Source organism: Sporomusa malonica (assembly GCF_900176355.1).
Taxonomy (GTDB): Bacteria; Bacillota; Negativicutes; order Sporomusales; family Sporomusaceae; genus Sporomusa; species Sporomusa malonica.
This window is the reverse complement of sequence record NZ_FWXI01000006.1, coordinates 170,116-227,786: the sequence shown is the minus strand read 5'-3', so window position 1 is coordinate 227,786 and position 57,671 is coordinate 170,116. Positions and strand designations below refer to the sequence as shown.

Below are 57,671 nucleotides of genomic sequence, written 5' to 3'. Positions count from 1 at the left end.
CAAAAGAATAACGACAGCAAAATTGCTTACGAAGTTATTAGTGAGCGCGGTCCTGACCATGATAAATCTTTTGAAGTAGCTGTGCTAGTTAACGGTGAACGCATGGGATCCGGTTGGGGAAAAAGTAAAAAAGAAGCCGAACAGCAGGCTGCTAAACAGGCGCTGGTAAAGCTTGGAACAATAACTGAGTAATCTAAACTAGGGCGGCCGGGTGGCCGTCCTTTCTATATAGGAGCAATATGAAACATTACATCATTCCGATATTTATTCCGCATCTGGGTTGTCAGCATCAATGCATATTTTGTAACCAACAAAAAATAACTGGCAAACTAACTCCTGTTACAGCGATGCAGGTAGGTGCAATTATTAATGAGAGATTGGCTGCAATTAATCAAAAACGGCACATAGAGGTAGCTTTTTATGGTGGTAGTTTTACTTCATTGCCTGAAGGTATTCAAAACGATTTGCTGGCCCCAGCGACTGAATGTTTACGGAGTGGGCGTATTCACGCTATTCGCCTTTCTACTAGGCCTGACTGTATCAACGCCCAAACTGTCAACAATTTGAGTAAGCAGGGGGTAACCATTGTTGAGTTAGGTGTGCAGTCGCTTGATGATAATGTACTTGTTAGAGCAGCGCGTGGCCATAATAGTCAGGTTGTGGCTGAGGCTGTTACAATATTGAAAAAAACTGGTTTACGCTGTGGTTTGCAGCTTATGCCTGGACTCCCCGGGGAAGATTGGATAAGTTTGATTAGGACGGTGCAACAGTCGGTTAAGCTGAGACCAGATTTTGTTCGCATCTATCCAACTGTGGTTATTGCCGGCACTGCTCTTGCTGAAAGCTATAGGCAGGGTGCTTACCATCCGCTATCTTTAACGCAGGCTGTAGTGCGTTCGGCTTATATGAAAATAGTTTTTCAACGCCAGGGTATCGATGTTATTCGCACCGGCTTACAGGCTTCAGAAGAGCTTGACAGTAAAGAAACAGTGATTGCGGGACCATACCATCCAGCCTTTGGTGAACTTGTAGATTCTCATATCTTCTACTTAATGTTGGCAGGATTTATTGAAAAAAATCCTATACGATTTCCAACAAACCTCATTATTCGCCATCATCCACAGGATTGTTCTAAAATACGAGGGCAATACAATAGCAATATTAATAGTCTTAAACGATGTTATCGCTTATTAAGGGTTAGCCTATACGCTGATGCTACTATAAAAAAGGGTAATCTGGTGGTTGGATACGGTGGGCAAGCCTATCTAATGAACAAAAATATGATAAGTTCAATTTAAAAATGATGTAAAAGAAGGAATTTTTAGGAAATACGCAGAATACCTTTATAGCATAGGCCCTGAATTCAAAGGAGGAGAGCGAAAAATGGAAGTGCTCAAAGTATCTGCACAATCAAATCCCAAGTCCGTAGCAGGCGCTCTGGCTGCAGTTCTGCGTGAAAGAGGTACCGCAGAGGTACAGGCAGTAGGTGCAGGGGCGGTTAATCAGGCTATTAAGGCTATTGCGATTTCACGTGGTTTTGTCGCTCCCAATGGCATTGATTTGATTTGCATACCAGCTTTTGCGGAGATTACTATTGACGGGGAAGAGCGTACCGCCATTAGATTTATCGTCGAACCCCGTTAATGAATGAAAGTTTGATGTGAAGAAGCCTGTTTGCATGATATGCTGCAGGCTTTTTTATATTACTTGTATTACCAAACTCCTCGTGGTAAAATTTTGATTGACCTAAATACGCAGGTAAGGGTGATTGTTATGTTACTTCGCAGATTAGAGGCATATGGGTTTAAATCATTTGCTGAAAAAACCGAATTGGAGTTTGGGCAAGGGATAACGGCGATTGTTGGTCCGAACGGCAGCGGTAAAAGCAATATTTCTGATGCTATTCGTTGGGCGCTCGGTGAACAAAGTATTCGTACTTTAAGAGGTGCTAAGATGGAGGATGTCATATTTTCCGGAAGCGCTATCCGCCGGCAATTAGGTGTAGCTGAGGTGTCATTAGTTTTTGATAACAGTGATGGGAAATTGCCGTTAGATTTTAACGAAGTTACAATTACCAGACGTGTATTTAGATCAGGGGACAGTGAATATTATATTAATAAGACAGCCTGCCGGCTAAGGGATATCCATGATATGTTAGCCGACACTGGGCTTGGCCGTGAGTCAATGACCGTAATTGGGCAGAATAAGGTTGACGAGATATTAAGCAGCAAGCCTGAGGAACGCCGGTTGTTGTTTGAAGAAGCAGCTGGCATAAGTAAATATAAACAGCGTAAGCGTGATGCGTTGCGTAAACTAGATGATACAGAACAAAATCTTACTAGGGTTCAAGATATTACTGTCGAGCTTGAAACCCAGCTTGAGCCGTTAAAAGAAAGCGCTGCTCGGACTGATCTATTTAACAAGTTAAGTGCCGAATTGGCAGCCTGTCAAGCCACCGTGCTGCTAGAACGCCTAGAAAAGGCTGAAAAATTGGTTGAGAGCGCTAGCTTGGAGCAAGCTCATCTAACCGACCGGAGTATTGCAGTTAATACTCGACTGGCTTCAGTTGATAATGATAAAGATGCTCTGACACTGAGGATTGCTGAAGCTGATGAAAAGATTATTTGTACTGATAAAGAAATTAATGAACTTTCAACTGAGATTGAACGCATAGATAGCCGTAAGGGCATACTGAGCGAACGGATTGAGCAGGGGTCTAAGGCTGAAGCACGACTTCATGATGCTGTTGTCCGGCTTGTAGTTGAACAGGAGGCCGCAGAGGCGAAAATTGCTGAACTGCAAAGTAGTTTGGAAGCTAAACAACGCCAAGTACTTAATACCCATCAAATGGTAAATGAGAAATCTAGCCGCAATGATCATCTGCTTGCCAGCATCAGACAGATTGAGCACCAAATAGAGACTGGCCAGGAACAGACATTTGACCATTTACAGCAATCGGTCAATGAGCGTAACAGTTTGCGTATGCTTGAACGTGACTTAGCCACTCTGGCGGCCAAAATGAATAATTTTGACAAAGAACATACTAATTATTTAAATCAACAGAATGAACTTAGCATTAAGGAACTTCAGTTGCAACATGATATTGATTGTCTTGTTAGCAAGCAAAAAGAGTTAGAAAAACAGACTGTGTCTTTGCGACAGGATAAGGCTCAGTTAGAGCATAGTTTAAAAAAAATGACTGAGAATGAGCAGCAACTTGCCAGCAATGTAAATGAGACTTCGTCCAGGTTAAATGTTTTGGTAAGTATGCAGCATGAATTAGAAGGTTTTGGCCGAGGCATAAAAGGCATATTAAAGAGTCGGAATTCTTGGCGTAATGGCATTTACGGTGCCGTTGCTCAACTATTAACAGTGCCAGACAAATACGTCAATGCCATTGAGGTAGCTCTTGGTGGTGCTCAGCAGCATATTGTTACTGACACGGACCAGACAGCTAAGCAGGCTATTGGATTTTTAAAAACACAAAATTTGGGTAGGGCAACTTTTTTGCCCTTAAATACAATACGGATAGCTAAACCGCGAGAGAATGAGCTGCTGGCGGCTAGCCAGTTAGGCGCACTTGGGTTTGCTGCCGAGGTGGTTAGTTCTGATGACCGGTATCGGCCAGTAGTCGAGTATCTGTTAGGACGCGTAATTCTTGCTAAAACAATTGACGATGCGTTAAAGATTGCACGGAGCGGCGGATTTTCGGCTAGAATTGTTACCCTTGATGGTGAACTGGTGAATCCGGGAGGGTCACTGACAGGCGGCAGTGTAGGGCGCAAAGAAGCGAGCTTTATTGCTAGAAATAATGAAATTGAAACACTTACACTGACTCTTGAAAGCTTAAGAGAAAAGCAGACATATTTTGAGCAAGAAAGCGCAGCTATTCATGTGGCAATTGCTGAGGTGAACTCTAAGCTTACTTCTCTTGAATCCAGCTATAAAGAGGCAGAGCTTCGTCAGGCAGAATTTACAATACATCTTGATAAGGTTAGGACCGACGCTGTAAGATGCGATCTGGGACTCAAAACAATAAGCACCGAAACGGAAGAATGTCAGCAGGCGATTCTTGAGTGTCAGCAAAAAATTGAGGACAGTAAAGCTACCATTATTATTTTTGAAAATAGGGAGACTCGTCATAAATCTAAGGTGGCAGATTGGCAAAACGAGCTTAAAAATATCAAGTATGAGCAGCAAGCCTTGAGCGAAGAGATCACTGAGGTTAAAGTTAAGTTGAGTGCCTCTAGCCAGGATGTCGCAGCTACTCGTTTAGCCTGTGAGCAACATGAACAGAGTAAATCATCGCTGAGCCTGCAGTTTTCCCGGCTTGAGACTGAGAAAAATCAGATCCAGGCTGAGATTGGACAGGCTCAAACCGAACTTGTCTCAGTTATAAGCTGTAAGGAAAGTCTGATTTTTGATAAATGTCAGTTAGAAGAAGCGCGGCAGGTATATTATACCGAAAAGCTGAATTTGTTAGCTGATATGCAAAAATTAGATAAAGAGATAAAAGAATTACGTCGTCAAGGCACTGATGTGCAAGCTCGCCTTCATGAAATAGAACTTCTCGTAGCCAAGTATGGTTACGAAGCAGCCAACTGCCACGAGCAGCTCACTGGGCAGCTAGCCCTGACTATAGAGGAGGCACGTGCGCTAAAACGGCAAGAGAGTATTGAACAATTACTGCGAGCAATATCTCACACTGAAGGCCAGATTGCTGCACTCGGACCGATTAATCCGGCGGCTATAGATGAATACAATAGGGTTCAGGAACGATATGATTTTTTGCAAGAGCAGACTGGTGACTTATTGCGGGCTAAGGATTATTTGACATCGGTAATTAAAGATATTGATAATACTATGTCGCGCCAGTTTAACACAGCGTTTAGGGCCATAAGCCAATACTTTGGCGAGGTATTCGTCCGCTTGTTTGGCGGTGGACGGGCAGAACTTGTGCTCATCGAGCCTGGTAATATTCTTGAAACAGGCATAGACATTATTGTGCAGCCGCCAGGAAAGAAAATGCAAAATCTGGCACTTTTATCAGGCGGCGAACGAGCGCTTACCGTAATCGCGCTTTTATTTGCCATCTTAACCTACCGCCCAGCGCCGTTTTGTGTGGTTGATGAGATTGATGCAGCGCTTGATGAAGCCAACGTGCAGCGGTTCAGTGAATTTTTACGGGATTATGCGCTAAATACGCAGTTTATTGTAGTTACTCACCGCAAAGGCACTATGGAAGCTGCCGGTGTATTACATGGCGTAACAATGGAAGAGTCAGGAATATCCCGGCTGGTTTCGGTAAAGTTTATGGACAAAGCCGGATGACAAACAAGTCTTTAATATCAGTTTGGAGGAATAGTAATGGGATTTTTTGATAAGTTGAAAGCTGGTTTGGAAAAAACCAGAAAAAGTTTTACTGAAAAGATTGAGCAGTTGGTTATCGGTTATGCAACCATTGATGACGAGTTTTTGGATGATTTAGAGGCTGTACTGCTATCGGCAGATGTCGGTGTGTCAACTACTGCTAAACTAATGACTGAAATTCGTAGTGGTATTAAAAGCAAAGAGATTAATTATCCTGAGGATTTAAAGCCCTTTTTACAAGCTAAAATCAGTGTTATGCTGCTTCGAGAACCCCAAGTTGAACAAGATATCCATGAACCGCCGGTAGTAATGTTGATCGTTGGCGTGAACGGGGTTGGGAAAACAACTACTATTGGTAAGCTAGCCAGCTATTATCATGAAGCTGGGAAAAAAGTACTTATTGCTGCTGGTGACACCTTTCGGGCAGCCGCTATTGATCAGCTCGAAATCTGGGGACAACGGACAAATACTGAAGTTATTAAGCATGCTGAAGGCTCTGATCCGGCAGCAGTGGCTTTTGATGCTGTACAGGCTGCCAAGGCCCGTAGAGCGGATATAGTTATTATTGATACAGCCGGACGCCTGCATACTAAATCTAACTTAATGGAAGAGCTAAAGAAGATTAACAGAGTAATAGCCAAGGAAATACCGGATGCACCGCACGAGACTTTATTAGTGCTTGACGCTACTACCGGTCAGAATGCCATTAATCAAGCCAAATTGTTCGGTGATGCTGTTAAACTTTCTGGTGTAGTGTTGACTAAACTAGACGGTACGGCTAAAGGCGGGGTGGTAATTGCTATTAAAAATGAACTTAATCTGCCTGTTAAATGGGTAGGTGTGGGAGAAGGGGTCAATGACCTTCGACCTTTTGATCCTGCTGAATTTGCAGCTGCTTTGTTTGCCGACAAGTAAATTTACTTGACACGGCATTCTGTTTCAGATATAATCTGTGGTGTAAAGGAATTTTCCTTGCCACTTAAGCAGGTGAATGTATGGATCGCATGTTGAATAAAGTGTTGAGAGTGGGGCAGCTTTACGACTTTTATAATGCACTTTTAACCGATAAGCAGCGTGACTGTCTCAATATGCACTATCTACAGGATTTATCGCTGGCAGAGATCGCCGACGAATTCGGCGTAACACGCCAAGCGGTACATGACATTTTGCGTAGGGCCGAACAGACACTTGAAGAATATGAAGAAAAGCTGGGATTAGCCGCACGCTATAGCGATGAGCGCAAACTGCTTGCTGAAATTATCGAGAGTTTGGAACAATTGCCGCCAAGTGTACGGCAATTGCCTAAGTTAGATCAAGCATTAATTAAGTTAAGTTCTTTGTTAGAAGACACCCGGGAGGTGTGACATATATATGGTTTTTGAAAGTTTAGCCGATAAGCTTCAGCAGACTTTTAAGAAGTTACGGGGAAGAGGCAAGCTGTCGGAAAGTGATGTTACTGAGGCCCTTAAAGAGGTGAGGATGGCTCTCTTAGAGGCCGATGTTAACTTTAAAGTAGTAAAGGATTTAGTAGCCAAAATTAAAGAGCGGGCAATAGGTCAGGAAGTGCTAGAAAGCCTAACACCCGCACAGCATGTTATAAAGATTGTAAATGAGGAACTTACCAACTTAATGGGCGGTACACAAAGCCGTATCGCCATTGCCTCCCGCCCACCAACAGTCATTATGCTGGTTGGTCTCCAGGGTGCAGGTAAGACCACAACAGCTGGTAAACTGGCACATCTGTTAAAACGTCAAGGTAAACGCCCACTCATGGTAGCTGCTGATATTTATCGCCCTGCGGCTATAAAACAGTTGGAGGTTTTGGGTGAAAAACTTGAGATTCCAGTGTTCACTATGGGGCAGGAAAACCCGGTTAACATAGCCAAGAAAGCCGTTGACCAGGCGCTAATGATGGCTCGTGATATAGTGATTATTGACACCGCTGGCCGCCTGCATATTAATGAAGAGCTCATGAATGAGCTCAAATCCATAAAGCAGACAGTCAAGCCGCATGAAATATTGCTGGTAGTTGATGCGATGACTGGTCAGGACGCAGTCAATGTTGCCGAGACCTTTAACAAAGACCTTGGCCTTGATGGTGTTATCCTAACTAAGCTTGATGGTGATGCCCGTGGTGGTGCAGCGCTCTCGATCAAAGCTGTTACTGGCCAACCAATAAAGTTTGCCGGCATGGGCGAGAAACTAGATGCTTTGGAGCCTTTCCATCCTGATCGTATGGCATCGCGCATTTTGGGTATGGGTGATGTACTAAGTCTTATTGAAAAGGCTGAGTCTGCCATCAACCTCGAAAAAGCCCAGGAAATGCAGAAAAAACTTCGTAAAGAAGATTTTACGTTAGATGATTTCCTAGAACAGATTGAACAAGTCCGTAAATTAGGGCCACTAGATCAAATTTTGGGCATGCTGCCTGGTATGGGCAAGCTTAAACAGCTTCAGGGGATGGATATCGATGATAAAGAAGTCAAACATATCATTGCTATTATCCGCTCAATGACAGCAAAAGAGCGCCGTGACCCATCAATTATTAATGGCAGTCGGCGAAAACGGATTGCTCTTGGCAGTGGCACACGGGTTCAAGATGTCAATAGGTTACTAAAACAGTTTGGTGAAGCCAAAAAGATGATGAAGCGCATCCAGGAAATGCAAAAAAGCGGTAAAAAACCTAGCTTTAAGCTTCCCTTTATGTCCTAATTATCTCAAATAAATTAAATTGGTTAGATACTTTGTGAAGGAGGTGACTTAATAATGGCAGTAAAAATTCGCTTAAAACGTATGGGCGCAAAAAAACGTCCTTTTTACCGTGTAGTAGTATCTGATTCTCGTTCGCCGCGTGACGGACGCTTTATTGAAAATCTGGGTCATTACGACTCTACTACTGAACCAGCAGTTATCAAGATTGACGAGGAAAAAGCCATTGAGTGGCTGCAAAAAGGCGCTCAACCTACTGATACTGTTAAAAATCTGCTCAGCAAAACCGGCATCCTGAAAAAATGGGATGAAGTAAAGCGCTCGAAGAAAGAAGCGTAAGAAACGAGGCGAGATAACTACATGAAAGAACTAGTCGAAGTTATCGCCAAAGCGTTAGTGAAAAATCCGGAACAAGTCAATGTTAATGAGACAACCGATAATTCGGGTACAGTCTATGAACTGCATGTGGCCTCTGAAGATATGGGGAAGATAATTGGCAAACAAGGCCGTATTGCCAAAGCGATCCGCACTGTGGTTAAAGCTGCCGCCACCCGGGAAAACAAACGAGTAATGGTGGAAATACTATAATTAAGCTGTTAATCTGACAACCGAAGGGGTGGAACTTATGGCTAGCATTGAGAACTTGACAATTAAGTGTCCGGTGACCATTAAGGCTAAAGTAACAGAAGATCTTAAAGCCCAATTGGCGGCTGAAATTCAGGAAGCCATCAAGAAAGCTGATTTAGAACTTCAGCAAATCGAATTTCATGCCAAGCGCATGATGTCTGAACAGGCAAAACAAGACGCCCAAGGACTTGTAGGCTTACGTCAACAGATTGACGCCGAACGTCAAAAGCGTTTTGAGTTTAAAAATCATATGCTGGAAAAACTAAAAGAAACAGCACAACTGGAAATCGGTGCGGAAATCGTTCAGGGTACTATGGATCGAGTCGTTGCAGTAAGTGTTGGTGATGACCTCCACAAGCTGATGGCAACAGAGATTTTGCTGGAAGATGGCAAAATCGTTGCTTTCCGTAGCTAATATGCCTGAAAAAGATTTGATAACCATCGGTAAAATTGTTGCCCCGCACGGTGTGCGGGGTGACGTTCGTATATTCCCGCTTACTGATTTCCCTGATCGATTCCATGACCTTAAAGCAGTTTTTGTTGATGATGTTGGGCAACTCCAACTAGAGTCAGCCAGACCGCACAAAAAGTTTATCTTACTCAAATTTGCCGGAATTGATACTATGGATGACGCCGCGCGCTTGAGTGGTAAACTGATTAAAATTGGGCGGAAAGATGCAGTTAAACTGCCTGAAGGACAATACTATGTTTTCGATATTATCGGCCTCAACGTATTTACTGAAGATGGTGAGCCGCTAGGCGTGATAACCGATGTGTTGCAGCCAGGCAGCAATGATGTGTATGTTGTTGAGCAGCCTGACAAACGAGAACTGCTGCTACCGGCTATTAAAGACGTTGTTAAGAAAATTGATATTGCCGGCAAGCAGATGGTGGTAAAACTTCAGGAAGAAATGGACTAACAGAGGGCATTTATGCGTATTGATATTATTTCGCTGTTTCCGGAGATGTTTACCGGTCCACTAGGACATAGTATTCTAAAACGGGCGCAGAGCCGAGGGCTTATATCTGTCCAAGTAACCAATCCCCGGGATTTTACATATGACAAGCATCATATCGTAGATGACTGTCCTTTTGGTGGCGGGTCAGGTATGGTCATGAAACCAGATCCTATATTCCGTGCTGTGGAAAGCGTAGTGAGTGCGAGCAGTGCCTCTCGTAAGCGGATCATTCTGATGTGCCCAAGTGGACAGGTTTTTGATCAAGCTAAAGCTCGGGAGCTTGCCGGGTATGAGCAGCTTATATTTGTCTGTGGTCATTATGAAGGTATCGATGCGAGGATACGCGAGCATGTAGTCCATGAGGCTATTTCAATTGGTGATTATGTGCTGACAGGTGGAGAACTGCCTGCGATGGTCATTACCGATGCAGTAGCGCGTATGATTCCGGGAGTGCTTGGTGCCGATGACGGAGCACAGCAGGACTCCTTCTATAACGGGTTGCTGGAATACCCGCAGTATACCAGGCCGCGAGAGTTTAACGGCTGGGAAGTGCCTGAAATACTACTTTCAGGTGATCATGCCAAAATTGAAAAATGGCGGCAGAAAGAATCACTTAAGGCAACACTGGAGCGTCGACCTGACTTGATGGATAAGGTTGAATTAAGCTCCCAAGATTATAAGCTGCTAGAGGAAATAAAGTCTGAGCAGGCCGGAGGCTGAATATGGCATTGCCTGTATATTTAGGGTTAGTACATTACCCCATTTATAATAAAAATAATGAGATAGTTACGACCGCTATTACTAATTTTGATATCCATGATATTGCCCGTACGGCCCGAACATATGACTTGCTGAAATATTTTGTTATTCATCCACTTGATACCCAAAAGGCTTTGGCTGAGGAGATTATCAGTTACTGGCAGGATGGCTATGGCGGACAGTATAATCCTGACCGCAAGGAAGCGTTGAGTATAGTGGAGGTTATCCCAGATATTGCTACAGCAGTTGATTATATTACGGCCAGAGAAGGTGCAAAACCCCTGATTGTCACTACTGATGCACGTAAGTATGCAAATACGGTTTCTTATGTCAGGCTTCGGCAAGAAATAAGTGATACCGGCAGACCTTGCCTGCTCTTGTTTGGTACCGGCTGGGGCATGGAAAATTCAGTAATGAAGCAGTTTGATTATATACTAGAACCTATCTATGGACCAGGAAGCTACAATCATTTACCTGTTCGTGCAGCAGTAGCAATCATTCTTGATCGTCTGTTAGGCGAATATTGGTGGGAAAATGCTTAAATACAGCATTTTAATTTGAGTTACTGGGGAATATGTGGTATAATACTTTTTGTGTAATACGGACGGTCCTCTGCATCATGGTATGAACGTCTGATATAAGGAGGAAAATAAGTGAATATTATTCAAATTTTGGAGCAAGAACAACTGCGGCAGGATATCCCGTCCTTCAAGCCAGGCGACACAGTGCGCGTGCATGTAAAGGTTGTTGAGGGTAGCCGCGAACGTATTCAGGTTTTTGAAGGTGTAGTAATTAACCGTCAAGGCGGCGGTGTTCGCGAAACTTTCACAGTAAGACGCGTTTCCTACAATGTAGGTGTAGAACGTACATTCCCAGTACATTCTCCACGTATTGAAAAAATTGAAGTAATGCGCCGTGGTATTGTTCGCAGAGCTAAGCTTTACTATCTGCGCAACCTTACTGGTAAGGCAGCACGTATCAAGGAAAAACGCTAAAACCCGATGTGTTCAGGGACTGATTTCAGTCCCTTTTCTTCATATCTCTCACAGGGGTGAACGATCCCTATTCCGGAAGGAGGAAGGCTGTGAGTAATACCAACTTAGGCGAAGAAATAAAAGACTGGATAATATCGATTCTCATAGCCATCGTTTTGGCGTTTTTTATCCGGTATTTTATTGTAGAACTATATATGGTCGAAGGGCCGTCTATGAGGCCAACGCTGGTAAACGGCGAACGGCTTATTGTTAATAAGTTTATTTATCGGTTTAAGACTCCCGAACGGGGTGAGGTGCTGGTATTTCGATATCCCCGCGATCCCAGCCGCGATTTTATTAAGCGGGTAATCGCAGTAGCCGGGGATACTGTCGAGATAAAAGATGGCAGAGTTTTTCTTAATGGACAGCTTTTAAATGAGTCATACATATTGGAGCGTACCCGAGGCTCATATCCGGCATCTACGGTTCCAGAGGGGCACATCTATGTAATGGGTGACAATCGTAATAATTCCGAAGACAGCCGTTTTAAAGATGTTGGTTTTGTGCCGCTGGAGTTAATCAAAGGAAAAGCGGTTACAATTTTTTGGCCGCTTGACCACATAAAAACGTTGCCGTAACTATACACTATAATATTCGGTTTCTTAGCCCTGTAAGAAAGAGGATAAGAAAATCTAAGGCTTTTACCTTCGTCCTAAGGACTTGGCAAAAGCCAAGTTTTCTTTATCCTGTAGGAAAGTATAACTTTCCTACAGGATAAGGGCAACATCGGCTTCCGCTTTCGCCAAAGGCTCGGCGCAAGCCGTGTTTACTTTATTAAGGAGTGTGACTCAATGCACATTCACTGGTTTCCTGGCCATATGGCCAAAGCCCAGCGTATGATTAGCGCGCAGCTAAAACTTATTGATGTAGTGATTGAACTATTAGATGCTCGTATTCCCATAAGTAGTGCGAATCCCATTATTTCCGAGCTTGTCGGTGCCAAGCCTAAGGTAGTGGCTCTTAACAAGTCAGATTTAGCCGAACCGGCGCGTACCGCTGAGTGGATTCAGCATTTCCGGGGGATGGGCTTTACTACAGTCACTTTGGACGCTGCCAGTGGCAAGGGTTCTAAAGAACTGGTGAATAAGGTTGAACAAGAGGCTAGCGAAAAAATTGCCAAACTTGCGGCTAAAGGAATAAAAGGACGACCTGTAAGGGCTATGATTTTAGGTATTCCCAATGTAGGTAAATCCTCACTCATTAACCGGTTATTAGGCACAGCAACAGCTAAAACCGGAGATAGGCCTGGAGTAACCCGTGGTCAGCAGTGGCTAAAAGTTGGTAAGAACCTTGAATTATTGGACACTCCTGGTGTACTGTGGCCCAAGATGGATGATCAAGAAGTTGCTTTCAAATTAGCTGTAACTGGTGCAATTAAAGATGATATATATGATATGGAGAAAGTCATCTTAAAACTTTTAGGGATACTTAGAGAAAACTATAGTGATCGCCTGCGCGAACGATATAAATTAACCCAGGACCAATTACCTGAAGATATAGTCGAACTATTGGAACTAATCGGTTCCAAGCGGGGTTGCTTAAGAAGCGGTGGTGCAGTAGACTATGAAAAGGCCAGAAGGATCATTCTCACTGATTTTCGCTCAAACAAACTTGGTCAGTTTACACTGGACACCCCTGATCAACTAGAAATTAAGGAATCTGACCTGACACCAACAACAGAAAGACATTTTTGATATATAGAACATAGAAAGAACGGCTACAATTTGATAGCCGTTCTATTCTTTTGCTTAAAATAGGCAGGATTTGTGGTGTTTATCAAGAATACCTAAAGCATCTGAATTTGGAGGTAGTAATTTCTTGGATACAACACAGATGACAGTCGCGCAGATTACGGCGTTATTATCGCAGCAGGATATTTCATTACATATAATAAATCGGCTTAAGATCGATGCCCGTCTCTCAGTAAAACGTCTTGTCGATAAGTGGGAAGCCCGACGCCAGAATGCTCAGCGAGAGTGGGCGCGTATTCAGGCGTTATATGAATACGAGCGTCAATTAAAAACAAAAGGCCATAATCTGGTGGCAGGCGTTGACGAAGCCGGGCGCGGCCCATTAGCAGGTCCAGTGTTGGTTGCTGCTGTTATTTTGCCACTTGAATGTTATTTGCCAGGTTTAAATGATTCGAAAAAACTTACAGCCATACAGCGTGAACGGCTATATCAAGAAATAAAAAATGCGGCAATTGCTGTAAAAAGTTGTGTTGTGAGTGTTGAGACAATTGATGATATTAATATCTACCAAGCTACTATTGGTGGTATGTACAGTGCTATCTCCAGCCTGTCTCCGGCGCCTCAAGCTGTACTTGTTGACGCGGTTCCATTACCTAAGCTTGTTGTACCACATCAAGCTATTATTGGTGGTGATCAGGTTAGTGCTTCAATTGCAGCCGCGTCTATTATTGCTAAAGTAGAACGGGATCAAATAATGAATGAGCTTGATTCCATGTACCCAATGTATGGGTTTATCCGCCATAAAGGATATGGGACACAAGAACATATGGAAGCGCTTGCGAGATATGGACCATGCCCATACCATCGCCGGAGCTTTGCTCCGGTTAAGGCTGCTGATATATCTGATAGATAAACAACTGTTTGGCCACTAAGGGGATGATAAATGTGTCTGATCCAGAGCGTGATAAAATATCTAAAGCAGTTGCGATCACGTATGACGAACATGAGAATAAAGCGCCTAAAGTAGTAGCAAAAGGAATCGGCTTTACCGCTAGCAAAATTCTAAATCTGGCCAAAGAGCATGGAATTCCCATTTATCAGAATAAAACGCTCACAGGTATGTTGATGGCCGTTGAATTAGATCGTGAAGTACCGCCTGAGCTATACCAAGCGGTGGCTGAGGTTTTGGCCTATATTTACCGTTTGGATCAGCAAGTTGGGAAAAGGTCTAAATAAGCGGGCTGTGGAGGATACAATGAATCATATTGAGGTCGGGGATAAAGGAGAACAATCTGCTGCAAGATATTTGAGTAAGCAGGGCTATAAGATCATCGCTACTAAATTTCGCGCTAAAACTGGGGAAATAGATATCATAGCGAAAGATAAAGAATACTTGGTTTTTGTCGAAGTTAAGACTAGGCGTTCGACTGTATACGGGCTTCCGGCTGAAGCAGTCAATTTTAGAAAGCAACAGAAGATAATAAATACGGCACTGTGCTTTTTAAATCAGCGTGGGCTTACTGATATAGCCTGCAGATTTGATATTCTTGAAATATACTTGCTGCGGGGTACTATTCATTGTAATCATATTATAAATGCGTTTGGCAGCTAAGCAGCTGCGGGGGTAGCCAGTGTTTGCACAAACTTTTGGATCAACTACGTTAGGGCTAAATGGTGTATTAATCACAGTTGAGGTGGATATTGCTAATGGTATTCCCAGCCTGGATATAGTGGGATTGCCTGACACTGCTGTGCGTGAATCGCGGGAACGTGTACGCGCAGCCATTAAGAACTGTGGATTTGAGTTTCCAGCCCGCCGCATTACCGTGAATTTGGCTCCTGCCGATATTAAAAAAGATAGTTCAGGCCTAGACTTGCCTATAGCTGTAGGCATACTAGCAGCAAGTGGCCAGGTTAATCCGACGAATTGCCGGAGCCAGGTATTTGCCGGAGAACTTTCATTAGAGGGCAGGCTGCGGGGAATATCAGGCATATTGTCAATGGCGGCTAACTGCCCTCAATACAATATAGCAGAAATGATTGTGGCTCCAGAAAACGCCCAGGAAGCTGTACTGGCCGGGCACCTAACAGTTTATGCACCGGAATCATTAGCTCAGGTAATTGCCCATCTTTCAAGTGAGAAGTTACTGTCCCCTGTAGTTCCACGTTTGCCGGAATCCCAATTTGTTGATTCAACGCTTGATTTCGCTGATGTGCAGGGGCAGATTGTAGCCAAACGGGCGCTTGAGATTGCCGCTGCCGGCTTTCACAATGTCATGATGGTTGGCCCCCCGGGTTCGGGAAAAACAATGCTTGCCAGGCGTATACCATCAATACTGCCCGATATGACACCGCAAGAATCACTCGAAGTAACAAAAATCTATAGTGTTGCTGGGATGCTTAAGAATAATATTGGCTTAGTTACCGATAGACCCTTTCGCAGTCCGCATCATACGGTGTCAGTGGCAGGTATGATTGGTGGAGGAAGTATACCAAGGCCGGGGGAAGTTACTTTAAGCCATAACGGTGTACTGTTCTTAGACGAGTTGCCTGAATTTCCTCGAACAGTGCTGGAGGTACTGCGTCAGCCGCTTGAGGATGGCGAGGTTACCATTTCTCGAGTTAACGCTACTTTATCTTACCCTTCAAAGCTAATGCTTATCGCAGCATTAAATCCGTGTCCGTGCGGATTTTCTTCGGACCCGTCTAGGGAATGCTCTTGCACACCAAGCGATATACGCCGTTACCAGAAAAAGATTTCAGGACCTTTACTTGACCGACTTGATATAACAATCCATGTCCCGCGCCTTGAGTATAATGATTTAGTAAAAAATACACCGCAGGAACCGTCTGCTATTATCAGACGGAGGGTAGAGGTTGCAAGACTTATTCAACATGAACGTCTTAAAGGGTTCGGGCTCTATGCCAATGCGCAAATGCAACACAAACATATAAAAAGTCTGTGTCATCTAAAGCCTGATGCTGTACACCTGCTTAAGCAAGCTTTTACCCGGATGAATCTAAGCGCCCGTGGCTATGATAGGATAATAAAAGTGGCTCAGACGATTGCTGATTTGAGCGGGACGGCACAAATTGAAGCAACACATATTGCCGAAGCCATTCAATTTCGTAGTGATTTTCAAATTATTTCCAGGAAATAATTACCTAATGCTTAATGATATATTCAAATCTGTTAGATATTATAAATAAGAAGTTTTCTTTCTTCAAAATACAAAAGGAGGTTTTCTACGTGAACAAGTCAATATGGATTGTTATCGCCATAGTTGGGGCATTACTGGTAAGCGCTATGTTTAGTTACAACACATTGGTTAGTATGAATGAAAATGTTAATGGCAAATGGAGCCAGATTGAAAACCAGCTGCAACGGCGGGCTGATTTAATTCCCAACTTAGTTAATACCGTAAAAGGATATGCCGCACATGAACAACAAGCTATTCAAGCAGTTGCGGATGCGCGTGCCAAGCTGGCAGGAGCACAGGGGCCAGTAGGTAAGGCACAGGCCAATAGCGATCTAAACTCAGCGCTCAGCAGACTTTTGGTTGTTGCTGAAAACTATCCGAACCTTAAGGCAGACAAGAATTTCCGAGCGCTTATGGATGAGCTTAGTGGCACTGAAAATCGGATTGCTGTAGCGCGTAAAGACTATAACGATGCAGTTCAAGGATACAATGTAAAAATACGTGCGCTGCCGACAAGTTTGTTTGCCGGCATGATGGGATTTGGGCCCAAAGAATACTTCAAAGCAGACGAAGGTGCGAAACAAGTTCCCCAGGTTAAATTCTGATTGCCAAGCGAGGGGATAACTTATGAATAAAAGGCTGGCTTGGCTAGTTTTAGTAATCTATCTATTACTAGCAGGTGCTGTATTGGCTCAGCCCCAAATTCCTCCGGCACCGACGCATGGCATATATGTCCAAGACCACGCCGGAGTATTGGATTCGGAGACTAAGAGTAAAATCAATAGTTTAGGCAGTAAGTTGGCTGCGAAGACTAAAGCGCAGATTGTAGTGCTGACAGTCAAGTCACTCGAAGGAGCAGCTTTGGATGAGTATGCCCTAGAAGTGCTTAGAAGATGGGGGATCGGAGATAAGCAACTAAATAATGGTGTGTTGGTGTTGGTTGCCGTGAATGACCGACAGTCACGAATAGAAGTAGGCTATGGTTTAGAAGGGGCGCTTAATGACGCCAGGACCGGCGCTATTCAAGATGACTATATGATACCGTATTTTGCCACCAATGATTATAATAAAGGTATCTGGAATGGCTATCAGGCATTAGTTAGTATAACCGCTAAAGAGTATAATCTAGATATAAGCACCGATGCCAAACCGTCTAAGACTCGTTCTTCAGCTAATCAATCGTGGTGGGATACTCTGCCATGGTGGGCGCAATTTGCATTAGCAGCTGGTGTATTGGCGCTGCTTATTTTTGACTGGCTGTTTCTTGGCGGCAGTATCACGTATCTTATTCTTTCACTTTTACGATTCCGCGGTGGTGGTGGAAGTGGGGGCGGCGGCTACGGTGGCGGTTCAGGCGGCGGCGGTGGTTCCAGCCGGAAATGGTAGCAATGGTTAAAGTTTATAGCAATTGTAGGAGCAAAGGAAGTGATTTTCGTGGCAGAAATTTCGGTGTTGGACTGTTTTGCCAAGGTTGCTAACTATATTCCACAGCTAGTAAACGGCAAAGTAGGTGTGGTGGTTAGTAACCGAGAAAAGTGGTTGGTGTCTCATTCTATACCTGAACTCGAAGGCCAAGTAGTTGTTGGTGAGCTACTCAAACCAGGATCTGCTGCTTATAAAGCAATGCAGCAGAAACAGCGAGTAGTTGTTGAAGTTAGCAGCGAAGTTTACGGTATTCCCTATATAGCTATCAGCCTACCTGTATTTAACGATCAGGGGGAAATTATTGGAGCGGTAGCTGTCCACGAGTCACTGGAACGGCAAGAGTTGCTAGCCACTGCTGCTAAACAGTTATCTAATTCGGCGACACACATGTCTTCTTCCATCCAGTCCATTTTGGCTCAGGCTGAAGAGTTGGCAGCAAGCAGTCGATTTCTCAAGGACTTATCAACTGCAGCGAATAAAGAGGTTGCAGACACTGATTCAGTTGTCGGATTTATTAAAAACGTTGCTAGTCAAACAAACCTATTAGGACTAAACGCTGCAATTGAAGCAGCTAGAGTTGGTGAGATGGGCAGGGGGTTTGGCGTAGTAGCCGAAGAAGTGCGTAAGCTAGCTACCAACAGCGCCGGTTCAGCAACTCAAATTACTACAATTCTCAATAATATTAAACTATCAATTGAAAAAATTAGTACTGAGATAACCCAAATTGATTCGGTTACCGAGCACCAGGCGAACACTATTCAAGACCTGACTGCACACAGTCAAATGCTGATGGCTATGTCTGAGCAACTTGCTAATTTAGCATCTAACTTAAATAACAAATAAAAAAAGTGAAACAACCTTGAACCGGTTGTTTCACTTTTTTTATAGTCCTTATTCTACCAATGTCAACCGCGAATTAGGCCGATAACTTCGACCAACTTTAGCACTTGGCTGACCGTCTACCATAACAATGTCTGCAGTGAAGTTAATATTGTCATTATATAAACTGCTGCCAACAGCATAAACATCAACAGGCAGGTTAGCCGTTTCAAATTGCTGTATTCGCTCTGCAGTAAACCCACCTGACACCATTATTTTTACATGACCAAACCCTTCGCGGTCAAGGGCTTGACGTACATTGCTAACCAACTGTGGACAGACACCAGTTGGTTTAAATGTACCCATATGTGGCAATACTGATAAATCAACAAGATTATCGGCAGTATCGAGGCGAACTGCCCACAGCTTATTCCCCATTTCTCTGGCTACTGCCAAAGATGTTCCTACACAGTCATTAGAAAAATCGACAAGTGCTACCCGGTTTACCTGCGGATCAATATGAGTGTCAAAGGCTTTTGATGCCCGGACTGTGTCGCCGCCGTAAGCCGCAATTAAAGCATGTGGGATGGTGCCAAGCGCATCCGCGCCCCAGAGGGAACCATTAGCGGGAGTGGATACACCATAGACACCCCCAATATGTGCAGCATAACCGTCAGATGCCTGGACGGCATAATGGTCAAATCGGGAAGGAAAGAATAGCACCGGCTTGCCATTTGCTGCTTTAACTACTTTATGTACATTGGTTGCAATCTTAGTTTGGCGGGATAACGCTCCTAAATAAACTGTCTCTAAATGCGAAAAGTTCGCCAAATCGCCCTCGATTGTCATCACAGTTTCCCATGGCTCAATACGATCACCGTCATGCAATGCATGAATAATTAAATTATCAGGGTTATGAGCGCATTTTTTTATAATGGCGATGGCTTCATCAACACCGCATACGATTGCATGCTGGCGCTGAAAGACTTGCATTAGAACTCTCGGGTGGTGGTTATCTTTCACCAAGATTTCCTGGGTACGTAAGAAATAACTGTCGCTGAAATAGCCGTTTTTTATTTGCTCAACTGGGATCGAGAAAAGGTCAGGTGATAGACGTTGTTTCATTACAGGCCTCCTAGATATTGCAAATCTAATGATAAATTTCTGAAATTTGCATAATAATCTTTATTCTACATAATTTTATGATACAATAAAATTATATTTTGTCGCAATAGGGGAGGACACTAATGCAATATAATATGCGAGTAATTGAGATAAAAAATCAGGATCAGGCTCGAAAAGAACTGGGAAAAGTAAATTGTGACATTGCTGGGGCGGCTATTATGGCCAATAAGGCCGTGTATAAGACAATAAAAGTGGAAAACGTATTAAGTAAAGCGTCGCTTATTCTCAAGCAGACTTTTCTTTCTAAGGGCGGTGAGGCGTCAGTATCGCGGGGAGCGGCAGACTTTAGTGACCAATATACCGATGTGCTGTTAAGCGGTAGCTTAAAGCATTTTAAACAATGCATCCCGCAACTTAAAGTCCAGCCATGGGGCCTGAAAAAACTGGCTGAAGAATTAGAAGCAGTCATAGCGGCTGACGAAAAGTTTCCACAGCGAACCTATGAGTTAGGAGCGCATACATTATCTATCACTCCGGAAAAAACGTTGGTTATGGGCATTTTAAACTTTACGCCAGACTCGTTTTCAGATGGCGGAAGGTTTAATAATCTTGATGCGGCGCTAAAGCATGCTGAGCAGATGATTAAAGATGGTGCCGATATTATTGATATTGGCGCTGAATCTACCAGACCGTACGGCTCGGAGAAGATTTCGGACGAAGAAGAGTTAGACAGGCTGATGCCTGTGCTGGAAAAAGTGCTGACTATTTCTAGTGTACCTATTTCAATCGATACTTATAAAGCCAGTGTCGCCCGAGCCGCGCTTAAGGCTGGCGCACATATGATTAATGATATTTGGGGACTGCAGTTTAACCCAGAAATGGCTGCAATAGTTGCCGAATATGATGTTCCGGTTATCATCATGCATAATCAAGAAGGTACAGCATATCAGCGTGACATTATGTCTCATATTCTTGACTTTTTGCGTCACAGCATTGATATAGGTAAGGCAGCTGGCATAAATGCTGATAAAATTATTGTTGATCCAGGCATTGGATTTGGCAAAAAGCCGTCAGATAATCTTGTTGTAATGGCTCGGCTTGACGAGCTTACGTCCCTTGGATGTCCGATACTGTTAGGTACGTCGCGCAAGAAGTTCATCGGCGAAATTCTGGATGTACCACCCACCGATCGGGTAGAAGGGACAGGCGCTACCGTAGCCTTAGGAATTACGAAAGGCGCTAACATTGTCCGAGTGCATGACGTAAAAGCCATAGCTCGCATTGCGCGCATGACTGATGCCATGATAAATGCTAAATATCAGTAAGGGGGAACTATAGTGAGTCATAGAGTATCTTTAAAAAACATGGTGTTTTACGGCTTTCACGGTGTATATGAATTTGAACGAGAACTAGGACAGCGTTTCTATGTTGATCTCGATATGAAAGGTGATTTAAGCCAGGCTGGCAAAAGTGACAGGCTTGAGGAAACTGTAGATTATGTATCTATTTATAATCAAACAAAAGATATAGTAGAAAATCAACGTTTTCAACTTTTGGAAGCTTTGTCCTACCATATTGCTGAGGAAGTTTTGCGCGTGCACCCTCTTGTAGAGGAAGTTGCCGTGCGGGTGCGTAAGCCTTCAGTACCAATTGCTGCCGCGCTTGATTATGTTGAAGTCGAAGCTGTACGGAGACGTGGACAATGATTGCTTTGGGGCTGGGGTCTAATATTATCAGCAATAATACAACTAGGGAAGACAACATCGCTAATGCAATTAGGCGGTTAAGCGAGCAGCCTAATATTTCAATTGACAAGGTATCTTCATTATATGAGACAGAGCCGGTAGGACTTAAAGATCAGCCTAGTTTTCTTAATGCAGTCATTGCCATTGCGACTGACTTGCCGCCAGTAGAACTGCTCGATGTTTGTCTCAGAATTGAACGAGAGATGGGGCGGGTCCGGGAAGTGCGATGGGGTCCCCGTAACATTGATATTGACCTTTTGCTTTATCATAGTATAGAGATAGCTGTCGCCACGCTTGAACTGCCGCATCCCCGTATGCCTGACAGAAAATTTGTTTTAATTCCGTTGGCTGAGGTTGCAGGTAACTCTATTGTATATAGAGGTAAAACGGTACAAGAACTGTTGAAAGTAACTAGCGATGATAGCCAAGTTAGCCTACATGGCAATATAAAAGTTTCCTGGCAGGCGAAAGCAATTGGTTAAACATCGAGTTTTATTTATTAGTGCGCCAATAGGGGCAGGTCATATTAGAGCTGCGCAAGCTGTTAGTCAAATGCTTAAGGTCAACTACTCCTGCCACACTGAATTGTGCAACATATTTGACTTTTTTCATCCTGCCATTGGTCAGACAATACTTAAAACATATTTAAAAATACTTGATATTTTTCCTCAAGCCTATGGAACTATGTATGGTTGGGGCAATCAAAATAATCTGGCACTATTTGGCCGAGAATTGGTTAGTCAGGTTCTTGCTGGACGAATGCTAGATTATATTAATAAAATTCAACCATCAGTCATTGTATGCACTCATGCAACTCCGGCCGGAATGGTAGCTTGGCTCAAAAAAAAGTGTTTGGTCACAGTACCAACTGCGGCCATTATCACTGATTTTGTTGTTCACCGCCTATGGGTATATCCTGAATTTGACCATTATTTTGTAGCTCATTCCGCTATGGCTGAATACTTAAGTCAGCATGGTGTAGAGTCCACGTCTGTTGCTATTACCGGAATACCAGTTAGTGATAGCTTCATCCAGCCAAGTGACAAAGATCAAGTTCTTGACAAACTTGGGCTTACACGAGACCGGAAGACTATCCTAATTATGGGCGGCGGGGCTGGCGTTTTGCCAATGGATGAAATACTGAAACTATGCGCTCAAATTGACAGGCCTGTGCAACTTATAGCTGTAGCCGGAAAAAATCAACAGTTGTATCGAAAACTAGTTTTGCTCGAATCAGTTATTGGGCATCCGGTCAAAGTGCTAAGCTATGTAGATAATGTACACGAACTTATGAGTATTGCCGATTTATTAATCTCTAAACCTGGGGGCATGAGTGCGTCAGAAGCTTTGGCGATGGGAGTACCGCTTGTTATTTATCGTCCCATACCTGGCCAGGAAGAAGCCAATACTCGTTATTTACTAGGTAGCAGCGCGGCAGTTAGAGCAGATTCATTGTCAGAACTGAAGTCTATTTTAGTTAATTTATTATTTGAAGGCAATAATGATTTTATCAGCTTGCGCCAGCAGGCGGCTCTACTTGGCCGTCCTACTGCAGCTAAAGATATAGCAGATATTATTGCTAAAAAACTAATTTTTTGCTAAAAAAAATAAATATTTCTTAAAAATGCTGAAATTGGGACCTCGGACTCTTGACCTATGGATTTTATCCCAGTTATAATTGCTAGTATTAAGATTTACCAAACATTTCACTAGATGCTATTGGTTTTTCAATGCTAGCTAAATGTGGAGGAACTGGATATGGAACAATTTTACTTGGCTGCCCTACAGATGGTGCCAGGTATCGGCAGTTCACGCATTAAGGCCTTGGTTGATTATTTCAGTAGCGCCCGGCAGGCTTGGTTAGCTGATCAGGGCGATTTATTTTTATCCAAGTGTCTTGATAATACAGTTTGTAATAATTTACTTGGTCAGCGGGACAAGATAGATGTACATAGACTGGCTGAAATGTTATTCAAAAAAGGCATACTCCTCTGTAGTTTATTAGATGACAGCTATCCTATTTTATTGCGAAATACCTTCAATCCACCTTATGTGTTATATTACCGAGGCAGCTTGCCAACAAATGATAAGCTGGTGGCTATTGTCGGTTCACGTAAAGCTACGGTGTATGGTAAAAATGCTGCAAGTATGCTGGCTTCGGGCTTGGCGGCTGCCCATATAGGTGTTGTCAGCGGGGCTGCCAGAGGAATTGATACTGCCGCTCATCAAGGTGCTATGGAGCAAGGTTATACAATTGCCGTTCTGGGGTCGGGCGTAGATATTTCTTATCCTCCGGAGAATGCCAAACTGTTGGCTCATATTGCTGAAGCAGGTGCAGTCATCTCCGAGTATGCTCCAGGTGTGATGGCGCATCCAGGCCACTTTCCGGCGCGTAACCGTATTATTAATGGGTTGGCGCGCGGGGTTATTGTAATAGAAGCTGCCGAAAAGAGTGGAGCACTGATCACAGCTGACTTTGCCTTAGAAGAGGGGCGGGACGTTTTTGCTGTACCTGGAAGTATTTTTTCGGGTAGTAGTAAAGGGGCCAACAGACTCATAAAGCAGGGAGCCAAGCTAGTTGACAGTGCGTCTGACATTTTAGAAGAGTATGGATGGGAAACTGAGCAGACTAGCCAAGCAGGGGCTGTATTGTCTAATGACGAACAAGCTGTGTATAGTTTGCTGAATTATGAAGAGCCTATAGGGATTGAAGAAATTGTAACAAAATTGAATGTATTGCCGGCAACGGCTGCATATATATTATTGCAACTTTCATTACGGGGTTTGACGGTCGAACATAGCGGTCAACGCTATACCTCTGCCGTCAGGGAGGGAATTGAGTGAGTAAAGCTCTAGTTGTGGTAGAATCCCCGGCCAAAGCCAAGACAATAGAAAAATTTCTTGGGAAAAACTATACAGTTAAAGCCTCTATGGGACATTTGCGTGATCTGCCCAAGAGTCAGTTTGGTGTTAATATTGAACATGGTTTTGAACCGAAATATATTAACATCAGAGGTAAGGGCGAACTGATAAAAAGCTTGAAAGAAGCTGCCAAAAATGCTGATACAGTCTATCTGGCAACAGACCCTGACCGTGAAGGCGAGGCCATTGCCTGGCACTTAGCCCATATCCTTAATATTCCTGAGAATACTACTTGCCGGATTGAATTTAATGAAATTACTAAACCTGCTATTCAGCAGGCCGTAAAAAAACCGAGACCAATCAACCTACCTAGGGTTTATGCTCAGCAAGCTCGGCGAATACTTGACCGGATTGTGGGGTATAAACTGAGTCCGCTTTTATGGCGTAAAGTACGCAAAGGTCTTAGTGCAGGGCGGGTGCAGTCAGTTGCAGTCCGGCTCATCTGCGACAGAGAAAAAGAGATTCAGGCTTTTATTCCAGAAGAGTATTGGACAATAATCGCCAAACTCAAAGAAAAGACTAATTCCAAAGTATTTGATGCTGCATTAGTTTCAGTCGATGGCAAGAAACTAAATGTTACTAATGAGGTTCAGGCTGAAGATATTGTTGGCGAGTTAAATCAAGCAGAATATGTAGTTAGTGATGTTAAAAAACGGGAAAGGAAGCGTAATCCTTACCCGCCTTTTACCACTAGCAGTTTGCAGCAAGAAGCCTCCCGCAAACTTGGGTTTACATCTCGTAAAACTATGATGGTTGCCCAACAGCTGTATGAAGGACTTGATATCGGTCGTGCTGGTCAGGTGGGTCTCATTACCTATATGCGTACTGATTCAACTCGGGTATCTGAAACTGCTCAACAGGAAGCAAAAACTTATATTGAAAATAAGTTTGGACTCGATTATTTGCCGGATAAGCCTCCGGTTTACGCAAATAAAAAATCTCAAGATGCTCATGAGGCAGTTCGGCCCACTACATTGGATTTGCCACCAGACGCTATAAGCAAAAACTTGGCTAAAGACCAGTTAAAGCTCTATACTCTTATTTGGGAAAGATTTATTGCCAGCCAGATGACCCCTGCTGTCTATGATACTCTTACTATAGAGATTACTGCAGGGCGCTATAAACTAAAAGCTACTGGCTCACAGTTAAAGTTTCCAGGATTTTTGGCAGCTTTTAGTGGCGTAATCGGCAAAGGCAAAGAAGTAGAAGAAAACGCTGACAGTGATCTGGATAATGAAACTTCTTTGCCTGTCCTCACACCAGGGCAAGTTTTGAAACTGTATAAAATCGACCCTAAGCAGCACTTTACTGAACCGCCGCCACGTTATACTGAAGCGTCGTTAGTCAAAGTACTTGAGGAAAAAGGAATTGGACGGCCTAGCACGTATGCTCCAACAATTGAGACAATCGTTGATCGGGGTTATGTAGAACGGATTGATAAAAAATTCCAGCCTACAGAGCTGGGGTTTGTTGTACTTGACCTGCTAAAACAATATTTTGATAGAATTGTTGATGTTGAGTTCACTGCTGGAATGGAAGATAAACTAGATGATATCGCCGAAGGTGATGCATCTTGGCTAGGTGTTTTAGAACAATTTTATGATCCTTTTGCGAAAGAGTTAACGTTTGCAGAAGAAGCTATCGGCCATGTTGAACTGCCTGTTGAGGTATCTGATACTCCCTGTGAAAACTGTGGACAGATGATGGTCGTCAAGCAAGGGCGTTATGGAAATTTCTTGGCCTGCCCAGGTTTTCCCGCCTGCCGCAACACTAAGCCCATTTTAAAAGACACTGGGGTGAAGTGCCCTAAATGTAGTGGTGCAATTGTCGAGCGACAGACAAAGCGGCGGCGTGTCTTTTATGGCTGTGAAAACTACCCAGAGTGCGATTTTAATACCTGGGATATGCCATTGAAGGATAATTGCCAGGTATGCGGTGCATTCATGATTCGGCACAAATACAAAAATGGCGGTGTTGCTACAGTATGCAGCAATGAAGCATGTTCATCCCGGCAGACATCTGAGGGTAAAGAAGTAGCTAATAAAGCAGACAATAACGCAGATAATAAAGAAGAACAGGCAAAGTCAAAAAAGCCTGCTGCTAACCGGAGGAAAAAGAGTGGCTAAAGTTACTGTATTAGGGGCTGGTCTGGCCGGCAGTGAAGCTGCTTGGCAACTAGCTGAAGCCGGTGTAGATGTAGATTTATACGAAATGCGTCCTAAGGTTATGACACTTGCGCACCATACCGGTCTGTTTGCTGAATTGGTGTGTAGTAACTCGCTTAGGGCTGCTGCCATAGAAAACGCGGTTGGTCTCTTAAAAGAAGAAATGAGAAAGCTCAACTCGTTGGTTATGAAAGCGGCTGATGCTAACTGTGTACCGGCGGGCGGGGCGCTGGCAGTCGATCGAAGTGATTTTAGTCAGATGATTACAGGGACTCTCTGCAATCACCCCCGGATTACTATTAAAAATGTTGAGCTACTGGATATACCTGACGCCCGTCCATTAATTATTGCGACCGGTCCGTTGACATCTCCGGCTTTATCCAGCGCCATTGCCAATCTCACCGGTAGTGACTATCTATATTTTTATGATGCGGCTGCGCCAATTGTTACTGGTGAATCACTTGATATGAATATAATTTATCGAGCTTCCCGTTATGGCAAGGGTGATGATGACTACCTCAACTGCCCGATGACTAAAGAACAATATGAACTTTTTTGGCATGAACTAACTCATTCCGAGACGGCGCCGACTAAAGATTTCGAAAAGTTAGTAGTATTCGAAGGCTGTATGCCTATCGAGGCCATGGCTTCCAGGGGAATTGATACTATGCGATTTGGACCAATGAAACCTGTTGGTTTGAGACATCCTGAGACAGGTGAGATGCCATACGCCGTAGTTCAACTCCGACAGGATAACCTTGCAGCAACACTTTATAATATTGTTGGTTTTCAAACCCACCTCAAGTGGCCCGAACAACAGCGGGTATTCAGCCTTATACCTGGATTAGGGAATGCGGAATTTGTTCGCTTTGGAGTAATGCACCGGAATACGTTTATTAATTCGCCCAAAGCATTACTTCCTACCTTACAGATGAAAGCTCAGCCTCAGATTTTATTTGCTGGCCAGATTACCGGCGTTGAGGGCTATGTTGAATCAGCGGCAAGCGGCTTAGTAGCTGGTATTAATGCCGGCCGGATAGTACGGGATCAGGAGCCACTGGTGTTTCCAGACGAGACAGCTCACGGAGCTTTGTGCCGCTATATCACCCACGCAGATCCGGCTAGTTTTCAGCCTATGAATATAAATTTTGGTCTGTTGCCTCCGTTAGGGCATAAGATTAAAGATAAGAAGATCAAAAACAGGGCCATTGCAGACAGAGCGCTAGAGACGTTAAAAGAATTTATTTGAATAATTTGACAATAATGTTGCGCAATTTTCTCAAGTGTGTTAGTATAATAGTAATTTCCTCCAACCATCACCAGGGTAACAATTCGAAAGAATGATGAGAATGTCTAAAAGTAAACAACTGGATCAAATCGATCAACTATTAGATCAGTTTATATTATATCTAAGAATTGAAAAAAATGCCTCCCAGCACACTATCCACAACTATCAAAGAGATATTCTTCAGTTCGTGGAGTTTGTGTCTAGCCAGGTTGCTGACGATACGCTATTTATTAATACCACTCCGCTTTTAATCCGTAGTTATCTGGCTTATTTAAAATCGGAACAGTACGCCAAAGCGACCATTATGCGACGAATTGCGGCGCTTAGGTCGTTTTTCCGGTTTTTATGCCGGGAAAACATCGTAAGCCAGAACCCATTTAATGCGGTTAGGACGCCTAAATTGGAGAAAAGATTACCTGTTTTTCTTGACGCTAATGAAATCACTGAACTAATCGCTTTACCGGATCATAGCCCACTCGGTCTTCGGGATAGTGCGGTGCTTGAAATGCTGTACGCAACAGGTGTGCGAGTGAGTGAGCTTGCCGGTATCACCTTACCTGATATTGATTTTGCCGGACGAACGATTATTGTGTCAGGTAAAGGGGCTAAACAACGGATAGTGCTTATGGGCCGAAGGGCAGCTCAGACCTTGGATAACTATCTGTTTAGCGCCCGCCGCATATTGTGTGCGAATCCTGGCGAATATGCCCAACAAATGGGAAAAGTTCATGATCGCCTGTTCGTAAATAGCAGAGGTGGGCCACTCTCAGACCGGAGCATACGCCGGATTGTTGAAAAGTATGTTGAGGCATTGGCGCTCAAAAAAAATGTCAGTCCTCATACCATCCGTCATACTTTCGCTACACATCTGTTGGATAATGGTGCTGATCTGAGGTCTGTGCAAGAACTTTTGGGGCATGTCAATTTATCTACTACTCAACTTTATACACATGTAACGACGGAACGACTCAAAGCAAATTACAAAAAATTTCACCCGCGTTCCTAAATTTCCTCGGAGGTGATACTCATGTTTCATGCTACAACGATTGTCGCGGTTTGCCATCAGGGGAAGACAGCTATTGCTGGTGACGGACAGGTTACTTTTGGTCAGAATACAGTAATGAAGCATAACGCTAAAAAGGTCCGCCGACTTTACCATGGTAAAGTTTTAGCCGGATTCGCCGGTTCGGTAGCTGATGCGTTTACTTTATTTGCAAAATTTGAGGGAAAGCTTGAAGAGTTTAACGGCAACATGATGAGAGCTGCAGTTGAACTTGCTAAGGAGTGGCGGTCGGATAGAGTCTTAAGGCGCTTAGAGGCACTTCTCATTGTTGTTGATGCAGAACATCTTCTTATCATATCCGGTAATGGTGAAGTTATTGAGCCAGATGATGGCGTTACTGCTATCGGTTCTGGCGGGCCCTATGCACTTGCTGCTGCCAGAGCTTTAGTGCAGCACTCTGCACTAAATGCCACTGATATTGCTCGAGCTGCGCTAGAAATTGCCGCCAGCATTTGCGTTTACACTAATGACCATATTACCGTTGAAGAGTTATAGTTTAAAGGGGGGATGATTTTGCTGGAACTTACACCAAAGGAAATAGTCAATGAATTAAATAAATACATAATTGGTCAACAGCAAGCAAAAAAATCGGTAGCCGTGGCTCTCAGAAATCGTTGGCGTAGTAAGAAATTGCCAGCAGAACTTAAAGAAGAGATTATCCCTAAAAATATTTTAATGATTGGTCCTACAGGTGTAGGTAAAACAGAAATTGCCCGGCGTTTAGCTAAACTTGTGAATGCACCTTTTGTTAAAGTGGAAGCGACCAAGTTTACTGAAATAGGATATGTTGGGCGCGATGTGGAATCTATGGTGCGTGATTTGGTTGAAACATCAATCCGGATGGTTAAACAACATAAGATGATTGAAGTAAATGACAAAGCCAAGGAGTTGGCTGATGAGCGTATTCTCGATCACTTTGTTCCACCGGTGAAAAAAGAAGCGACCCGCAACCCGTTTGAAATGCTGTTTTCCGGCGGTATGGGAGCCAACCAGGAAAAGCCACCTGAGCCAGAGGTATCACAACAGTCTTTTAGCACTGGCCGCGAATGGTGGCGAAAGCGTCTTGGTAGTGGTGAACTTGAAGATGAGCTTATCGAAATCACAGTAGAGGATGCTACCCAGCCAGCAATGGGGATGTTTGCCGGAACCGGAATTGAAGAAATGGGCATGAATATCCAAGATATGCTCGGAAATCTAATTCCCAAGAAACAAAAGAAACGCAAAGTAACAGTAGCTAACGCCCGTAAAATTTTTATCCAGGAAGAAGCACAGAAATTAATTGATATGGATGAAGTTACGACTAGTGCAGTTAGCTTAGCAGAAAACTACGGCATTATCTTTCTAGATGAGATTGACAAAATAGCCGGAAGAGGTCACAGTTCGGGCCCTGATGTTTCTAGGGAAGGGGTTCAGCGCGACATCCTGCCAATTGTCGAAGGATCTACAGTTGTCACCAAATATGGTCCGGTGAAGACTGACCATATCTTATTTATCGCCGCTGGCGCTTTTCATGTTTCTAAGCCTTCTGACTTGATACCTGAATTGCAAGGACGTTTTCCCATACGGGTTGAACTGACTAACCTGTCAAAAGAAGATTTTCGCCAAATACTTACCGAGCCGGCTAATGCGTTAATAAAGCAATATATTAGCCTGCTAGAAACCGAAGGTATAAAAATTGAGTTTACCGAGGACGCTATTGATGAATTGGCTGACATCGCTTGCAGAGTAAACATCCAGACTGAAAACATCGGCGCCCGCCGTTTGCATACTGTGTTGGAGAAACTCTTGGAAGACTTGGCTTTTGACGCTCCAGATGCTGTTGAGCGCTTTGTTATTATCAATCGCGAGTATGTGAAGTCTAAACTGGATCATATAGTTGTTAATCAAGACTTAAGTCACTATATTTTATAGCATCATTTGTTTTAATTATGAAAGGTGGGGGAATATTATGTTATCTTTATTGGAACGCACTCGAACAATCAACAAACTACTGCAGAAATCAGAAAACGTCGAATATACTGAGGTGTCGTCAGTACTCAGTACAGTTATGGCCGCTAATGTTTATATTGTCAGCAAAGACGGTAGTGTTTTAGGATATGCCTTGCTTGACGATTTTGAATGTGATCTTATGCGGGATAAAGTGCTCCAACTGGGTAAATTTCCTGAACGCTATGTTGCATGGCTGCAGAAAATTGACCTGACATCGCCTAATCTTAGATTGGAAGGCGGATTATGTACTTTTAGTGAGGGAACTAGTTGCCTGTTTAACGACAAATTCACTACGATTGTGCCAATTCATGGTGTAGGAGAGCGTGTCGGTACACTGATTGTTGCTAAATTTAGTACAGAGTTTACAGATGATGATTTAGTGCTGGCCGAGTATGGTGCTACCGTTGTTGGTATGGAAATGCTCAGAGACCGTAGCGAAAAAATCGAAGAAGAAGCCAGAAAAAAGGCTACCGTACAAGTTGCGCTAGGAACATTGTCTTACTCGGAATTAGAAGCTGTTATGCATATTTTAAGTGAACTTGAAGGCAATGAAGGTCTTTTGGTTGCCAGTAAAATTGCTGATCGTGTAGGTATAACCCGGTCAGTCATTGTCAACGCGCTACGAAAATTTGAAAGCGCTGGTGTAATTGAGTCTAAATCGCTTGGTATGAAAGGAACATATATTAAAGTCCTTAATGAGCGGTTATTAGAAGAATTGAAGAAATTAAAGAAATAGAAGTGTATATTTATCCAGCTGTATATGTGCAACTGGATTATTCTTCAGGGTCATTAGATAAACCAGGTGGCATAAAGAAGCCACCTGGTTTATATTTGTCTAAAGCGCAGGCTATTGATAAAAAAATATGATAAGGTACATAAAACGAGGAATTTACCTATAGGACGTAAGGCCTATTTACTAAAACTTAACCTGTTCATGAGAAAATATTAAAGGATTTTCATGGATTATGTAGAACTATGCATAAGATTACATCTAAGATACTATGATTGCAGTATATGAGTGATACGTACATTAACAGGAGGGTTAGTAGTGCTTAACTCAATTCTAAAGTCAACTCAAATATCAGTATTGGAAAAAGCGTTGGGCGCAGCCTCACTGCGGCATAAAGTTATAAGTGATAATATTGCTAATGTAAATACACCTAGATTCAAAAAAAGTGAAGTAAGTTTTGAAGATCAGTTAGATTTAGCAATGAACACTAAAAACACGCCGCTTGCCAGAACTCACGAACGCCACTTGCCGATAAAGTCGGGGTTAAATATTGAACCGACTATAAACACCATCACTACTACATCTTTTCGCAGTGACGGCAATAATGTAGATATTGACAGTGAGATGGCCAGTTTAGCTAAAAATTCTATTTATTATGATGCTGTTGCCCAGCAAATGAATAAATACTTTGCCAGCATTAAATCAGCCATTAATGAAGGGAGACGCTAATCATGGGGTTGTTTCGGGCCATTGATGCCGCTGCTTCAGGTATGACAGCCGAGCGTTTGCGTATGGATGTTATCTCTAATAATATTGCCAATGTTAACACTACTCGTACAGCTGAGGGGGGGGCGTATCATCGCCAGATGGTGGTATTTGAGCCACGGTCTGGTCAGGCCTCTTTCGGTCAGATACTCTCTGGTCAAATTAATTCAGGAGATGGTGTTCGAGTAACTGGAATTACTAAAGACAACTCTCCTCTTAAACTTATGTATGATCCGAATCACCCTGATGCGAACCGCGACGGGTATGTGGAAATGCCCAATGTTAACATTGTCACTGAAATGGTCGATATGATTACTGCATCTAGAGCTTACGAGGCCAACGTGGCAGCAGTAAATGCTGCCAAGACTATGGCTTTGAAAGCTTTAGATATCGGAAAATAGGAGAGTATAAATGCGTATTGAAGCTTTAAAATTAATGCCTGTTAAAGGCAAAATTGCTGAAATGGATTCTGTTGATAGTTCTCAGCAACCGGATAAACCATTTGGCGAGTTTTTGAAAGATGCGTTGAATAATGTTAATAATCTTCAGGGCGAATCCCGACAGGCATCAATGAATTTAGCTGCAGGCAAAGTACAAGACATAGCTGAAGTTACTATTGCCGCTGAAAAAGCTGCAATAGCCCTGCAGCTTACCATGCAGGTTCGTAATAAAGTTGTCGACGCCTATCAGGAAGTTATGAGAATGCAGGTTTAATGCTGAATTGGTAACTATTCAGCATTGCCAATAATACCTTGAACAATGTTGGTTAAAAAGAGGTATATATTTTTTTCTTAACTGAAAGGGTGGAGACATGGCTGACTTGAAAGAACAGTCTCTGCGTCTTTGGCAAAATATGAATACTAAACACAGATACATTATATTTGGTGCGGCGGCATTTATATTTCTCGCTATTCTAATATGGAGCTATTGGTGGGGCGGCCGTCCCGATAATGTACCTTTGTTTACTACTCTCGAAGCCGAAGATGCAGGCAAAGTTACTGCAAAGTTAAAAGAAATGAAAGTTAATTATGAAGTTCAAACTGGCAGTAACGGCACTGTCATTTTGGTGCCATCTAAAGATGTGCATAAGCTTAGACTAGATTTAGCCAGTCAGGGTTTGCCGAGAGGGAATAAGGGGTTTGAAATCTTTGAACAGAGCAAATTCGGCACAACTGAATTCCAAAATAAAGTTAATTTACTGCAGGCTATCCAAGGGGAGCTAACCCGAACAATAGAACAGATGGAAGAAGTCGAGAAAGCCAGAGTTCATATTGTTATGTCAGAAGACAGCCTTTATAAGAAAACTGAAAAGCCGGCGTCAGCCTCTATTATGCTTAAGCTTAAGCAATCAGCGCGGCTGTCGCAACAGCAGGTGAAAGGCATTGTTAATTTGGTGGCGCATAGTGTTCAGGGGCTGAAGCCCGAAAATATTACAGTTGTTGATAATCTTGCCAGGGTTTTGAACGATCAGTCAGAAGAACCGCAGCTAGCTGGTGCTACGACTATTACGCAGTTTGAAATGACCAAAAAAGTACAGGACGATTTGCAAAAAAATGTGCAATCTTTACTTGATCAGACATTAGGAATGGGCAAAGCCGCGGCGCGGGTTAATGTTGAGCTTAATTTTGACCAGCGTATTTTAGATCGTCAGACTTTTGAGCCTGTCGTTGACGATAAAGGAATAATTCGTAGTTCTCAGGAACTTAACGAAAACTACAAAGGCAACGCTGGCAATCCTGGCGGTGTTCCAGGAACCACTTCAAACATCCCAGGTTATGTAACTAGCAACAATTCTCAGTCTAATTATGAAAAAAAAGAAGTAATACGTAACTACGAAATAAATGAAACTAAAGAAAAAGTGGTAAGTACGCCCGGATCTATTAAACGCGTTACTGTGGCTGTACTTGTTGACGCCGCTGTGCCGAAAGCGCAACAAGATAGCTTGAGTAAAACCGTGGCTACTGCGATTGGTATTAATCCTTTACGCGGAGACAGTGTTGCCGTAGAAAGTATACAGTTTAGCACTGAACAGATTGACAAACAACGTAAAGAAGAAGAAGAAGCCGCTAAGCAGCAACAACAGGTATTTATGCTTAAAATAGGACTCATTGTTATTGCAATTATAGCGATACTTTATTTGATTCGAATGTATACTCGCCGCCGCGAACAAGAAGAAGAATTTATTGAGGCTGTCGCTGTTGAGCCTCAGTCAATCGCTGATGCAGAAGCACAAACCACTCAGAAAGAACTTACGGCTCAAGAAAAAGAAAGGGCAGAACAACGAACTTCGGTTGAAAAATTTGCGAAATCACGACCTGAAGATGTTGCTCAGTTGCTTAAGACGTGGCTGTCAGAAGAATAACGGGAGGTGTCTAGGTCGTGTACCAGTCAAATGAATTGACAGGCAAGCAAAAAGCAGCAATCTTATTAATCGCGTTAGGTCCTGACATCTCAGCTCAAGTATTAAAACATATGCGTGAAGATGAAATCGAAAAATTAACGCTTGAAATTGCCAATCAGCGCAAATTGTCACAAGAGCAGAAAGATAAGGTGCTCACTGAGTTTCACCAAATGTGCTTGGCAAAAGAATATATTTCCAACGGTGGCTTGGATTATGCCCGCGAAGTACTGGAAAAAGCATTGGGCGCTGAAAAAGCGGTATCAATAATTAATCGCTTAACAACCAGCTTACAAATACGTCCCTTTGATTTTGCCCGCAAGACTGATCCAAGTCAGCTGCTTAACTTCATCCAAAACGAACATCCGCAAACAATTGCTTTAATTATGGCTTATCTTCAGCCTGAACAATCAGCTGCTATTGTTTCGGCGTTACCTCCTGAACGACAGGTGGATGTTGCTCGGCGTATTGCAACCATGGATCGTACATCGCCTGATGTTATACGCGATGTTGAGAGAATCTTAGAGCGTAAGCTGTCGTCGTTGGTAACGCAGGACTTTACTGCCGCAGGTGGCGTCGACTCAATTGTTGAGATTCTTAATCGTGTTGACAGGACCACTGAGCGCACTATTATTGAGAATATGGAAGTGCAGAACCCTGAGTTGGCAGAAGAAATTAAAAAACGTATGTTTGTTTTCGAAGATATTGTGCTCTTGGACGACAGATCGCTTCAGCTTGTGCTTAGAGAAATTGATAATAAAGACCTTGCACTGGCACTGAAAGCAACATCTAGTGAGGTTGCCAATAAAATCTATAAAAATATTTCTAAGCGTGCTGCTGAGATGCTCCGTGAAGAGATTGAATACATGGGGCCTGTTCGCATAAGAGATGTTGAGGAAGCGCAGCAGAAAATTGTAAATAATATTCGTCGTCTCGAAGAATCAGGTGAAATCGTTGTTTCTCGTGGTAAAGGAGACGAAATCATTGTCTAAAATTCTAAAAAGTGTATTATTTGAAAAATCTTCACCAATAATTATTAAGCATCGACCAGCGGTTGAACCGGTACGCGAGGAGCCTCAACAACCGGTAGTGCCAGAAATTTTCCTTGATACTGTGCGCAATGAGGCCGAAAGTATTCTTGCACTAGCTCAGACATCTGCAGCTCAATGTTTGGCTGATGCTGAACTTCATGCGCAAGAATTGGCCCAACAGGCCCAAGAATTGGCTCGTCAGGCCCAAGAAGAAGGTCTTTCGCAAGGGTACGAGGAAGGATTTACGCAAGGTAGACAAGCTGCTTTGTCTGAAATGCAGCAAACCCTGCAATTATCTGTTGAAAGAGCTCACCGCATTGTAACAATTGCGGAGCAAGAAGCATGTCAACTGGTTTTTGATGCAGAACGGCAAATTGTCGAAATTGCACTTGCTGTAGCCAGTAAAGTGTTGGCGCGGGAGATTGCGGAAAACCCTACTACCATACTGCCGATAGTTAAAGAGGCATTAGGCAAGGTTAGCGATCAGGATCATATTGTTATAAGAGTCAATCCTGAAGATTACGAAATGGTGCTAATGGCTAAACGGGATTTACAGCTCATGGTTGGACGGGAACATGCTGTTAGTGTATCTGCTGACCATATCGTTCCTGCAGGAGGCTGTATTATAGATACAGCTTTAGGTACAGTTGATGCTAAGTTAGACACTAAGCTGGAAATGGTTCATAAAGCCATTCAGGAAATACTCCCATGAGCAAAACATTTAATTCTAGCAAATATTTATCAGCTATATATAGTGCCGATACTATGAAATTAAATGGTAGAATCACCCAAGTGATTGGTCTGGTTATTGAGTCGCAGGGACCTAATGTTAATTTGGGAGAATTGTGCTATATTCATCCGCGCAATCAAGGCGAACCTATTCCAGCTGAGGTTGTAGGATTTAGGGAAAACCGCGTCCTTTTAATGCCGGTTGGTGAAATGCAGGGGATAGGGCCAGGTTGTGAAGTGGTGTCTGCCCATAAAACCCTTAAAGTCAGTGTAGGGCGTCAACTATTAGGCCGCATCTTAGATGGTCTAGGTAACCCCATTGACGGCAAGGGGCCGCTTATTAGCAATACCCAATATGCACTTACCACTGCACCTCCACCGCCGTTGACTCGTCGCCGAATTACCGAGAAGCTTGTCGTAGGTGTTCGCGCGATTGACAGTGTATTAACCCTCGGGCGGGGACAACGGGTGGGTATAATGGCTGGCAGCGGTGTTGGTAAAAGCACTTTACTGGGAATGATCGCCCGTAATACAGAAGCCGATATTAGCGTAATCGCTCTTATCGGTGAACGGGGCAGGGAAGTAAGGGAATTTATTGAGCGCGATTTAGGGGAAGAAGGGCTTAAACGTTCTGTTGTAGTTGTTGCTACGTCCGATCAACCGGCCTTAGTCAGAATTAAGGGAGCTATGACAGCTACTGCAATTGCCGAATATTTTAGAGACCAGGGCATGGATGTTATGCTGATGATGGATTCAGTTACCCGATTTGCTATGGCGCAACGCGAAGTCGGTTTGACTATTGGTGAACCTCCAGCCACCAGGGGGTATACCCCCTCAGTTTTTGCCATGCTGCCTAAACTTTTAGAACGTTCAGGCACTGGTAATAGAGGGTCAATAACGGGAATTTATACTGTGCTTGTTGACGGCGACGATATGAATGAACCAATTGCGGATGCTGTCCGCAGTATCTTGGATGGGCATATTGTTTTGACTCGGAACTTAGCAGCACAAAATCATTATCCAGCTATTGATGTGTTAGCCAGCGTTAGCCGGGTTATGTTGGAAATCACTGAGAAGGAGCATGTGCAGTGCGCTCAACAGTTACGCACCCTGCTGGCAACTTATCGTGAAGCCGAAGACTTAATCAATATTGGTGCGTATGCTCAGGGCAGTAATAGTAATATTGATAAAGCGATTGCGGTTATTGGTGAAATAAAAAAATTCCTTCAGCAGGACGTCTATGAAAATACCCCAGTATCAGAGACGGTTGAGCGTCTAAAAATACTGGTTGCGTGATGAGCCAATAAGGATGGTCTGATATGAAGAAATTTCGGTTCCGCCTTGAGACGCTGCTGAGATTTCGTAAAATGCAAGAGGAGCAGGCTCAAATCAAGCTTGCTGAAGCTGCCACCCAATTACACAAGCAGCAAGAATTTTTGAATTTATTACAAAATCAACTTGCGTCTAACATTGATTTGCTTAGCCGAGAGCAAGCTGCCAGCCCGACTATTGAAACTCTTAAGACATTCAGTTATTATATCGATAAAATTAAGAGAGATATCACTAAGCAGCAAGAACAAGTAGATAAAGCAGATTCGTATCGTCAGGAATGCCTTGTAGAACTAGAAAGTGCCATTAAGCAAAGAAAACTAGTTGATAACCTACGCGAAAAGCGTTTGGAACAATATCATAACGAATTACTGCAGGAAGAACAAAAGATTCTTGATGAGCTTGGAACGCAGGCTTTTGTGCGTAACAGGAGAGTGGATTAAAATGTTACAAAGTGTTAATCAAGTTATGCAGCGGATTTCAAATATCGAACGGCGCTTTTCGCCGTCAGAATCAAGAAAGGCAGTTAGTAGTAATTTTGCGACAACACTTGCCTCAGCTACTACCGACCTGATGGATAGCGGAAAGGCTACCGCATTCAACCCTAGCGCAAAACAAGGCGACATAGCTAAAATGGTACATTTAGCTGCTAACAAACATGGTGTTGATCCTAAGCTGGCTATGGCCGTTGCCGAGGCGGAGTCTGGACTTTCTGCAAATGTTGTTTCACCTGTTGGCGCAGTCGGCGTTATGCAGCTGATGCCGGAAACAGCTCGCTCGCTCGATGTGCGTAATATTACTGATCCGTATGAGAATATTGACGGTGGTGTTCGTTATCTAAAACAGATGCTGACAATGTTTGGTGGCGATGTTACTAAAGCTGTAGCTGCCTATAATGCTGGGCCGCAAGCAGTAAAAAATTATAACGGTGTTCCGCCGTACAGTGAAACACGCAACTATGTAGCCAGGGTATTATCACTGGCCAAGTAGAGGAGTCTGACTAAATCATGGCTGAAAAACCAAAAGCTCCTGTTGCAAACTCTAAACAGCTGCCACAGTCTAAGTCAGGCTTGATGTTTAAAGTTATGGCAATAGCCGTAGCATTATTGATTTTAATCGTTATCGGTTTTGCCGCCGGTATCTACTTGAAATTGATTGACGTAGAAAAATTGGCTAATGATATGAATTTAGCTAAATACCCGGTAATTGGTGGTTTTTTTCCGAAAACCAACTTTGAGACTGTAGAATTAGAAGAAGATGGTTCGAATGGCCAGCAAACAGCACCTGTTAAACCAAATCAGACACAGACACGACAGCCAATACCGACTCTTCCAGTTCCTCAGCCAGCAAACCCTAATATAATCACAAAAGAAGACTTAGAGAAACAAGCTAAGCTTAAGCAACAGGAAGAAGCTAAGCGTATTTCCAAACTGGCCCGTTTGTATGGTGCAATGAAACCTGAAGAAGCCATAGCCATTATGCAAGAGCTTGATGATCCTACTGTTATTGCTATCTTCAGTAAAATGGAAGAAGAACAAGTGTCTAAAATTCTGGCGTTGCTTGACTCTAAACGGGCCGCTCGCTTAACTCAAGATATGCTTAAAGGGCAGGCTCAGCCGCTTACCCTTTAGTATAATTCCAAGAAGTTGAAAGGAGGTGAAAAAATGAATGTAGCATTAAATATGTTGAAACCGAACCAGATGGAAACGTCGGCATTACCTGGTAAAACTGTTAATCCTAAGACGAAGAGTGCGCAGAGAACTAGCTTTAGTGATTCTCTCAATAACGCAGTGTCGCAATCTAACAAAACTACTCAAGAAAAGAACCAGAATACTGTCGAGCAGTTAAATGCTGTCGAGATTAAGCCACTTAATACATCTATAGTTCCTAGTGGTGTGGCTAACTTAGTAAAGAAAAATCTAGATTCTACCACCGACCAAACGGGGACTGATTTGTCTAGTATTCTCGATATTAATACACCCGAAGCTGATTCTGTAGAGACAGCACAGTCAAGTCCGGATATGCCAATTGCTATTAATAATAGTGCAATAGTTGTGCAAATGATAATTCCGGTGCAAACGGCCACCGATGTGGCGGATGCACCAACAGAATCAACTACTGCCTCTATAGCTGCGGTTTCGGTCAATTTTTCTGAAGCACCTGTAGTCTCGTCAGGGCAGAATGTTCAGTCGCTTGCAACACTTGCTGATAATTGTGACGTAGTGAATAGTCAAATTAACCAGACACCGGATCTGTTGCCAAGCTTACATCAGTCCAGTAAGGATCAGCCAACAACAGCGAGAACTGAGAATGTTATTTTAACAAACAGCCCAGACCAAGCTGATCCTTCCTCAACACTTTTTGAAACTGGTATTGATCAGCAGCCTATGCAGATAAAAAACATGAATGCTATTCTAACAAACAGCCCAGACCAAGCTGATACCTCATCAACACTTCTTACAACTGCTGTTACTGAGTCGGTGTTGTCGAAAACCATAGCGAGTGATTCTATGCAAGCTGTAGATCCAAACTTTATCCCTGTCGTAAGTTTGCAGGATAAAAGTTCTAAACAACAGTTTAATAGTGAGAGACAAAACGAAAGCTCAACAGACCAAAACCTGTTCACACAGCCTCAAGTGGTTCAAGATACAAGTGCTGACACTGTCGACATATTTACTCCCCACATGATTGTACAAGGTATGGAATCGCTATTGGCTAAAAGTGATACACTTGGGACAACATCAGTTACGGAGACTCAACAGCAACCGAATTCGTTAACAGATATCCATCAAGTCGTCGACCAGATAGTTGAGCAAACAAAAATTATTTCTAAGCCACAAAATACGGAAATGATTATTAAGCTTAAGCCTGAACATCTTGGTGAACTTACCCTCAAGGTAGTTATTGAGAATGGCACAGTCAAAGCTAGTTTCCATTCTGATAATACTGAAGTACGCAGTATCATTGAGGCATCTCTTCCCCAACTTAAACAAGATTTGGCTAATAATGGTCTAAAAGTAGAAAATGTGAGCGTATATGCCGGACTAAGCCAATTTTCTCCAAATCAAGATCATGATCGCAGTTCGCGTCAGCAGATAATTAAGTTAAATAATAAGAAATCGTCAGACGACTTTATTGAGGCAATTGGGAGCGAGAATAATTCAGGGAAAGTCACTGGATTGGGTACGCAATCGGGTGTAGATTACCGTATCTAGAATAAGGAGGAATTTGAGATGGCTAGTGTATTTGGAGTTGGTAATACGAATCAGAGCACATCTGATACAAGTCAAACGAATCGTAAGGCGAATGACGAACTGGGAAAAAATGATTTCTTAAAATTATTGACTACTCAGCTTCAATATCAAGACCCGATGAATCCGATGGAAGATAAAGAATTCATTGCTCAAATGGCGCAATTTTCAAGTTTGGAACAAATGCAGAATATGAATTCTTCCATGGCTATGACACAAGCCAGCAATATGATTGGTATGCAAATAAAATATACTGATAGTAATGCTGTAGAACAGACTGGTATAGTTACCTCAGTAAGAATGGTTGATGGTGAACCTAAGTTACTTATTGGCGACACCTCAGTTGAATTAAGTGCTGTAACGGCTGTGGAGATTCCAGGGCTGACTAAAGCATAATGGCTGATAGTCGTATTTATAATCCGTACCAGCCAATGCCAACGGTTGTTTCACCACTCAAACCGGTAGGAGCCCAGCCAAGTACTGCAGCGAATAAAGCAGGCACAGGCTCTAGTTTTAACCAGATGTTAGAACAAGAGATATCTGGTGTCAAGTTTTCGCAGCATGCATTGCAGCGGCTAAACAGCCGCAAGATCCAGCTTGACAGCAGTCAACTCAGCCAACTAAGCCAGGCTGTCGAGAAAGCGGCACAAAAAGGTGCAAAAGAGTCACTAATCTTAATGAATAACAGCCTAGCCTTTGTTGTAAGTGTTAAAAATAGGACAGTAATCACGGCTTTGGATGGCGACAGTATGAAAGATAATGTATTTACTAATATTGACAGTGCAGTAATTATTTAAGGGCTGGACCTCTTGAGGAAGCCCGTCAAAGCTGCTGACTGACAGATGCAGCTAAATTTAATTGAATTTTAATTTAGAGGAGGTCATTATTCTACTATGATGCGTTCATTATTTGCCGGCGTTTCCGGCCTCAAAAACCATCAGACCCGTATGGATGTTATTGGTAATAATATTGCCAATGTGAATACTGTAGGTTTTAAATCAGGTCGCGTCACTTTTCAGGATATGTTAAGTCAGACACTGCAAGGCGCCTCCAGTGCTCAAGGCAACCGTGGCGGCACTAATCCGATGCAGATCGGGATGGGCATGGGTTTGGCCAGTATTGATACGATATTTACTGACGGAAGCTTTCAGCCAACAGGCAAGCAGACAGATTTAGCCATTTCAGGACAGGGGTTTTTTGTTCTGAGTGATGGGCTTAACCAAGTATTTACCCGTGCCGGTGCGTTTGACTTTGATACTGAAGGTAACTACTTGGTACCTGGTACAGGTTACAAGGTAATGGGGTGGGCAGCAGATTCTAAAGGTGTGATTAACTCCAAACAAGAAGCAAAAAGTATTCAGATTCCAGTAGGTTCCGCTATGCCTGCGCAAGTGACAAGTAAGTTGTCTTATGTCAATAATTTATCGGCGAGTGCTAATGCGCTAGGGCCTGCATCTGCGGCTACAAATGCTGCTCCGTTAGCTACAGCAGCAACCGCAAATGCCGTTACAGATGCAGCTGCTCTCTTAACTACAGCGACAAATGAAGCCGCCACAGCAGCCATAGCGAAAACTACAGCTAAAGCAGTATACGATGCAGCTGTTGCAGACCTAGCTACAGCTAATTCCGGAATTGTTGCCGGAGATGCTGCATTGCTTACAAGTGTTAATACAGCTTATGCTTTGTTATCGACCACAGCCAAAGCGTCAGTTGATGCCAAAGCGGCACTGGCATATGATCCCACAAATCCGCAATTTATTGCAAACGATGCTGCAGCTACTGCTGCACTGGTAGCTGGAGATGCTGCAGCTATTGCGACTTACAATTTAACATATGGCACGCTTACAGCTACCGCTAAAGCCGTAATTGATACGACAGCTGCAGTTGCATCAACAAACGCAAGCCTAGCTAAAGCTACGACCTTAGATGCAGCCACAGCAGCTGCGAAAGCAGCAGCTATAGCTGCTAATGATGCAGCTATAGCTGCTGATACAGCAGCAGTAGCTGCTCAAGCAGCGGTAATAGCTGCATATGGTACTACGCCTGCTTCAGGGACACCTGAAGATGCAATTGCTTTAACTGCTACAGCCGCTACTGCCGCCAAGAAGGCAGCTACTGCCGCTCAAACTGCAGTAACTACTGCTCAAACTGCGGTTACTGCAGGAGCGGCTGCGGGTCTGGCTACAGATGCCGTTACAGCTAAGACCACTGCAGACTTAGCTGTAACGGCAACGGCCACAGCGGCAACGACAGCTGCCGCTGCAAATGATAAAACATCCGATGTTCCAACTTCTATTAATGTATATGATTCGCAGGGAAATGCCTATAAACTGAATGGAACATTTGAAAAAACAGCAGACAATACATGGTCGTTTATGCCTGACAGCACGGTGGTGGACTCAAATGGTGTGACTGTAGCTAACCTGTCTTCCTCTGTGCCGGTAGTAGTTAGCTTTAATACTGATGGGACATTTGCAAGTGCCTCCTCGGCAACATTTACAATTGATCCAACTGGTCTTACACCCCCCAGTCCATATTCTGGCGCTGGTCCGTTTACTGTGACTCCAGACTTTTCTACTATGACCCAGTATGGGGGTGAGTCTACTGCTCTGGCCAGCGGACAGGATGGCTATGCAGCAGGTACCTTGAGTACTGTATCCATTGACCCCACAGGGACTATTGTCGGGCGGTTCACTAATGGAATGAGTCAGAACTTAGCTCAAGTTGCTTTAGCGGTCTTTAATAATCCTGCAGGTTTAAATAAAGTGGGCGAGAGTATGTTTGTTAAATCTACCAACTCAGGTGATCCGCAAATTGGGACAAGTGACACTGGGGGGCGGGGTAAATTTAGCCCAGGCTCGTTAGAGATGTCGAATGTTGACTTAGCGCAAGAATTCAGTAATATGATCATTACTCAGCGCGGCTTCCAGGCGAACTCCAAAATCATTACAACTTCTGACGAAATGCTGGAACAATTGGCTAATCTGAAACGGTAACTAATGTAAGGTAGCGGGGGGAATGCCTCCCTTCCGCTACTTATTCTTTGAGAAATTTAGATTAGGAGGGATTAGTATGATTAGGGTTACAAAACTTAAGTCACAGGATCGTGATTTTATTGTTAATGCGGAGCTAATCGAGACCATTGAAGAGACGCCAGACACAGTAATCACATTGACTAGTGGCAAGAAACTAATTGTTGAAGAGTCGATGGATGAAATTGTACGCAAAGTAATGGATTATCGCCGAGCCTTGTTTAAAAATATGCGGTAAACTAACATAACAGTTTATGTATTAATATAATTTAGAAACTAGGAAAAATACACTGTAAATGGAGGTGCACCAGTGGCTGAAGAAGAAAAACCAAAGAAAATGTCGATGATGGTCATCATCATCTTGATTGTGGTTGGCTTAATTTTAGCCGGTGGTATTTCATATTTGATTGCTACCCGAGTTGTGGCTGACAAAACAGTCGAAAAAAAAGCATCCCAGCGTGAGCCAGGACAGTTTATTAAGCTTGGTGATACAAAGGAAGGGCTTATTCTCAATATCGGCGGTGTAAACAGTGGTCGCTATCTTAAAATTGGCTTAATCGTAGAACTAAAGCCTGATAAGAATGCAGCACCGAAAGAGGGAAAAACGCAATCCCCTGAAGAAATTAGGATATTAGACACCGCTGTCTATGTTTTACGGTCACAGAAACTGGAAGACTTTGATCCGGCAAAACAAGATCAGCTAAAAGAGATGCTGAAAAATGAAATTAATAAGACTCTCACTGAAGAAAGGGTCTATGATATCTATATAACCAATTTCGTTTTACAGTAGATTCGTATCGATAATTGTAGATTCATATCAATTATTTTAGTATAATAAAAATGACTATTGATTAATATGATTATTTTTGATAGATTATCTTTTTTCTGATGCGAAAGGAGGGGAAAGATTGGCAGGGCCAGATGTTTTATCGCAAGCCGAGATAGATGAACTATTGTCAGCTTTGTCTACCGGTGTTGTAACTGCTGAGGAAATAAAAACCGAAGAGAGACAGCGCAAAATCAAAACATACGATTTTAAGCGCCCGGATAAGTTTTCTAAAGATCAAATACGAACTATTTATATGCTTCATGAAAACTTTGCCCGGCTGATTAATACCTATCTTTCAGCGCATCTTCGGACTCTTATTCATATTGATGTTGCTTCTGTTGACCAGTTGACGTATGAAGAATTTATCCGTTCAATGCCAAATCCCAGCGTTATAAGTATTTTTCAGATGCGTCCGCTTAAAGGTAACGCAATATTGGAGATGAATCCTAATATTGTATTGGCTATTATTGACAGGTTGTTTGGTGGTCTAGGTTCGCCGCCGGCTAAACCACGTTCTTTGACTGATATTGAGGAAGCTATCATTAGGCGTGTAATCAACAAGTGCATGGAAAGTATGCAGGAAGCCTGGAAACAAGTTGTAACCATTGAGCCCCGTATGGAGGCTTTGGAAACCAATCCCCAGTTTACTCAAATTGTTCCTCCTAATGACATGGTGGTGCTCATTACTCTTCAAGCTAAAATTGGTCAGGCTGAAGGGTTAATGAATATATGTATTCCTTATCTAGTGCTTGAACCAATTATGTCTAAACTTACCACGAGTTTTTGGGTGGCTTCTGCCGCTGCCAAACAAGCATCGCCGGAAACAGTAAATGCCCTGCAGCGGAAACTGGAAAGAACGCTTATACCGGTGATTGTTGAGCTTGGACAGGCTACTGTTACCGTTCACGAACTATTAGATTTAGGCGTGGGCGATGTGCTACAACTTGAAACTAAAGCTGAAAGTGACTTAAGTATAATTATCGGCAACCGGGAAAAGTTTAAGTGCAAACCCGGTTTAGTTGGCCTAAAAAATGCGATTCAAATTACTCAAGTAATTTCCCAAGGAGATGATAATGATGAGTGACGGATTTCTGTCCCAAGAGGAAATAGACGCTTTACTACGAGGCGAACCAGTTGCAGCCTCGCCATCTCCGGCTGGGTCTGAATTGTCAGATATTGAAAAAGATGCTCTGGGCGAAATTGGAAATATATCAATGGGGACTGCTGCCACTACTTTGTCTGTGCTTTTAGGAAGACGGGTATCAATTACTACTCCCAAAGTTTCAATATCAAATTTAAATGAAATAAAACGTCAATATCCACTTCCGTATTTAGTCATTGAAGTCGGCTATACTCATGGTTTATTAGGAACTAATATTCTTGCTATGCGTGAACAGGATGCACTCATTATTGCCGATTTAATGATGGGTGGAGAGGGAACTAACCCGCCATCAGAATTGAATGAACTATATATGAGTGCTGTTAGCGAATCCATGAATCAGATGATGGGTTCGACGGCAACCTCAATATCCACTATTTTCAAAAAGAAAGTAGATATAGCTCCACCTAAGGTTAATTTGTTAGATTTTGCACTGGACCCCAATGTTACAAATATTATTTCCGGTGACGATGCATTAGTACGTGTGTCTTTCCGTATGGAAGTAGAAGATTTAATTGACAGTGAGCTTATGCAGATATTGCCGCTTAATGTTGCGAAGGAAATGGTGGAAAACCTGATGAGTGCTGTTCAGCCAGCCGCCTCACCACCGCCTACACCTGCAGCACCTCCTAAACCTGCAGCTACGCCACAGCCTGCCCCCACCTACGCGCAACCTGCAGCGCCGCAGCCTGCGCAAAATGTTGCTGTACAGCCGGTTCAGTTTGCACCATTAAAGCCGGTAGGCATGCCTGGTACTGATACTAATATTGGTCTCCTTATGGATGTACCGCTACAGATAACTGTAGAGCTCGGGCGCACCCGCAAATTAATTCGCGATATTCTGGAATTGACGCCAGGTTCAGTCGTTGAGCTTGATAAACTTGCTGGCGAGCCTGTAGATATTCTGGTTAATGGTAAACTAATCGCCAAAGGTGAAGTCGTGGTAATTGATGAAAACTTCGGCGTGAGGATTACCGATATAGTGAGTCCTTTGGAACGGGCTCACAATCTTCAGTAGTAATTCCAAATTTTATTTGAGATAGGAGCGATAAGTTTAATGGCAATTCGAGTTTTAGTTGTAGATGACGCTGCATTTATGAGAATGATGATTAAAGATATCTTATCAAAAAATGGCTACGATGTAGTTGGCGAAGCGGAGAATGGTCTTAAGGCAGTAGAAAAATATCAGGAGCTTAAGCCCGATTTGACAACTATGGATATTACCATGCCGGAAATGGATGGAATTACTGCAGTAAAAGAGATTAAGAAAATTGATGCTGCCGCCAAAGTTATCATGTGTAGTGCAATGGGGCAGCAGGCTATGGTTATTGAGGCAATTCAATCAGGAGCGCGTGACTTTATCGTTAAGCCGTTTCAGCCTGACCGTGTCCTTGAAGCTGTACGCAAGGCAGTCGGTTAGCCAGTTACTCATGTTAAATCATCAGCGCTTCTGTGGTAGTATGTTAGTAATTTTTTTAATTACATTGTTGTTTACAACCCATGGGTTGGCCGCTGGAGAAACAGGTGAATATCTTAAATATCAAGAACCGCAGCCGCCAGCATCCTCTTGGCTTGCGGCCAGTGGTTATATTGTGTCATTAGTATTAACTTTTCTCTTAGTTCTTGGTCTTGCCTACTTTACTTCTCGATTTTTAGCACAGAGAATCAATGGTTCCACAGGGCTTAATAGCGGAAAAATTCATGCTACCTTATCATTAGGCGCTAATCGTGCTGTTTACGTAGTAGAGATAGCAGGTAAGTTTATGGTTTTGGGCGTTACTGAACACAGTATTTCGCTGCTCAAGGAGATTACCGCTCTGGAGGATATTGAGCAACTAAAAGTTCCAATGAATAATAATTTACCGCCTGAGCAGTTTGAAAATGTTTTTCACCGTCAGTTAAATTCCCTTAAACAGTTGAATAAAAGATTTCCCGCTGCTTTTGGTTCAGACACTCGCGAATTAAACGAGAAGGAGCATGAGAACGACATTAGGAAGAGGTAAATAGAGTGTCACGACATGTTAACTATTTAAAAACATGCAAATATCATGTTTGGCTGTTAGCGATAGGTTTGGCAGTGGCATTTCCGCTGATAGCTGAGGCAGCTCCACTGATACCTATTCCCAATGTTAACATTGGGGTGGAGCAAGCTAATAGCCCGCAAGACACAGCCCTTAGTCTGCAGGTTCTGTTGACGCTAACGGTGCTTTCACTTGCGCCATCGATTCTAATTATGATGACATCCTTTACGAGAATTATTATTGTATTGTCATTTTTACGAAGTGCAATGGGAACTCAGCAAATGCCTCCAAATCAAATATTAGTTGGCCTTGCATTGTTTTTAACTTTCTTTACTATGTCACCGTATTTTGACCAGGTAAACAAGGGTGCGTTGCAGCCTATGCTTACTGGGGCAATTACTCAGGAAACAGCCATGACTGAGGCTATGAAGCCGATGCGAGAGTTTATGTTTAAACAGACTCGCGAAAATGATTTGGCACTGTTTGTCAACTTATCAGAAACGCCGCGGCCCAATTCGCCAGAGGATGTTCCAACATCTGTCTTAATCCCTTCATTTGTTATTAGTGAACTAAAAACTGCATTTCAAATTGGTTTTTTAATATATATTCCTTTTATCGTAATTGATATGGTGGTAGCTAGCACTCTTATGGCAATGGGCATGATGATGGTGCCGCCTGTTATGATATCTCTGCCGTTTAAAATATTACTATTTATTCTAGTCGATGGCTGGCATCTAATTGTCCGGTCATTGGTTACTAGTTTTAATTAGGGGGGGGCGCCGATGTCGGGAGATATGGCCATCCAAATTGGACGTGATGCGTTAGCTATGGTCATGCTGGTTTCAGCCCCTATGCTGGGTCTAGGTCTAATAGTTGGTATCCTTGTAAGCGTATTTCAAGCAACAACGCAAATACAGGAACAGTCACTTGCGTTCATTCCTAAAATTATTGCCGTCTTTGTCGCCATACTGGTTTTTGGGCCGTGGATGCTTAGCCTGATTGTCGATTATACACGGGAGCTTTTTTTAAGTCTTCCCAATATGATACATTAGCTAAAAGGAGGCCAGCCCCCATATATTAGATAGGTGGTAAGACATATTGGATTTATTTACTTTACTGCAAAATCAGGTAGGATTTTTCTTGCTGATGTTTGCGCGAATTAGCGGGATCTTTTCATCAGCCCCTATATTTGGTTCCCGCAACGTTCCAGTAATAGTCAAAGCAGGGCTGTCATTAATAATATCCTATATTTTACTGCCGCTTTTAATTCGACCTACTTTTGTTGCTCCCGATTCTCTGTTGCCTTATGTAGCGCTTGTAATTGGGGAATTTATGATTGGTTTAATTCTAGGATTTGCCTGTTCATTTATTTTTTATGGAATACAGATGGCTGGTTCGCTTCTTGATACTCAGATTGGGTTTGGTATTGTTAATGTCTTAGATCCCCAATTTGGTCAACAGGTTCCACTTGTTGGTAATTTTAAATATATCTTAGCAATGTTGGTGTTTTTGGTAAGTAATAGTCATCATCTTTTTCTTTCAGCTTTATTCTCAAGCTTTAAGCTTATTCCGGTAACTGAAGGAGTTTTTAGGGCAGATGTAGCTACTATTGCAGTTGATATGGTTACTAGTATTTTTGTAATTGCACTAAAAATTAGTTTGCCTGTATTGGTCTCACTGTTGCTTACTGATGTGGCGCTTGGTATTTTAGCCCGCACTATGCCTCAAATGAATATTTTTGTTGTTGGTGTGCCGGGCAAAATTATTGTCGGCATTTTTGTACTATCTTTGGCCTTGCCATTTTATATAGGCTTTTTGGAGGTGATTTTCAATGGTTCTTTCCACGATATTTATCGCCTCCTCGGAAGCTTCGCGCCAGTTTAAAGATAATCAGTATAAATTTAACACATTTGATTTACAATTGTTTAATGGTGAAAAGACAGAAGATGCTACTCCTAAACGTAAGGAAGAGTCTAGAAATAAGGGCCAAGTAGCAAAAAGTACTGAAATTAGTGCTGTATTTATAATTATGGGTGCCTTCTATACGCTGAAGTTGCTAGGTGTTAGTATTTATACTGAATTGGCTGGCTATATGAAAGCAATCTTCTCTAGCTTGGCGACAACAGATTTCACTATTAATTCTATTCATATATTATTTTTGAATGTAATTCTGGTTCTTTTAAAAACTGTTTTTCCAATTCTGTTAGTTATTATGGTAATAGCAGTGGCGGTTAACTATATGCAGGTTGGAGTTATTTTTTCAACGAATGTTCTAATGCCAGACTTTAACAAAATCAACCCTTTAACTGGTTTTGGGCGCCTGTTTTCTAAAAGATCACTTGTTGAGCTTGTAAAGGCTATTTTTAAGGTAGCTATTATCGGTTACTTTATTTACCGGTTTGCTATTAGTCAGACCGCTAATATCCCCAAACTAATTAGCATGGAGTTAATTGACTCTCTTAAGTTAGCTGGTTCCTTAACGATTGACCTAGCTTTTCAGATTATCGCCGTTATGATGGTTCTTGCAGCCTGTGATTATTTTTATCAGTGGTGGGAGCATAACCAAAGTCTTAAAATGTCTAAGCAAGAAATAAAAGAGGAATTCAAACAAACTGAAGGCAATCCGCAGATTAAAGGTAAAATTAAAGAAAAGCAACGGGCTATTGCTATGCGACGAATGATGCAGGAAATACCCAAGGCCGATGTTATAGTGACAAACCCTACTCACTTGGCGATTGCTCTAAAGTATGATAAGAATATGTCAGCTCCGGTAGTTTTGGCAAAGGGCCAGGATTTTCTGGCTGAACGTATCAAACAGGTAGCACGGGAAAATAAAATTGTGGTAGTGGAAAACAAACCGCTAGCCCGAGCACTCTATCCTGTTGTTGAAATAGGCAATGTGATACCGCCTGAGTTATATCAGGCAGTTGCAGAGGTTTTAGCCTATGTATACCGTTTAAAGAAACGCCTGTCCTAGTAGAAGGAGCGAATAAATAATGGCTACTCAACAATCCAGGCTGTTTGCAGGTCTGGAAAAATACAGCGACATTATGATATCTGTTGCCATTATTACTATCGTGGTAATGATGATCATTCCGTTGCCGACAATTCTCCTTGATCTGCTCTTGACGCTTAACATTACTCTGGCTTTAATCATTGTGATGGTGGCGGTCTACAATATAGAGCCTTTGGAGTTTTCGGTATTTCCGTCACTCCTTTTAATAACTACCTTATTTCGATTGGCGCTCAATGTGTCTTCAACCCGTCTAATTTTGCTTGACGGCCATGCCGGAGAGGTAATTGCTGCCTTTGGTAATTTCGTAGTAGGTGGTAATGCCGTAGTTGGCTTTATCGTATTTGTTATCTTGATTATCATTCAGTTTATCGTAATTACCAAAGGCGCAGAACGTGTTGCCGAAGTTGCGGCTCGCTTTACGCTGGATGCTATGCCTGGTAAACAAATGAGTATTGACGCCGACCTTAATGCCGGACTTATTACTGATAAAGAGGCTCGTGATCGCCGCAAAAATATTCAGCGGGAAGCCGACTTTTATGGTGCTATGGATGGTGCAAGTAAGTTTGTTAAAGGTGATGCAATTGCCGCCATTATTATTATTATTATAAATATTGTTGGCGGTTTTATTATCGGCATGCTTCAGCGTAACATGGATGTTCTGCAGGCGTTACAGACCTATACGTTGTTAACAGTCGGTGAGGGGCTAGTCAACCAAATACCTGCGCTATTAATATCTACTGCTACTGGTATTGTTGTAACCCGGGCTGCATCTGAGGCTAATTTGGGAAAAGATCTTACCAGACAAATAATTAATAACCCTCGGATATTTTTTATTGCGTCAGGTGTATTGTGTTTGTTAGGTATTATCCCTGGATTACCAGGCTTTCCGTTCTTTCTGCTTAGTCTTATTACAGGGGGAATTGGTTATCTTCTTATAAGGACTCAGCAGTCTGAAGTTCAGATGGAAATGTCTCAGCAAGAAGAAAAAGAAAAAGAAGAAGTGCGCAAGCCTGAGAATATTGTTTCTTTGCTGCAGGTTGACCCCATGGAACTGGAGATTGGCTATAGCCTGATTCCGTTAGTGGATGTCAGTCAGGGAGGGGACTTATTAGACCGGGTTGTAATGATTCGCCGTCAGTGTGCGCTGGAGCTTGGACTGATTGTTCCAACAATCAGGATACGCGATAACATTCAGCTTAAACCCAACATCTACGTGATAAAATTAAAAGGAATTGAAATTGCCAGAGGCGAATTAATGCTTGATCATTTTTTAGCTATGGATTCAGGAGCAGCATTTGAGCCAGTGCCGGGAATTGAAACTGTTGAGCCGGCTTTTGGTTTACCTGCGCTTTGGATTCAGGAATCTTATCGTGAGCAAGCTGAACTTGCCGGGTATACAGTGGTTGATCCAGTCTCAGTGCTGGCGACTCATCTAACCGAGATTATCAAGTCACATGCTGCAGAAATATTGGGACGTCAAGAAGTACAGACCTTAATTGAGTCTGTAAAGCAAAACAATTCGGCAGTAGTTGATGAACTGACACCAAATCTCCTGTCGCTTGGCGAAATCCAAAAAGTACTTTCGAATTTGCTGCGTGAGAAAATTTCGATCAGGGATTTAGTAACAATTTTTGAAACGCTAGCTGATTATGCTCAGCTAACCAAAGACACGGAAGTTTTAACTGAGTATGTTCGTCATGCATTAGCCCGTCAAATCTCTAAGCAGTTTGTGAATAACAATATTTTAACATGTCTGACTATCGACCCACAGCTCGAAAATACAGTAATTAACGCTGTACAGCGTACCGAACAAGGTTCATATGTTGCGTTGGAACCCCAACGGGTTCAAGCGATTATCAGCAGTCTTACAAATGAGCTACCGAAACTTACCAATATGGGTTATCAGCCAGTAGTGCTTACTAGCCCAGGAGCTAGGTTATATTTTCGCAAATTAACAGAACGGGTAGCGCCAAACTTAACTATTTTATCATACGCTGAACTGGATGCAAAAATCGAAGTGCAGGCGCTAGGGATGGTGAGGTTATAGCTTGAAAGTTAAACTATTTACAGCACAAAATATGGCTGAAGCAATGGCTCAGGTTAAGCAGGATTTAGGCCGGGATGCCATTATATTGCATACTCGCCGTTTCCGAAAAGGAGCTATTTTTGGTTTTTTTGGTAAAGAAATGGTGGAAGTTATGGCTGCAGTGGATTCGGCAGCAGCAACAATATCTGAGAAAAAACCTAAGATAGTTGTGCCTGCTGCTACTGATGATACTCAGATGACGGCGCTCCAACTTGAGATGTCCAATATGCGAAAAATGATAGAGCAAGTGCTATGCCAGTTACCCCAAAATAGCAAGCAATATTCTTCGCTCATGGACTTATTAATAAAGAATGATATAGAGCCGCTTATTGCCGCTAATCTCGTAAAAGGTCTGCCTGATGAAAAATCACTTGTCGGCAGTGATCAAAGTATTGTTCGCAAACTTCTACTTGACCGAATTGTGAATTTTTTGCAAAAAATTGATGGTATTGATATATCACCTTCGGGTTGCAAGACTGTGGCTTTGATTGGCCCAACAGGTGTTGGCAAGACTACTACTGTCGCTAAATTGGCTGCTAATTTTGCATTAAAAGAAGGGTATAAGGTAGCATTGGTTACAGCCGATACCTATCGTATTGCAGCCGTTGAACAACTGAAAATATATGGCGACATTATTGGAGTTCCAATAGAGATTGTGTATTCTCCAGATGAACTTAAAGCTGCCCTGTACAGGCACAATGATAAAAACTTAGTTTTAATTGATACTGCTGGGCGTAGTCCTAGCAATCACTATCAGTTGACTGAGCTGCAGGCGCTTTTAGCCGTTGATCCGTATATCGAGACACACCTTGTGTTGAGTACGACAACTAAATATAAAGATGCCTTAGAAATAGTAAATAAGTTTTCGGTTTGTTCTCCGCAGAAGTTCTTGTTTACTAAAGTTGATGAAGCAAGTAATTTAGGAACCATTCTTAATTTGTTGTATCACTTTCCCACAACAGTATCTTATATGACTACAGGACAGAGTGTTCCTGATGATATTGAGTTAGCTAGTTCTACTAAATTGGCAAATATGATTTTGAGGGATTAAAAAAATGAGTGATCAAGCTGAGAAACTACGTCAAATGACACTAAATTCTTCAATCCCTAAAAGTCCGATTATTAAGCAAAGTCCTAAAAGCCGAGTAATCACGGTTACCAGTGGTAAAGGTGGTGTGGGAAAGACCAATTTTACTGTAAATCTGGCGCTGGCTTTAGCGGCACTTGACCAAAAGGTATTAGTTATTGACGCCGATTTAGGGATGGCCAATGTTGAGGTTGTGTTGGGGTGTTCAGCTGCTTATAATATTCTTAATTTGTTGGAAGATGGGCTCAATATTAATGATGTTGTCACTGAAGGCCCACGCGGCATTAAATTTATGGCCGGAGGATCTGGAATTTATCATTTGGCTAATCTAAGTGATGCTCATCTAAAGCATATTGTGGGCCAAATATCTTTATTTGATAATTGGGCTGATATTGTTTTAGTTGATACAGGGGCTGGTCTTAGTCGTAATGTCTTAAATTTTGTTATGGCTGCCGATGAGGTTATTATTATTACCACACCTGAACCTACAGCCATTACCGACGCGTATGCCATGATGAAAGCGTATACGGGACAAAATGGGGTTGCACCGCTTCGATTGGTCGTTAACCGCATCTTAGATCTTGACGAAGGTCAAATGGTTGTAGACAAACTACTGCGCGTTTCCCAGAGGTTTCTTGATGTATCCATCAATAACCTTGGTTATGTATATGAAGATCGCAATATGGTTAAAGCTGTTAAAACCCAGATACCGCTTTTAATGTCATTCCCAGATGCCATATCGTCTCGGTGTATTGAGAACATTGCTCAACGTTTACTTTATGGCGAAAATACTCATAAGCCTCGAGGGATGAGAGGATTTTTTCATAAGTTTTTAGAATTTATCTGGTAGTTCCTCTATGGTGAGGAGGAGGTTCTGATTAGTATTAAGCCTGAAGATATTTTTAAAATTAATCAGCGTATCGAAGTTATTGTGCCCAACCGGAGTGGGCTTGCCGAGAAATACCGCAGTCGAATTGAAGATATTACAGATAATATGGTTATTGCCATGCCTATGAGTAAGGGAGTACCTATAATGCTGCAGCGGGGTGAAGTATTTTTCGGGCGGTTAGTGGAAGATTGTGTAGCGTATGAGTTTACAACCTCTTTGATTGCCAAGCAGCTTCAGCCTCTGCCAGCGTGGATTATTACTCTGCCTTACGATGTGAAAAAAATTCAACAGCGAGCTTTTGTTAGGATTGACACTGCTTTGCCGGTACAAATTGCAGAAATTATTGATGGTAAGGTAGTCGAAGATAAAATAATTAATGCAGTAACAAAAGATATTAGTGGCGGCGGCGTACAAATAGCTATTAACCGCCATTGGCATATTGGTACTAATCTATTGATTACAGTTAACTATCCTGAAATTGGGCCAGTTACCTTGAGAAGTCAAGTTATCAGGGTGCAACAGCCCCAACCGGACAGAGAGGTATTTTGGGTGGGGATTAAGTTTCTGGAAATTAACGAAAAGGACCGTGGCAATATTATTAAATTTATCTTCAAAAGGCAACTTGAGCAGCGTCGTAAAGGCCTGGAATGACTTTTAGCGTATTGGTGGTGAGCTTGTGTGATAAAAGTGCTGATTGTAGATGACTCTGTATTCATGCGTAAGCTTCTGAGCGATTTATTTGCAAGTGAAGCTGATTTTACGGTTGTTGATACTGCTCGTAACGGCAAAGACGCAATTGATAAAGTGAAACGTCTTAAGCCTGACTTAGTTACAATGGATGTTGAGATGCCGGTATTAGATGGCATCAAGGCATTAGAACAGGTTATGAAAGAATGCCCGACACCTGTAGTTATGATTAGCAGTTTAACTCAAGCTGGCGCTGAGGCAACTTTGCAGGCCCTTGAGTTAGGTGCTGTTGATTTTGTTGCTAAAACAGCTGGGCCTATTTCCAACATTTTAGAAATACGAGCTGAGATATTGAGCAAATGCAGGGAAGCCGTAAAAGCCAATGTTTCTCAGCTTGTAAAGGTGCAACCGGCAAACATGTTAAACACATCGCTAAAAACGTCTCCGCCGATGGGGGTGTTTGCGGACGGACGCATTGTTGCTATTGGTACTTCTACTGGAGGGCCTCGCGCCTTGCAGGAGATTATCACTAAGCTCCCGGGTAACATTCCCTGCGGAATTGTTATTGTCCAGCATATGCCGCCTGGTTTTACTAAATCATTGGCTGAGAGGTTAAATTCATTATCTTCTGTTACTGTTAAAGAAGCCGAGCATAATGATATTATACGTCCAGGTCTAGTTCTAATTGCACCAGGAGATTACCATATGGTAGTAGAAAGAGAAGGGGGGAAGGCAGTTATTAAACTTAATCAAAATCCCCCGCTTGGTGGGCATAGGCCGGCAGTAGATCCCATGCTGGAATCAGTAGCACGTATTTTTGGTAGTAAGGCAATTGGGGTTATTTTAACCGGCATGGGGCATGACGGAGCTAAAGGAATCCAGGCTATCAAGCGCCAGAACGGCCAAACCATTGCCGAAGATCAATCAACGGCAGTTGTATTTGGAATGCCGAAATCAGCAATTGAAATGGGTGTAGTTGATAAAATAACACCTATTACTGGTGTAGCCGCTGAAATACTTAGAGCTTTATCTAAACAATAAGCAGAAAATGTGATACGGGGGTGTTGATGGATGGACATTAGTCAATATATGGGGATGTTTTTAGAAGAATCACGAGAGCATCTGCAGACATTAAACAATTGTTTACTTGATCTCGAAAATGACCCAGGGAGTTTATCGGTACTTGATGAAATATTTAGAAGTGCTCATACCATAAAAGGCATGTCTGCCACTATGGGCTTTACTACAATTGCTGAGCTAACCCATGAAATGGAGAACGTTCTTGATTTGTTACGTAAAGGAACACTTCAGGCCAATGACGATATTACGGATATTTTATTCAAATGTGTTGATACATTAGAGCAATTAGTAGAGAATGTAGCATCAAACGCTGATAATCCCATTGACATTAAACCGCTTATTTCAAAACTTGTAGCTATTGCCAAGGGTGAATTTTTTGCGGCATCTAAAACTCAAATGGCACAGCCTGTAATGAATCGATCTGACGAGGAGTCTAATTTAATCGAAGCCATTAAACTCGACGAGACCGAGATTAATGTTGTCAAGGCTGCAAAAAAGCAGGGTATTGAGTGTTATGAAGTTCATGTTACCCTGCGGACAGGGTGTCTGCTTAAATCTGCCAGAGCCTACATGGTAATGAATGCCTTAGAGGAACTTGGTGAAGTCATTAAGAGTATCCCAGCCGTTGAAGAGTTGGAAAAAGAAAACTTTGACCATACTTT

The 57,671-nt window shown here is 42.7% G+C and carries 65 protein-coding genes (2 of these 65 only partly in view); 64 read left to right on the top strand and 1 reads right to left on the bottom strand.

Going from position 1 to position 57,671, the window contains the following annotated elements; all coding sequences use genetic code 11:
- From rnc to B9A22_RS09315, 23 genes are all read left to right on the top strand, one after another.
- Positions 1-192 carry the 3' end of a ribonuclease III gene (gene rnc, locus B9A22_RS09425; protein WP_084575465.1) on the top strand. 543 nt of this gene lie to the left of the window's left edge, so the window shows 192 of its 735 coding nt (coding positions 544-735); its start codon lies beyond the left edge, outside the window; its stop codon occupies positions 190-192.
- 47 nt (positions 193-239) lie between these two features.
- The gene (locus B9A22_RS09420) at positions 240-1,298 is read left to right on the top strand and encodes an elongator complex protein 3 (RefSeq protein ID WP_084575464.1); all 1,059 of its coding nucleotides are present in this window, start codon (positions 240-242) and stop codon (positions 1,296-1,298) included.
- An 85-nt stretch (positions 1,299-1,383) separates the two neighbouring features.
- Entirely contained in the window at positions 1,384-1,644 is a 261-nt protein-coding gene (locus B9A22_RS09415) for a stage V sporulation protein S (protein ID WP_084575463.1), read from the top strand.
- Positions 1,645-1,773: 129 nt separating this feature from the next.
- Positions 1,774-5,331, top strand: coding sequence for a chromosome segregation protein SMC (gene smc, locus B9A22_RS09410; RefSeq protein ID WP_084575521.1), 3,558 nt, complete (start codon positions 1,774-1,776; stop codon positions 5,329-5,331).
- A gap of 36 nt (positions 5,332-5,367) precedes the next feature.
- The gene (gene ftsY, locus B9A22_RS09405; RefSeq protein ID WP_084575462.1) at positions 5,368-6,285 is read left to right on the top strand and encodes a signal recognition particle-docking protein FtsY; all 918 of its coding nucleotides are present in this window, start codon (positions 5,368-5,370) and stop codon (positions 6,283-6,285) included.
- A gap of 80 nt (positions 6,286-6,365) precedes the next feature.
- Positions 6,366-6,734: a YlxM family DNA-binding protein gene (gene ylxM / locus B9A22_RS09400; RefSeq protein ID WP_245823918.1), complete on the top strand. Its 369-nt coding sequence runs from the start codon at positions 6,366-6,368 to the stop codon at positions 6,732-6,734.
- Positions 6,735-6,741: 7 nt separating this feature from the next.
- Positions 6,742-8,082 carry a signal recognition particle protein gene (gene ffh, locus B9A22_RS09395; RefSeq protein WP_084575461.1) on the top strand — a complete coding sequence of 447 codons (1,341 nt, stop codon included), beginning with the start codon at positions 6,742-6,744 and terminating at the stop codon, positions 8,080-8,082.
- A gap of 54 nt (positions 8,083-8,136) precedes the next feature.
- Positions 8,137-8,418: a 30S ribosomal protein S16 gene (rpsP, locus tag B9A22_RS09390; RefSeq protein ID WP_084575460.1), complete on the top strand. Its 282-nt coding sequence runs from the start codon at positions 8,137-8,139 to the stop codon at positions 8,416-8,418.
- A 21-nt stretch (positions 8,419-8,439) separates the two neighbouring features.
- Positions 8,440-8,667, top strand: a complete 228-nt coding sequence (locus tag B9A22_RS09385) for a KH domain-containing protein (RefSeq protein WP_084575459.1) — start codon at positions 8,440-8,442, stop codon at positions 8,665-8,667.
- 37 nt (positions 8,668-8,704) lie between these two features.
- Positions 8,705-9,121 carry a YlqD family protein gene (locus tag B9A22_RS09380; RefSeq protein WP_245823916.1) on the top strand — a complete coding sequence of 139 codons (417 nt, stop codon included), beginning with the start codon at positions 8,705-8,707 and terminating at the stop codon, positions 9,119-9,121.
- Entirely contained in the window at positions 9,093-9,626 is a 534-nt protein-coding gene (rimM, locus tag B9A22_RS09375) for a ribosome maturation factor RimM (RefSeq protein WP_084575458.1), read from the top strand. Before B9A22_RS09380 ends, rimM begins: the two co-directional genes overlap by 29 nt.
- 12 nt (positions 9,627-9,638) lie before the next feature.
- Entirely contained in the window at positions 9,639-10,385 is a 747-nt protein-coding gene (gene trmD / locus B9A22_RS09370) for a tRNA (guanosine(37)-N1)-methyltransferase TrmD (RefSeq protein WP_084575457.1), read from the top strand.
- Positions 10,386-10,387: 2 nt separating this feature from the next.
- Complete coding sequence (locus tag B9A22_RS09365; RefSeq protein ID WP_084575456.1) at positions 10,388-10,966, top strand: RNA methyltransferase; 579 nt, start codon at positions 10,388-10,390, stop codon at positions 10,964-10,966.
- Between the two features lie 111 nt (positions 10,967-11,077).
- Positions 11,078-11,419 (top strand): 50S ribosomal protein L19, encoded by a 342-nt coding sequence (gene rplS, locus B9A22_RS09360; protein WP_084575455.1) that lies wholly within the window; start codon positions 11,078-11,080, stop codon positions 11,417-11,419.
- Positions 11,420-11,508: 89 nt separating this feature from the next.
- Positions 11,509-12,036, top strand: coding sequence for a signal peptidase I (gene lepB, locus B9A22_RS09355; protein ID WP_084575454.1), 528 nt, complete (start codon positions 11,509-11,511; stop codon positions 12,034-12,036).
- A gap of 213 nt (positions 12,037-12,249) precedes the next feature.
- Positions 12,250-13,152 carry a ribosome biogenesis GTPase YlqF gene (gene ylqF, locus B9A22_RS09350; protein ID WP_084575453.1) on the top strand — a complete coding sequence of 301 codons (903 nt, stop codon included), beginning with the start codon at positions 12,250-12,252 and terminating at the stop codon, positions 13,150-13,152.
- Between the two features lie 124 nt (positions 13,153-13,276).
- Positions 13,277-14,062 carry a ribonuclease HII gene (locus tag B9A22_RS09345; RefSeq protein WP_084575452.1) on the top strand — a complete coding sequence of 262 codons (786 nt, stop codon included), beginning with the start codon at positions 13,277-13,279 and terminating at the stop codon, positions 14,060-14,062.
- Between the two features lie 23 nt (positions 14,063-14,085).
- On the top strand, positions 14,086-14,385 hold the full coding sequence (locus B9A22_RS09340) for an EscU/YscU/HrcU family type III secretion system export apparatus switch protein (RefSeq protein WP_084575451.1): 300 nt from the start codon (positions 14,086-14,088) through the stop codon (positions 14,383-14,385).
- A gap of 19 nt (positions 14,386-14,404) precedes the next feature.
- On the top strand, positions 14,405-14,761 hold the full coding sequence (locus tag B9A22_RS09335; protein ID WP_084575450.1) for a YraN family protein: 357 nt from the start codon (positions 14,405-14,407) through the stop codon (positions 14,759-14,761).
- Between the two features lie 19 nt (positions 14,762-14,780).
- Positions 14,781-16,310 carry a YifB family Mg chelatase-like AAA ATPase gene (locus B9A22_RS09330; RefSeq protein WP_084575449.1) on the top strand — a complete coding sequence of 510 codons (1,530 nt, stop codon included), beginning with the start codon at positions 14,781-14,783 and terminating at the stop codon, positions 16,308-16,310.
- Positions 16,311-16,399: 89 nt separating this feature from the next.
- A complete protein-coding gene (locus B9A22_RS09325; protein ID WP_084575448.1) occupies positions 16,400-16,954 on the top strand; it encodes a LemA family protein in 555 nt (184 codons plus the stop codon).
- Between the two features lie 22 nt (positions 16,955-16,976).
- On the top strand, positions 16,977-17,735 hold the full coding sequence (locus B9A22_RS09320) for a TPM domain-containing protein (protein ID WP_084575447.1): 759 nt from the start codon (positions 16,977-16,979) through the stop codon (positions 17,733-17,735).
- A 39-nt stretch (positions 17,736-17,774) separates the two neighbouring features.
- Positions 17,775-18,617: a methyl-accepting chemotaxis protein gene (locus tag B9A22_RS09315; RefSeq protein WP_245823914.1), complete on the top strand. Its 843-nt coding sequence runs from the start codon at positions 17,775-17,777 to the stop codon at positions 18,615-18,617.
- A gap of 48 nt (positions 18,618-18,665) precedes the next feature.
- On the opposite strand, the gene B9A22_RS09310 is transcribed toward B9A22_RS09315, so the two are convergent.
- Positions 18,666-19,718: a nicotinate phosphoribosyltransferase gene (locus tag B9A22_RS09310; RefSeq protein WP_084575446.1), complete on the bottom strand. Its 1,053-nt coding sequence runs from the start codon at positions 19,716-19,718 to the stop codon at positions 18,666-18,668.
- Between the two features lie 122 nt (positions 19,719-19,840).
- Here B9A22_RS09310 and folP point away from each other — a divergent pair, with 122 nt between their 5' ends.
- The 41 genes from folP to B9A22_RS09105 all read left to right on the top strand — a co-directional run.
- Positions 19,841-21,043, top strand: a complete 1,203-nt coding sequence (gene folP / locus B9A22_RS09305) for a dihydropteroate synthase (protein ID WP_084575445.1) — start codon at positions 19,841-19,843, stop codon at positions 21,041-21,043.
- A gap of 12 nt (positions 21,044-21,055) precedes the next feature.
- On the top strand, positions 21,056-21,424 hold the full coding sequence (gene folB / locus B9A22_RS09300; RefSeq protein ID WP_342747820.1) for a dihydroneopterin aldolase: 369 nt from the start codon (positions 21,056-21,058) through the stop codon (positions 21,422-21,424).
- A complete protein-coding gene (gene folK, locus B9A22_RS09295; RefSeq protein WP_084575443.1) occupies positions 21,421-21,945 on the top strand; it encodes a 2-amino-4-hydroxy-6-hydroxymethyldihydropteridine diphosphokinase in 525 nt (174 codons plus the stop codon). Before folB ends, folK begins: the two co-directional genes overlap by 4 nt.
- Positions 21,938-23,065, top strand: coding sequence for an MGDG synthase family glycosyltransferase (locus B9A22_RS09290; protein WP_084575442.1), 1,128 nt, complete (start codon positions 21,938-21,940; stop codon positions 23,063-23,065). The genes folK and B9A22_RS09290 overlap by 8 nt, the downstream gene beginning before the upstream one ends.
- Positions 23,066-23,221: 156 nt before the next feature.
- A complete protein-coding gene (gene dprA / locus B9A22_RS09285; protein WP_084575441.1) occupies positions 23,222-24,307 on the top strand; it encodes a DNA-processing protein DprA in 1,086 nt (361 codons plus the stop codon).
- The gene (gene topA, locus B9A22_RS09280) at positions 24,304-26,511 is read left to right on the top strand and encodes a type I DNA topoisomerase (protein WP_084575440.1); all 2,208 of its coding nucleotides are present in this window, start codon (positions 24,304-24,306) and stop codon (positions 26,509-26,511) included. The genes dprA and topA overlap by 4 nt, the downstream gene beginning before the upstream one ends.
- On the top strand, positions 26,504-27,799 hold the full coding sequence (gene trmFO, locus B9A22_RS09275) for a methylenetetrahydrofolate--tRNA-(uracil(54)-C(5))-methyltransferase (FADH(2)-oxidizing) TrmFO (protein WP_084575439.1): 1,296 nt from the start codon (positions 26,504-26,506) through the stop codon (positions 27,797-27,799). Before topA ends, trmFO begins: the two co-directional genes overlap by 8 nt.
- A 100-nt stretch (positions 27,800-27,899) precedes the next feature.
- Positions 27,900-28,844, top strand: a complete 945-nt coding sequence (xerC, locus tag B9A22_RS09270) for a tyrosine recombinase XerC (RefSeq protein WP_217805915.1) — start codon at positions 27,900-27,902, stop codon at positions 28,842-28,844.
- 21 nt (positions 28,845-28,865) lie between these two features.
- A complete protein-coding gene (hslV, locus tag B9A22_RS09265) occupies positions 28,866-29,396 on the top strand; it encodes an ATP-dependent protease subunit HslV (RefSeq protein ID WP_084575438.1) in 531 nt (176 codons plus the stop codon).
- A 12-nt stretch (positions 29,397-29,408) separates the two neighbouring features.
- Entirely contained in the window at positions 29,409-30,812 is a 1,404-nt protein-coding gene (hslU, locus tag B9A22_RS09260) for an ATP-dependent protease ATPase subunit HslU (protein ID WP_281252377.1), read from the top strand.
- 37 nt (positions 30,813-30,849) lie between these two features.
- Positions 30,850-31,626, top strand: coding sequence for a GTP-sensing pleiotropic transcriptional regulator CodY (gene codY / locus B9A22_RS09255; RefSeq protein WP_084575436.1), 777 nt, complete (start codon positions 30,850-30,852; stop codon positions 31,624-31,626).
- A gap of 312 nt (positions 31,627-31,938) precedes the next feature.
- Positions 31,939-32,349 (top strand): flagellar basal body rod protein FlgB, encoded by a 411-nt coding sequence (flgB, locus tag B9A22_RS09250; protein ID WP_084575435.1) that lies wholly within the window; start codon positions 31,939-31,941, stop codon positions 32,347-32,349.
- 2 nt (positions 32,350-32,351) lie between these two features.
- Positions 32,352-32,786, top strand: coding sequence for a flagellar basal body rod protein FlgC (gene flgC / locus B9A22_RS09245; RefSeq protein WP_084575434.1), 435 nt, complete (start codon positions 32,352-32,354; stop codon positions 32,784-32,786).
- 10 nt (positions 32,787-32,796) lie between these two features.
- Positions 32,797-33,099 (top strand): flagellar hook-basal body complex protein FliE, encoded by a 303-nt coding sequence (gene fliE / locus B9A22_RS09240; RefSeq protein WP_084575433.1) that lies wholly within the window; start codon positions 32,797-32,799, stop codon positions 33,097-33,099.
- 97 nt (positions 33,100-33,196) lie between these two features.
- The gene (gene fliF / locus B9A22_RS09235; RefSeq protein WP_084575432.1) at positions 33,197-34,747 is read left to right on the top strand and encodes a flagellar basal-body MS-ring/collar protein FliF; all 1,551 of its coding nucleotides are present in this window, start codon (positions 33,197-33,199) and stop codon (positions 34,745-34,747) included.
- A gap of 17 nt (positions 34,748-34,764) precedes the next feature.
- Positions 34,765-35,775 (top strand): flagellar motor switch protein FliG, encoded by a 1,011-nt coding sequence (fliG, locus tag B9A22_RS09230; protein ID WP_084575431.1) that lies wholly within the window; start codon positions 34,765-34,767, stop codon positions 35,773-35,775.
- Positions 35,768-36,526, top strand: a complete 759-nt coding sequence (locus B9A22_RS09225; RefSeq protein ID WP_084575430.1) for a FliH/SctL family protein — start codon at positions 35,768-35,770, stop codon at positions 36,524-36,526. Before fliG ends, B9A22_RS09225 begins: the two co-directional genes overlap by 8 nt.
- Positions 36,523-37,839 (top strand): flagellar protein export ATPase FliI, encoded by a 1,317-nt coding sequence (gene fliI, locus B9A22_RS09220; RefSeq protein WP_084575429.1) that lies wholly within the window; start codon positions 36,523-36,525, stop codon positions 37,837-37,839. The genes B9A22_RS09225 and fliI overlap by 4 nt, the downstream gene beginning before the upstream one ends.
- Positions 37,840-37,862: 23 nt before the next feature.
- A complete protein-coding gene (gene fliJ, locus B9A22_RS09215) occupies positions 37,863-38,315 on the top strand; it encodes a flagellar export protein FliJ (RefSeq protein ID WP_084575428.1) in 453 nt (150 codons plus the stop codon).
- 1 nt (position 38,316) lies between these two features.
- Complete coding sequence (locus B9A22_RS09210; RefSeq protein WP_176215454.1) at positions 38,317-38,862, top strand: lytic transglycosylase domain-containing protein; 546 nt, start codon at positions 38,317-38,319, stop codon at positions 38,860-38,862.
- 17 nt (positions 38,863-38,879) lie between these two features.
- Positions 38,880-39,503 (top strand): MotE family protein, encoded by a 624-nt coding sequence (locus B9A22_RS09205; RefSeq protein WP_084575426.1) that lies wholly within the window; start codon positions 38,880-38,882, stop codon positions 39,501-39,503.
- A 33-nt stretch (positions 39,504-39,536) separates the two neighbouring features.
- The gene (locus tag B9A22_RS09200; protein WP_084575425.1) at positions 39,537-41,087 is read left to right on the top strand and encodes a flagellar hook-length control protein FliK; all 1,551 of its coding nucleotides are present in this window, start codon (positions 39,537-39,539) and stop codon (positions 41,085-41,087) included.
- A gap of 18 nt (positions 41,088-41,105) precedes the next feature.
- Entirely contained in the window at positions 41,106-41,519 is a 414-nt protein-coding gene (gene flgD / locus B9A22_RS09195) for a flagellar hook assembly protein FlgD (protein WP_084575424.1), read from the top strand.
- Complete coding sequence (locus tag B9A22_RS09190) at positions 41,519-41,920, top strand: TIGR02530 family flagellar biosynthesis protein (RefSeq protein ID WP_084575423.1); 402 nt, start codon at positions 41,519-41,521, stop codon at positions 41,918-41,920. Before flgD ends, B9A22_RS09190 begins: the two co-directional genes overlap by 1 nt.
- Before the next feature lie 96 nt (positions 41,921-42,016).
- A complete protein-coding gene (locus B9A22_RS09185) occupies positions 42,017-44,119 on the top strand; it encodes a flagellar hook-basal body complex protein (RefSeq protein WP_084575422.1) in 2,103 nt (700 codons plus the stop codon).
- A 76-nt stretch (positions 44,120-44,195) separates the two neighbouring features.
- On the top strand, positions 44,196-44,393 hold the full coding sequence (locus B9A22_RS09180) for a flagellar FlbD family protein (RefSeq protein ID WP_084575421.1): 198 nt from the start codon (positions 44,196-44,198) through the stop codon (positions 44,391-44,393).
- A 72-nt stretch (positions 44,394-44,465) separates the two neighbouring features.
- Entirely contained in the window at positions 44,466-44,945 is a 480-nt protein-coding gene (locus B9A22_RS09175) for a flagellar basal body-associated FliL family protein (RefSeq protein WP_245823912.1), read from the top strand.
- Positions 44,946-45,063: 118 nt separating this feature from the next.
- Positions 45,064-46,068 carry a flagellar motor switch protein FliM gene (fliM, locus tag B9A22_RS09170; protein WP_084575420.1) on the top strand — a complete coding sequence of 335 codons (1,005 nt, stop codon included), beginning with the start codon at positions 45,064-45,066 and terminating at the stop codon, positions 46,066-46,068.
- Positions 46,061-47,161, top strand: a complete 1,101-nt coding sequence (gene fliY, locus B9A22_RS09165) for a flagellar motor switch phosphatase FliY (RefSeq protein ID WP_084575419.1) — start codon at positions 46,061-46,063, stop codon at positions 47,159-47,161. The genes fliM and fliY overlap by 8 nt, the downstream gene beginning before the upstream one ends.
- Positions 47,162-47,200: 39 nt before the next feature.
- Positions 47,201-47,563: a response regulator gene (locus tag B9A22_RS09160; RefSeq protein WP_084575418.1), complete on the top strand. Its 363-nt coding sequence runs from the start codon at positions 47,201-47,203 to the stop codon at positions 47,561-47,563.
- Positions 47,564-47,573: 10 nt separating this feature from the next.
- A complete protein-coding gene (gene fliO / locus B9A22_RS09155; protein ID WP_084575417.1) occupies positions 47,574-48,146 on the top strand; it encodes a flagellar biosynthetic protein FliO in 573 nt (190 codons plus the stop codon).
- A 53-nt stretch (positions 48,147-48,199) separates the two neighbouring features.
- On the top strand, positions 48,200-48,934 hold the full coding sequence (gene fliP / locus B9A22_RS09150; protein WP_084575515.1) for a flagellar type III secretion system pore protein FliP: 735 nt from the start codon (positions 48,200-48,202) through the stop codon (positions 48,932-48,934).
- 12 nt (positions 48,935-48,946) lie between these two features.
- The gene (gene fliQ / locus B9A22_RS09145; RefSeq protein WP_084575416.1) at positions 48,947-49,216 is read left to right on the top strand and encodes a flagellar biosynthesis protein FliQ; all 270 of its coding nucleotides are present in this window, start codon (positions 48,947-48,949) and stop codon (positions 49,214-49,216) included.
- Positions 49,217-49,262: 46 nt separating this feature from the next.
- The gene (gene fliR, locus B9A22_RS09140; protein ID WP_084575415.1) at positions 49,263-50,048 is read left to right on the top strand and encodes a flagellar biosynthetic protein FliR; all 786 of its coding nucleotides are present in this window, start codon (positions 49,263-49,265) and stop codon (positions 50,046-50,048) included.
- Positions 49,996-51,141 carry a flagellar biosynthesis protein FlhB gene (gene flhB, locus B9A22_RS09135; protein ID WP_084575414.1) on the top strand — a complete coding sequence of 382 codons (1,146 nt, stop codon included), beginning with the start codon at positions 49,996-49,998 and terminating at the stop codon, positions 51,139-51,141. Before fliR ends, flhB begins: the two co-directional genes overlap by 53 nt.
- Positions 51,142-51,160: 19 nt before the next feature.
- A complete protein-coding gene (gene flhA / locus B9A22_RS09130; protein WP_084575413.1) occupies positions 51,161-53,227 on the top strand; it encodes a flagellar biosynthesis protein FlhA in 2,067 nt (688 codons plus the stop codon).
- Between the two features lies 1 nt (position 53,228).
- Entirely contained in the window at positions 53,229-54,317 is a 1,089-nt protein-coding gene (flhF, locus tag B9A22_RS09125) for a flagellar biosynthesis GTPase FlhF (RefSeq protein WP_084575412.1), read from the top strand.
- Between the two features lie 4 nt (positions 54,318-54,321).
- Positions 54,322-55,203 carry a MinD/ParA family protein gene (locus tag B9A22_RS09120; RefSeq protein ID WP_084575411.1) on the top strand — a complete coding sequence of 294 codons (882 nt, stop codon included), beginning with the start codon at positions 54,322-54,324 and terminating at the stop codon, positions 55,201-55,203.
- A 24-nt stretch (positions 55,204-55,227) separates the two neighbouring features.
- A complete protein-coding gene (locus B9A22_RS09115) occupies positions 55,228-55,893 on the top strand; it encodes a flagellar brake protein (protein WP_342747821.1) in 666 nt (221 codons plus the stop codon).
- A gap of 27 nt (positions 55,894-55,920) precedes the next feature.
- Positions 55,921-56,970, top strand: a complete 1,050-nt coding sequence (locus B9A22_RS09110; protein WP_084575409.1) for a protein-glutamate methylesterase/protein-glutamine glutaminase — start codon at positions 55,921-55,923, stop codon at positions 56,968-56,970.
- A 30-nt stretch (positions 56,971-57,000) separates the two neighbouring features.
- On the top strand, positions 57,001-57,671 hold the 5' portion of the coding sequence (locus tag B9A22_RS09105; protein WP_084575408.1) for a chemotaxis protein CheA. The gene runs 1,399 nt beyond the window's last position; 671 of the gene's 2,070 nt are visible here — the first part of the coding sequence; it begins with the start codon at positions 57,001-57,003; its stop codon lies off the right edge, out of view.

Coding starts and splice junctions, on each gene's coding strand:
- B9A22_RS09420 (WP_084575464.1), top strand. CDS start 240: ATGAAACATTACATCATTCCGATATTTATTCCGCATCTGGGTTGTCAG.
- B9A22_RS09415 (WP_084575463.1), top strand. CDS start 1,384: ATGGAAGTGCTCAAAGTATCTGCACAATCAAATCCCAAGTCCGTAGCA.
- smc (WP_084575521.1), top strand. CDS start 1,774: ATGTTACTTCGCAGATTAGAGGCATATGGGTTTAAATCATTTGCTGAA.
- ftsY (WP_084575462.1), top strand. CDS start 5,368: ATGGGATTTTTTGATAAGTTGAAAGCTGGTTTGGAAAAAACCAGAAAA.
- ylxM (WP_245823918.1), top strand. CDS start 6,366: ATGGATCGCATGTTGAATAAAGTGTTGAGAGTGGGGCAGCTTTACGAC.
- ffh (WP_084575461.1), top strand. CDS start 6,742: ATGGTTTTTGAAAGTTTAGCCGATAAGCTTCAGCAGACTTTTAAGAAG.
- rpsP (WP_084575460.1), top strand. CDS start 8,137: ATGGCAGTAAAAATTCGCTTAAAACGTATGGGCGCAAAAAAACGTCCT.
- B9A22_RS09385 (WP_084575459.1), top strand. CDS start 8,440: ATGAAAGAACTAGTCGAAGTTATCGCCAAAGCGTTAGTGAAAAATCCG.
- B9A22_RS09380 (WP_245823916.1), top strand. CDS start 8,705: ATGGCTAGCATTGAGAACTTGACAATTAAGTGTCCGGTGACCATTAAG.
- rimM (WP_084575458.1), top strand. CDS start 9,093: ATGGCAAAATCGTTGCTTTCCGTAGCTAATATGCCTGAAAAAGATTTG.
- trmD (WP_084575457.1), top strand. CDS start 9,639: ATGCGTATTGATATTATTTCGCTGTTTCCGGAGATGTTTACCGGTCCA.
- B9A22_RS09365 (WP_084575456.1), top strand. CDS start 10,388: ATGGCATTGCCTGTATATTTAGGGTTAGTACATTACCCCATTTATAAT.
- ylqF (WP_084575453.1), top strand. CDS start 12,250: ATGCACATTCACTGGTTTCCTGGCCATATGGCCAAAGCCCAGCGTATG.
- B9A22_RS09340 (WP_084575451.1), top strand. CDS start 14,086: ATGATAAATGTGTCTGATCCAGAGCGTGATAAAATATCTAAAGCAGTT.
- B9A22_RS09335 (WP_084575450.1), top strand. CDS start 14,405: ATGAATCATATTGAGGTCGGGGATAAAGGAGAACAATCTGCTGCAAGA.
- B9A22_RS09320 (WP_084575447.1), top strand. CDS start 16,977: ATGAATAAAAGGCTGGCTTGGCTAGTTTTAGTAATCTATCTATTACTA.
- B9A22_RS09310 (WP_084575446.1), bottom strand. CDS start 19,718: ATGAAACAACGTCTATCACCTGACCTTTTCTCGATCCCAGTTGAGCAA.
- folP (WP_084575445.1), top strand. CDS start 19,841: ATGCAATATAATATGCGAGTAATTGAGATAAAAAATCAGGATCAGGCT.
- folK (WP_084575443.1), top strand. CDS start 21,421: ATGATTGCTTTGGGGCTGGGGTCTAATATTATCAGCAATAATACAACT.
- dprA (WP_084575441.1), top strand. CDS start 23,222: ATGGAACAATTTTACTTGGCTGCCCTACAGATGGTGCCAGGTATCGGC.
- xerC (WP_217805915.1), top strand. CDS start 27,900: ATGTCTAAAAGTAAACAACTGGATCAAATCGATCAACTATTAGATCAG.
- hslV (WP_084575438.1), top strand. CDS start 28,866: ATGTTTCATGCTACAACGATTGTCGCGGTTTGCCATCAGGGGAAGACA.
- hslU (WP_281252377.1), top strand. CDS start 29,409: ATGATTTTGCTGGAACTTACACCAAAGGAAATAGTCAATGAATTAAAT.
- codY (WP_084575436.1), top strand. CDS start 30,850: ATGTTATCTTTATTGGAACGCACTCGAACAATCAACAAACTACTGCAG.
- flgC (WP_084575434.1), top strand. CDS start 32,352: ATGGGGTTGTTTCGGGCCATTGATGCCGCTGCTTCAGGTATGACAGCC.
- fliE (WP_084575433.1), top strand. CDS start 32,797: ATGCGTATTGAAGCTTTAAAATTAATGCCTGTTAAAGGCAAAATTGCT.
- fliF (WP_084575432.1), top strand. CDS start 33,197: ATGGCTGACTTGAAAGAACAGTCTCTGCGTCTTTGGCAAAATATGAAT.
- fliI (WP_084575429.1), top strand. CDS start 36,523: ATGAGCAAAACATTTAATTCTAGCAAATATTTATCAGCTATATATAGT.
- fliJ (WP_084575428.1), top strand. CDS start 37,863: ATGAAGAAATTTCGGTTCCGCCTTGAGACGCTGCTGAGATTTCGTAAA.
- B9A22_RS09210 (WP_176215454.1), top strand. CDS start 38,317: ATGTTACAAAGTGTTAATCAAGTTATGCAGCGGATTTCAAATATCGAA.
- B9A22_RS09205 (WP_084575426.1), top strand. CDS start 38,880: ATGGCTGAAAAACCAAAAGCTCCTGTTGCAAACTCTAAACAGCTGCCA.
- B9A22_RS09200 (WP_084575425.1), top strand. CDS start 39,537: ATGAATGTAGCATTAAATATGTTGAAACCGAACCAGATGGAAACGTCG.
- flgD (WP_084575424.1), top strand. CDS start 41,106: ATGGCTAGTGTATTTGGAGTTGGTAATACGAATCAGAGCACATCTGAT.
- B9A22_RS09190 (WP_084575423.1), top strand. CDS start 41,519: ATGGCTGATAGTCGTATTTATAATCCGTACCAGCCAATGCCAACGGTT.
- B9A22_RS09185 (WP_084575422.1), top strand. CDS start 42,017: ATGATGCGTTCATTATTTGCCGGCGTTTCCGGCCTCAAAAACCATCAG.
- B9A22_RS09180 (WP_084575421.1), top strand. CDS start 44,196: ATGATTAGGGTTACAAAACTTAAGTCACAGGATCGTGATTTTATTGTT.
- fliY (WP_084575419.1), top strand. CDS start 46,061: ATGAGTGACGGATTTCTGTCCCAAGAGGAAATAGACGCTTTACTACGA.
- B9A22_RS09160 (WP_084575418.1), top strand. CDS start 47,201: ATGGCAATTCGAGTTTTAGTTGTAGATGACGCTGCATTTATGAGAATG.
- fliO (WP_084575417.1), top strand. CDS start 47,574: ATGTTAAATCATCAGCGCTTCTGTGGTAGTATGTTAGTAATTTTTTTA.
- fliQ (WP_084575416.1), top strand. CDS start 48,947: ATGTCGGGAGATATGGCCATCCAAATTGGACGTGATGCGTTAGCTATG.
- flhB (WP_084575414.1), top strand. CDS start 49,996: ATGGTTCTTTCCACGATATTTATCGCCTCCTCGGAAGCTTCGCGCCAG.
- flhA (WP_084575413.1), top strand. CDS start 51,161: ATGGCTACTCAACAATCCAGGCTGTTTGCAGGTCTGGAAAAATACAGC.
- B9A22_RS09120 (WP_084575411.1), top strand. CDS start 54,322: ATGAGTGATCAAGCTGAGAAACTACGTCAAATGACACTAAATTCTTCA.